Raw genomic sequence first — 53847 nt, 5'->3', positions numbered from 1 at the left:
CGCCTTGAACATCTCGACGAACTCGAGCAGGCCTTGCGTGGTCCGGTTCAGTCCGCCGCTAAAGGAATAGGCGTCCGGGTCGGACTGACTGAAATTTTCCAACTGCCTGATGTCGACCTTGCCGACCAGGGCCGAGACATCCTGATTGTTCTCATCGCCTGGCTCGGTCTTGGCAATGCCGATCTGGCGCAGCCGCGACGGCATCAGTTTGACGACGCTGAACTTGGAGATATCGCCGGACAACTCATCGAGGCGCTTGGATGCCCAGGGCGAGATGAGCCCGTTGAGGCGTCGCCGCGCTATGCCATACTTGTCCTCCAGCAGATCGCCCATGCGATCGGGATGAAACAGGCCAAGTGGCGATTCGAAAACCGGGCTGATCTGGTTGCCGACCTTCAGCGTGTAGATCGGTCGCTGCTCCATCAGTTTCTTCAGCCGTTCGGCAAGGGACGACTTGCCGCCGCCGACCGGGCCGAGAAGGTAGAGGATCTGCTTGCGCTCCTCGAGTCCCTGGGAGGCATAGCGGAAATAGCCCGCAATGCGCTCGATCGTGTCCTCCATGCCGTAGAAGTCGGAGAAGGAGGGATAAACCTTGACCGTTCGGTTTGAGAAAATGCGGCCAAGCCGCTCGTCCTTGCTGGTGTCGACAAGATTCGGCTCGCCGATTGCCTGCACCATCCGTTCGGGTGCCGAGGCATACAGGGACCTGTCTTCCCGGCAGGCAAGAAGGTACTGCTGGATGCTGATCTCTTCCTGCGCCGCGTTCGTGTAAATCTCAGAAAACAGGTCGAAAACGTCAGACTGGTTCTCGCGCATGATATTTCGCCCTCAGAGCCGCCCGACTGGCTGCTGGGCGGACCATCTGCATATTCAACTGTTGGAGGAGCGTTGTGGTTCCCTTCTCCTAAAGGAGAACGGCTGCAATCAGACATTGAGGCGTAGAGGAACATTCCGAATGGCTGGAATGCCTCGCCGACGGCTCCTTCGATCGGGCGATCCGCGACCATGTCTGACGGCGAAGATGGTGGATCACGCCAAAATTGCTGGCGGGATATTGCCGTTCGGGCGCTGGCAGGATCAATTGTCCTGCGCCAACCGGGGAGGGATTCATGAACGGAGCCGACGTCCTGTGTGACGTGCTTCTGGCAAATGGCGTGACGGTCTGCTTCGCAAATCCCGGTACATCGGAGATGCATTTCGTTGCCGCACTCGATCGCAAGCCGCAGATGCGTTGCGTGCTGGGCCTCTTCGAAGGCGTGGTGACAGGTGCCGCCGACGGCTACGCGAGGATGACCGATCGACCGGCCGCGACGCTGCTGCACACCGGGCCCGGACTGGCCAACGGGCTGGCCAACATCCACAACGCCAGACGCGCCTTGAGCCCGATGATCAACATTGTCGGCGACCACGCCTCCTATCATCTGGCGCTCGATGCACCGCTCGCCAGCGATATCGAAAGCCTCGCTTCGCCGATGTCGAACTGGGTTCGCCGTATCGAAAGTCCCGCCGATGTCGCGCCGGCCACCGAGGCGGCCTTCCGCGCTTCCCTTTCACCGCCGGGTATCGCCACCCTGATCCTGCCGGCGGACGCCGCATGGGGCGAGGCTCCTGTGGTTTCGGCCCGCAAGGTGGAGCTCGCGCAGCCCACCGTCGATATGGGCGCTGTGCGAAAGGCAGCCGAGGCGATCCGTGGCGCTCCAGGCCGTGTCGGTATCATCGTTTGCGGACGCGCGGCGCGAGCCGACGCGCTGGCGATCGCTGGTCAAATCTCGGCAGCGCAAGATGTCCGCTTGTTCAGCGAGGTTCTTGTGGCGCGGATGGAGCGCGGTCGCGGACGGGTCGCGCCCACGCGCATCCCCTATCCGATCGATGCTGCAACGGCCCTGCTGAGCGACATCGACGTGCTGATCCTGGTCGGAGCGAAGGAGCCTGTTGCCTTCTTCGCCTATCCGGGAAAGCCGGGACGGCTGGCTCGAGACGGTTGCGAGGTGCTTTCGCTGGCTGCGCATGGCGAGGATTTGAAGGCGGCACTGGAAGCGCTTCGCGACGAACTCGGCATCAGGTCGACGCAGCCGCTCCCTGTCGCAACGGGCTTTCCCGACGAGCCAGTGCCGCGCGGCAAGCTGACCGACGATGCGATCGCCCTTTCGGTGGCGCGGAAACTTCCTGCCAATGCCATCGTCTGCGACGAGGCGGTCACGTCGGCCCGGCGCTATTTCGCCCTGTCGGCCTTCGCAGCGCCGCACGACTACATGATGACAGCTGGCGGATCGATCGGCGGAGGCATCCCGTTGGCAACAGGGGCAGCGATCGCGTGTCCCGATCGCAAGGTGATCAATCTCGAAGCCGACGGCAGCGGCATGTACACCGTGCAGGGATTGTGGACCCAGGCGCGGGAAAATCTCGACGTGGTCACGATCGTCTTCTCCAACCGGACCTACGCAATCCTGCATGGCGAGATGAAGAATGTCGGGGTGGGCGCGATCGGCGAGAATGCCAGGCGTATGCTCGATCTCGACCAGCCCGCGCTGGACTGGGTATCGCTGGCGAAGGGCATGGGCGTGGAGGCGGCCCGCGCCGACACGTGCGAGCGGTTCGATGCCCTGCTGGACAGCGCCCTATCGCGCCACGGGCCGTTTCTTATCGAAGCGGTGATCTGACCGTTTTCCCCCGCGGCGTTTCCGGGGAGCCGGGTTGAGCGGCGTCGGCCGACGAGCAGTGCCTACCAGCGCGTCTGTTCGCCGGGTGCCGCCGGTTCGATCGCCAGCGCGTGGACGCCGGCTTTCAGCTCGTCGGCCAGCAATTCGTTGACGGCGCGGTGGCGCTCGATGCGGCTCATGCCGGCAAAGGCGGGCGAAACGATACGGACGCGGAAATGCGTCTCGCCGGTGCCGTCATAGGCGCCATGATGATCGGAGCCGTGATGATGGTGGCCGGCGTGGAGATGGCTTTCGTTGATGATGACCAGCCGTTCCGGCGAAAACGCCTTGTTCAGCTTGCCTTCCATCGTCGCCTGTATGGACATCGGAGCTTCCCTTCACCAAATCTACGGCATCGCCGCAAAATTCGCCATTTGCCTGCTTTAAGCCGCGATTCAGCGGTTAGGGCGATGATCGCCGAAATGTCAATTCTTGTTTCGCACTAGCGAACAGCCCATAAATGGGTGAGATGAAACCGTATCCCAAATATTTCGAGAAGATCCGCATCCGGCCGGAGAAGGACGCGGAGCTGAAGTCGCGCTCGCCGATCTGCCAGTGGGACGGTTGCAAGGAGGCCGGCACCCATCGCGCGCCGGTCGGGCGCATGAAGGAAGGCGAGTATTTCCAGTTCTGCTTCGATCATGTGCGCGAGTACAACAAGGGCTTCAACTATTTCTCCGGCGTGCCTGACAGCGAGATCGCCCGTTTCCAGAAGGAAGCGATGACCGGCCACCGGCCGACGTGGAAGATGGGCATCAACGGCGCTTCGACGCGATCGTCGCCTGACTTCGCCCAGCAGCGTTCCGGTCGCGCCGGCTACTACAACCGCATGCGCGATCCGTTCGACCTGTTCAAAGGTCCAAAGGATCCGCGCGAGGCGCGCGAGCGCAAGGCAAAGCCGCTTGAGGCCAAGGCACTGGAAACGCTTGGCCTTGATACAAAGGCGACTGGCAAGGATATCAAGGCACGGTATAAGGAACTGGTGAAGCGCCACCATCCGGATGCGAATGGCGGCGACAGAGGTTCGGAAGACCGGTTCCGCGATGTGCTGCAGGCCTATCGCGTGCTCAAGCAGGCGGGATTGTGCTGAGCGACCATACGGTTCGTGTCGTTTTCCAACTTTCATAAGGTTGGAAAAGGCTCTAAGACCGCCCCCGGACAAAATCGATTGCCGGCGAAATCAGGCGTTTCGCCCGTGGAGACGTTGATAGAGATGAACAAGGTCGATCGCGACATCGCCAACCTGCCCGACACCACGGTGTCGGTGAAGGACAAATTCGGCTTCGACTCCAAGATTGTGGTGCCGGCCTATTCGGTGACCAGCGAGCATGTGCCCGACGTCGATCCCGACTATCTGTTCGACAAGAACACGACGATGGCGATCCTCGCCGGCTTTGCCTACAACCGCCGCGTCATGGTGTCGGGCTATCACGGCACCGGCAAGTCGACCCATATCGAACAGGTCGCAGCCCGCCTCAACTGGCCATGCGTGCGCGTCAACCTCGACAGCCATGTCAGCCGCATCGACCTCGTCGGCAAGGACGCCATCGTCGTCAAGGACGGGCTGCAGATCACCGAATTCCGCGACGGCATCCTGCCCTGGGCCTACCAGCACAATGTCGCGCTCTGCTTCGACGAGTATGACGCTGGCCGCCCGGACGTGATGTTCGTCATCCAGCGCGTGCTGGAATCGTCCGGCCGGCTGACGCTGCTCGACCAGAGCCGGGTCATCCGCCCGCATCCGGCCTTCCGGCTGTTCTCGACCGCCAACACGGTTGGGCTGGGCGACACCACCGGCCTCTATCACGGCACCCAGCAGATCAACCAGGCGCAGATGGATCGCTGGTCGATCGTCACCACGCTGAATTATCTGCCGCACGACAACGAAGTGAACATCGTGCTGGCCAAGGCCAAGCACTATCGCGACAGCAAGGGCAAGGACATCGTCAACAAGATGGTGCGCGTCGCCGACATGACGCGCTCGGCCTTCATCAATGGCGATCTGTCGACGGTGATGAGCCCGCGCACAGTCATCACCTGGGCCGAGAATGCCGAAATCTTCGGCGATATCGGCATGGCGTTCCGGTTGACCTTCCTCAACAAATGCGACGAGCTCGAACGTTCGGTGGTGGCCGAGTTTTACCAGCGCGCCTTCGGCGAGGATCTGCCGGAGAGCGCCGCCAACGTTGTGCTGGGGTGACACCACTCTATGGGAACAACCTGCCGGACGTTCCTTTGGAGTTTTTCAATCTTCTGCTTTGGTATCTGTCAGGCAGCCATGGCTCAGAATGAACCATTCAAACCTGAGCAGACTTGGACTTATCGCGGAGCAACACCAGTATCATCGCGAGTGATCATAGGCGCGGTCGATAACTTGGACGGCGAAAGCCAGCCGATCGTGTCGATATCAGTGACCAATGCACCGATACCGAATGATGGAAGGCAGCTACAAACCGTTCCCCACCTTCCTCTAGCGGCCGACGTACTAAGAGAAAGTGTGGTTGAACTTGAAGGGATTGGTCCGATCCCTGACGGTTTTGACAAGGGATACAGTCTGTGGAGACAGGCATATGACAGTGGGAAAGGAGGCCACTTTACAATCTCGGTGGAAGAGATTGTCGGCCTCCTACGTGCTCAGCTTGGCCAACGGCCAGCGGCAAAATAGAGATAGATGATGGCGGGTCCGGGCGACAACACGCGCAACAAGTCGAAGACGGGATCTGAAGCCGACAGCTTCAAGCGCTCGGTGACTGTCTGCATGCGCGCCATCGCCGGCGACAAGGATCTCGAAGTCGGTTTCGCCAAGGACAGGCCCGCACTTGCGGGCAGCCGCGCCCGGCTGCCCGAACTACCGAAGAAGGCCTCCAGGACCGATATCGCCATCACCCGCGGCCTCGGCGATTCCATGGCGCTGAAGCGCGCCTGCCACGACGCGCGCATCCACAGCAAGCTGGCGCCGGAAGGCAAGCTGGCGCGCTCGATCTATGACGCGGTCGAACAGGCACGTGTCGAGGCGATCGGCAGCCGCGCCATGCAGGGCGTTGCCGACAATATCGGCTCGATGCTCGAGGACAAATACGCCAGGGCGAACCTTGTCGACGTCAAGGACAAGGCCGACGCGCCGATCGAGGAGGCGCTGGCGCTGATGGTGCGCGAGAAGCTGACCGGCCGCACTGTCCCGAAGAGCGGCGAGCGGCTGGTCGACCTCTGGCGCCCCTGGGTCGAGGAGAAGGCAAGCGCAGACCTCGACGGCCTGTCCGCCAAGCTCGACGACCAGCAGGCTTTCGCTCGCGTCGTGCGCGACATGCTGGTTTCCATGGAAATGGCCGAGGAACTCGGCGACGACCAGGAGACCGAAGACTCCGAGGACAATGACGACAACCAGCCGCAAGGCGAGGAGCAGAGCGAGGAGGGCGGCGAGGACGATTCCGGCTCCGAACAGTCGCAGTCCGACGATGCCGACGCGTCGGCCGACGACGAGCAGTCTGCCGAGACGGAAGCGTCCGACGCCACCGCCGACGATCTCTCCGACGAGGACGATTCCGACGCGGAGACGCCCGGCGAGGCCCGACGCAACGACAATCCCTTCACCAATCTGCCGAAAGAGATCGACTACAAGGTTTTCACGACTGCCTTCGACGAGACCGTTGGTGCCGAGGAGCTTTGCGAAGAGGAAGAACTCGACCGGCTGCGTGCCTTCCTCGATAAGCAGCTCGCCAACCTCTCCGGCGTCGTCGGCCGGCTGGCCAACCGGCTGCAGCGCCGGCTGATGGCGCAGCAGAACCGCTCCTGGGATTTCGACCTCGAAGAGGGCTATCTCGATCCGGCGCGGCTGGTGCGCGTCGTCATCGACCCAATGCAGCCGCTGTCCTTCAAGCAGGAGCGCGACACAAAATTCCGCGACACGGTGGTGACGCTGGTGCTCGACAATTCGGGCTCGATGCGCGGCCGGCCGATCACGGTCGCCGCCACCTGCGCCGACATCCTTGCGCGTACGCTGGAGCGCTGCGGCGTCTCGGTCGAGATCCTCGGCTTCACCACCCGCGCCTGGAAGGGCGGGCAAGCGCGCGAGAAGTGGCTGAAGGACGGCAAGCCGCCGAATCCCGGTCGCCTCAACGATCTGCGCCACATCATCTACAAATCCGCCGACCATCCGTGGCGGCGGGCGCGCCGCAATCTCGGCCTGATGATGCGCGAGGGGCTGCTCAAGGAAAATATCGACGGCGAGGCGCTGCTTTGGGCGCACAACCGTCTGATCGCCCGGCCGGAGCAAAGAAAAATCCTGATGATGATCTCGGACGGCGCGCCGGTCGACGATTCGACGCTTTCGGTCAATCCGGGCAATTATCTCGAGCGGCATCTGCGTGCCATCATCGAACTGATCGAAACGCGCTCGCCGGTGGAACTTTTGGCCATCGGCATCGGCCACGACGTCACCCGCTACTACAGGCGCGCCGTCACCATCGTCGATGCCGAGGAGCTGGCCGGCGCCATGACCGAGCAGCTTGCCTCTCTGTTTGGCGAGGAAAGCGCACGCGAGACGCGCCGCGGCGGCCTGCGGCGCGCCGGATGAGCTTTTCGGGCGGGGGCCTTAGGCACACGATTTTTGCTGCTTGCATGCTGGCTGGCATGCAGTGGCCAGCGGTTGCCGCCAGCCCAGACTCGGTCGAGCCGGTCGAAATCACGGCGCGGCCGATAGGCCAGTTCCGTATCGGCCATGACGACAGGCAATTCGGGCCGCTCGAATTCGTCGGCGGGCTGGAGATGACCTCGCCATCGCGCGATTTCGGCGCGCTGTCGGCCTTTCGCTTCCTGAAGGCGGGCAGCGACTTCATCGGCGTCGCCGACACCGGCTTCTGGTTCTTCGGCAGCGTGACCCACAATGCCGACAAGCGTCCGTCGGGCATCCAGAATTTCCGCATGCAGCAGATGGTCGATGAGGCGGGCCAGCCGATCGACAAGAAGTGGCAGGTCGATGCCGAAGGCCTGGCGGTCAAGGACGGCATCGCCACGGTCGGTTTCGAACGCAACCAGCGTGTCGCCCAGTTCAAGATCGATCCGGACGGCATGAAGGCGCCGTTCAAGCAATTGGATTTTCTGGTTCCGGCCCAGGAGTTGCGCCAGAACCGCGGCTTCGAGACTGTCACCCACGCCAATCCTTATGGCCAGCATGAGGGCGGGCTGGTCGTGGTGTCGGAAAAGAGCCTCGACAAGGCCGGCAACATCTATGCGGCAATCATCGAAGGGCCGCACAAGGGCGTCTTCACCGTCAAGCGCAATGGCGACTTCGACATCACCGACGGTGCCTTCCTGCCGGACGGCGATCTTTTGCTGCTCGAGCGCAGCTTCTCGATGGCCGGCGGAGTGAAGATGCGGCTACGGCGCATCTATGGCGAGAGTGTCGAGAAGGGCGCCGTCGCCGACGGGCCGGTGCTGCTGGACGCCGACATGGGCTACCAGATCGACAATATGGAAGGGCTGGATGTCTGGACCCGCGACGACGGCGCGCTGATGGTGTCGCTGATGTCAGACGACAACCATTCGATCCTGCAGCGCAACCTCTATCTGGAATTTATCCTGCACGAGGATTGAGGAACGCTGCTGGCTGCCGAACGGTCACCAGCCAGCCCGTCCTCGCCCCCGCCGTCGTCCTTTGAATTCGCCCTTTAAAACCTTCCGCTGGCCAAGGCAGGGCGGGATCGCTTGCGCTCCGCAAAATACTTTAGTCCAAACTTGACAATTGACATTGATAACGCAATACTCAAGTCTATGCTTAATTATCCAAAGATCGATGGCATCCTTCGTGCTCTTGTCGAGCCCACCCGCCGGCAGATCCTGGAAAGGCTGAGTCGCGGGCCGGCCACGGTCAGCCAGTTGGCCGAGCCGTTCGGCATGACATTCGCCGCCGTGCTCCAGCATCTCCAGACGCTGGAGGCGTGCGGGCTGATCCGCAGCGAAAAGATCGGGCGGGTTCGCACCTGCAGGATTGAGCCCGGAGGGCTTGCCCCGCTTGCCGACTGGATCGCCGAGCGCCGCATACCGGCAGAACGCCAGCTCGACCGTCTCGGCCAGGTTTTGGCGGAGACAGATCAACCGAACTCGAAAATTCAGAATGAAGAAAAGGACGAAACGAAATGAACCAGATAGCCTCTGTGAAAGACGAGCATTCCGTCATCCACTCCACCTTCACCATCGAGCGGACCTACCCGCAATCGCCAGAATGTGTCTTCTTCGCCTTTGCCGACAAGGCAACGGTGCGGCGCTGGCGGGTGGGGGGCGATGGCTTTACGATCGCCGAATTCAGCTTCGATTTCCGTGTCGGCGGCGGTGAGGTGTCGCGGTTCAGCTATCAGGGCGGCCCGGAGATCAGGCTCGACGCGCAGTTCCAGGATATCGTCCCCGACCAGCGCATTGTGTTTTCGTACCGAATGGCGATTGGATCCCAGCCTCTGTCAGCGTCGCTCACCACCATCGAACTGGCGCCTTCAGGTGATGGCACCCGCCTGACTTATACTGAACAGGGCGTCTTTTTCGACGGAGTCGATTCAGCGCAAGGACGCGAAGAGGGCACCCGTGGACTGCTGGAAACCCTGGCTGCCGAACTCGAGAAGGCAAAATAGGGTTGTTGTTGGCGGCTGGTATCTGACCGACATCTGGAAAATACGGGCCATTCTGCGCAAGGTGCAGGGTGGCCCTATCGCGCTGCCGGAGCGGTCGCGATCCAGATGACGTGGCGCGCGCCACGCTTGCCATTGGCGCGGGTGTTGATCTCTTCGACGGCGAAGCCCGCCTGCTTGAGCCGCCGCGCAAAACCGCTGTCCGGTCCTTGCGACCACACCGCCAGCACGCCGCCGGGCTTGAGCGCGGCACGAGCGGCACCGAGGCCGGCGGCACCGTAGAGCGCGTCGTTGCCCTTGTAGACGATGCCTTCCGGGCCATTGTCGACATCAAGCAGGATGGCGTCCCAGGCCGAGATACCCGAGCGGATGATGTGCCCGACGTCGGTCTCGCGGATCGTCACGCGGGGATCGTCGAGCGAACCGCCGAAGATCTCGGCCATCGGGCCGCGCGCCCAGGCAACGACTGCCGGGACCAGCTCCGCGACAACGACGCTGGCATCATTCGAGAGTCCTGAGAGGGCGGCGCGCAGCGTAAAACCCATGCCGAGGCCGCCGATCAGGATTTTTGGCTGCTTGCGGCCAGCAATCCTTTCACAGGAGAGCCTGGCCAGCGCTTCCTCGGAGCCGCTGAGGCGGCTGTTCATCAGCTCGTTGGTGCCAAGCATGATCGAGAATTCAGTGCCGCGCCGCTTCAGGCGAAGTTCTTGTCCACCATCAGGCGTTTTTGCCGAGTCTAGCTGGACCCAGGGTATCACTGGCTGATTTTTTGTTTGACCATGATCTTGTCCGAAAACCGGACTCCACTTTTCGGGATCATGGTCTATGTCGCCAGCGCCGGCTGGCTCCAGCGGGCGGCGAGCAGCCGGTAGGGGATCAGCGCCACCACGGCGATGATCAGTTTCACCGAAAGGTCGCCGAGCGCCCAGGACACCCAGCGCATGGTCTCTGCCGGCAGCACGCCCATCAGCGGCGCCGTTTCGAGCGCGAAACTGTCGCTCGGGCCGGCAAAGGCGAAGGCCGCCGAAAACGCGACGGCGAAGAACACGACGGTGTCGAACACCGAGCCGACCAGCGTGCCGACGATCGGCGCGCGCCACCAACTCTGCCGGCGCAGCCGGTTGAACACGGTGACGTCGAGCAACTGCGCGGTCAGGAAGGCGGCGCCCGAGGCTGCCGCAATGCGGACCAGCCGGTCGGCGGCGGTCTCGAACTCGATGAGGCCGTGGCGGAACAGGAAGGGCGGGACCAGGATCGAGCAGATCACCGCCGTCATGAAGCCGACAAAGACGATCCGGCGCGCCACGGTTGGGCCATAGCGGCGGTTGGCGAGGTCGGTGACCAGGAAGGAGAAGGGGTAGGTGAAAGCGCCCCAGGTCAGGATGTCGGCCAGCGACAGGCCGCCGATCTGGCCCTGCATCGGGAACTGCACAAGGATGTTCGACGCCACGACGACAAGCGCCATGGCGCTCACGAAGGGCAAGTAACGCGAGAAGGAATTCATTTTTTTATCCTGGGTAATGGAACCAGCAAAGCGCCACCCAATCCGGACGGCGCTGCATTGCTCAGATGTCTAGCCGAAAACCGTCTCGCGCCGTTTGGCTCAACGGCTCGGACGGCATTCCGTCCGAAGAACGTCTCAGGCTGCCGGCTGCCCGGCGAGCTTCTTGGCGATCTGCTTCTTCAGCAGGCGGGCGCGCTGCGACAGCTCCTTGGCGTCGGCCTTGGCCAGGAACGCATCGAGGCCGCCGCGATGCTCGACCGAACGCAGGGCGTTGGCCGAAACGCGCAGGCGCACGTTCTGGTTCAGCACTTCGGAGATCAGCGTCACATTGACCAGGTTCGGCAGGAAGCGGCGCTTGGTCTTGTTGTTGGCGTGGCTCACATTGTTGCCGGTCATGACGGCCTTGGCAGTGAGTTCGCAGGTGCGGGACATGGTTCTAACCTTCAGTTCTCGGTCTGGCCAAACCATTCAACCCGCGCCGGGTGGCGCGCGGTCTCGGTCAGGCGGCCTTATGGAAAAAGTTGGCGTTCCATAGTTGCATTTCGCTGGCGCGTCAAGCTCCGGCATGCCCAGCGCCTGTTTCATATAAAGGCCGGATTCTGGCCTATAAGCGGTCGCAAAGGGACATGCCAGCCTGAAGTTGTCCGCCTTCAGGCTGAAATCGAGGATCGATCCGCCGTCATGCTTCGTTCGTCATATGCCCTCTGCTCCTTGCTTGCCATTGCCCTGCCGGATGCAGCCGCCGCAGCCGCGCCGCAGTCCTTCAAGGGCGAATATACGGTGTCGTTCCTCGGTCTTTCGGTGGCCAGGGCGACGTTCTCCAGCAGCTATCAAGGCGATACCTATTTGATCAATGGCACGGTCTCCGCCGCCGGCCTTGCCAAGCTGTTCGACGACACGAAGGGCACGATCTCGTCAAAAGGCACTATTTCCGGCAAGAAGATGCAGCCGCAGGCTTTCCGTGCCGATTACACGTCGGGCAAGAAGGCATCGGTTGTCGACATCCGCTTCGCAAATGGCGCCGTCACCGCCACCAAGGTCGTCCCTGCGCCAGGCAAGCGCGATCCCAAAAGCTGGGTTCCGCTGGGAGCCGGCGATCTGTCGTCGGTGCTCGATCCGATGGCGGCCACCGTCATCCATGCCGACAGTCTCGACAATGTCTGCGGGCGCACGGTGAAATTCTACGATGGCGAGATGCGCGCCGACCTGACACTGACTTACGCATCGAAAGGCTCGATCTCGGTGCAAGGCTACAAGGGCGACACGGTGACCTGCCGCATGGGTTTTGAGCCGGTGGCGGGCTATCGCAAAGGCCGCAAGGCTTTGAATTACCTGAAGAACCGCAGCAAGATGATGGTGACGTTTGCGCCAGTCGGCCAAAGCGGGGTATATGCGCCGATCCGCGCCACGGTCGGCACGCAGATCGGCACGCTGACCATCAACGCCGGGCGGTTCGAAGCAGTTAACTAGGCGCCGTCGCGCGCCGCCGGAGACGGGCATGGGGCGCGCAACATTGATCGGGTTCACGGCGGTCGCCATGTGGGCGCTGCTGGCGCTGCTCACCGACGCCTCCGGGGCGGTGCCGCCATTCCTGCTGTCGGCCATCACCTTCACCATCGGCACCGCGGTCGGGCTCGCCGCGCGGCTGGTCATGCCGGCTTCCGACAACGGCAAAAAGATACCGCCGCAAGTGTGGGTGATCGGCATTGCCGGCCTGTTCGGCTACCACTTCTTCTACTTCACCGCGCTACGCAACGCGCCGGCGGTGGAGGCAAGCCTGATCGCCTATCTGTGGCCGCTGCTGATCGTGCTCGGCTCCGCGTTGATGCCGGGCGAGCGGCTGGCCTGGAACCATGTCGTCGGCGCGCTGCTCGGCCTTGCCGGCACCATCCTAATCGTCACCAAGGGCGGCGGGCTCGCCTTCGATGCGCGCTATGCCTTCGGCTATGCGATGGCCGGCGTCTGCGCCCTTTTGTGGTCGGCCTATTCGCTGCTGTCGCGGCGGTTCCCGTCGGTGCCGACCAGCATCGTCACTTGGTTCTGCGCCGCGACGTCGGCGCTTTCGCTGGTCTGCCACCTCTTGCTGGAAAAGACGGTGCTGCCCGATGGCGCCGGCCAGTGGCTGGCCGTGCTTGGCCTCGGCCTGATGCCGGTGGGGGCGGCCTTCTACGCCTGGGACATCGGCGTGAAGCGCGGCAACATCCAGGTGCTGGGGGCGGCAAGTTATGCCGCGCCGCTTTTGTCGACGCTGGTGCTGATCGCCGCCGGCGTCGCCGAGCCGTCGCTGCGAATCCTCGCCGCCTGCGTGCTCATCACCGGCGGCGCTGCACTGGCGGCGAAATCGCTGTTCACGCGCAAGCCGGCGACAGGCGAGGCCAGCGCATGACGATGCCGTTCCCCGGCGGCATCGACGCCAACGCCAATGCGACACTGGTGTTTTCGCTGGTGGCGGCTGTGATCTATGCTTTCACACTCAGCATGCCGCCGAGGCTCGCGCGCTCGGCAGCAAAGACGCTGGCGGTGGCGATGCTGGCGGTGCTGGCCTTCATGCAAGGCGGGCCGTTTCTGCTCGTCGCGGCGCTGGTGCTGAGTGCCGTCGGCGACGCCTTCCTGTCACGTGACGGCGAGAAGGCCTTTCTCGGCGGGCTGGCCAGTTTTCTCGCGGCGCACATCTTCTACGTTGCGCTGTTCCTGCGCAGCGGCGGCGGGACGGGGCTGCTCGGCGCCGAGTCATGGCGCGGGGCGATCGCGCTGGCGATGGCGGCATTCGCGATCGCCATGCTGGCCGCCCTTTGGCGCCGTGTCGGCCCCACCTTGCGTCTTCCGATCGGCGTCTATGTCGCCGCGATCCTCGCCATGGGGATATCGGCGCTCACCACCAGCAACAGCCTGATGATCGGCGGCGCCATTCTGTTCATGGCGTCGGACGGGCTGCTCGCCACGGAACAGTTCCTGCTTGCCGCCATCTCGCCGCACCGCGTCTGGATGCGCTACGCGGTCTGGGGGCTTTACTACGCCGCCCAGCTAGCCATCACCTTGGGATTCCTGCTCAGCTAAAGATTTTTCGGGTGCCAGCCGGGCTCGGCGAGCTCGAAGGCGGCGAAGTCGAAGCCCGGCGCCACGGTGCAGCCGACCAGCGTCCATTCGCCAAGGCTGCGTGCCGACTGCCACCAGCCGGCGGGCACCACGATCTGCGGCCGCTCGCCCGCCGCAAGCGCGGTGCCGAGCACTTGTTCGATGATTGTGCTGCCTTCCTCATACATGGACAGCGCCAGCGGCGCGCCGGCATAGAAATGCCAGACCTCGGCCGCATCCTTGACCCGGTGCCAGGCCGACAGCTGATCCACTTCCAGAAGGAAATAGATCGCGGTCGAGTGGCCGCGCGTGCCTTCCGCGCCATCGCGAAAGGTTTCGGCATACCAGCCACCTTCCGGATGCGGCTTCAGGCCGAGCGTGGCGATGATTTCGGCGGCACTTGTCATCGATTGCAGGTTAGCACCGAGCTCAGAAATTGTCCTTGCGCTTGCGGATTTCGGCGAACACGTCGGCGTCGCTGGCCTTCTCCATGCCGAGATGCTTGCGGATTGCAGGGTCGTGCCAGCGCAGGAACGGATTGGTCGACAGTTCCTCGCCGATTGTCGTCGGCAGGGTCGGCTTGCCGTCGGCGCGCAGCGCCTCGATCCTGGCGGTGCGCTCCTTCAGGGCCGAATTGGTCGGGTCGACGGTCAGCGCGAAGCGGGCATTGGAAAGCGTATATTCATGGCCGCAATAGATGACCGTCTCGGCGGGAAGCGCCGCCAGCTTCTTCAGCGACTCGTACATCACAGGCGGCTTGCATTCGAACAACCGGCCGCAGCCCAGCGCAAACAGCGTGTCGGCGGTGAACGCCACTTTCGAGGCCGGCAGATGGTAGGAGACATGGCCGGCCGTGTGGCCGGGCGTGGCGATCACGTCGACCCTCTCGTCGCCGAGGTGGACGACCGAGCCTTCTTCGACCGTTTCGTCAATGCCGGGGATCTTCGCCTGTTCCGCTTCCGGTCCGATGATGCGCAGCTTGAAGCGCTCCTTCAGCGCCAGATTGGCCTCGACATGGTCGACATGGTGGTGGGTGGTCAGGATCATCGTCGGCGTCCAGCCGGTGCGCTGGATCGCGGCCAGGATCGGCGCCTCTTCGGGCGCGTCGATGATCGCGGTCTGGCCGCTTCTGGGGTCATGCACGAGCACACCGAAATTATCGCTGCGGCACATGAACTGTTCGATTTCGACCGGCATCGCAACTCTCCATTTGTCGCCGCAGACATAGGGCGCTTGCCCGCCGATGTCATCTGGAATTGAGCTTTGTTGAACTCGGCAGATATCGCGGCTACCGTCCCGGCCATGCATTCCGATATCGTCGACCTCCGCTCCTTCTATTCGACCACGCTCGGCCGGCTTGCCGAACACTCGATCACCATGGCGCTGTCCTCGATATGGGCCGCGGTGCCGAATGAGCGGCTGGTCGGCCTCGGCTACACCTTGCCGTGGCTGGAGCGGTTCGGCGCCGATGCCGAGCGCGTCTTTGCCTTCATGCCGGCAACGCAGGGCGCGGTGGTCTGGCCGGCGACGGGTCCGACGGCGACGGCGCTGGTCTTCGACGAGGAATTGCCGCTGGTCGATTCCTGCATCGACCGCATGCTGCTCGTCCATTCGCTCGAGCATGTCGAGAACCCGCGCGAGACGCTGAACGAGATCTGGCGGGTGCTGTCGCCGGCCGGGCGCGTCGTCATCGTCGTGCCCAACCGTCGCGGCGTCTGGGCGCGTTTCGAGCATACGCCGTTCGGCAATGGCCGGCCGTTCTCGCGCGGCCAGCTCACCGAATTGCTGCGCGAGGCGCATTTCACCCCGGCGGCATGGTCCGACGCGCTGTTCTTCCCGCCGTCGCCGCGGCGCTTCATGATGCGGTTCCACAATGTGCTGGAACGGGCCGGCCGGCGGTTCTGGCCGATTTTTTCCGGTGTCATCGTGGTCGAGGCGCAGAAGCGGCTTTATCAAGGCGTGCCGGTCGCCCAGCGTGCGTCGCGGCGCGTCTTCGTGCCGGTGCTCTCGCCGCAAGGCGCGACCAGGCTCGGCCGGTCGCGCGGCGGGGAAGCGGCTTCCCCGGGCGGAGTGACGCGTTCGTGATCGGACCTGGGCTTTGTCAGTCCCTATCTGTCGAGTGCGGGGCCGCCGCCTGAACATGGCCGGTCATGGTTCTGACCGGCTCCACCACTCTTCCGAATGCAGGGATATCACGCATGGCGGATCAAGCGGACGTCATAGCCGGTGCGGGACAGGCCGCCGTGTCGGTCGAAGCCAGCAGTCTCGGCGACCAGTTGAAGACGATCCGGCAGGCGCTGAAGACCTCGCCGGTGCGCAAGCCGCTCGCCTGGACCTGCATCGGCATCGTCGCCGTCATCGTCGCGACCGCGATCGGCCAGGTTCTGCTCAACCGTTGGAACCAGCCTTTCTACGATGCGCTGGCGCGGCGCGACATGCAGGGTTTCCTGCATCAGCTTCTCGTCTTTGCCGAGATTGCCGGGGGGCTGTTGGTGCTCAATGTCGGCCAGACCTGGCTCAACCAGACGATCCGGCTGAAGCTCCGCGAGGCGCTGACACTTGACCTGATCGATGAATGGATGCGGCCGGCGCGCGCCTTCCGACTCGCTCATGCCGGAGCCATAGGCGTCAATCCCGACCAGCGCATGCAGCAGGATGCCGCGCATTTGTCCGATCTGTCGACCGATCTCGGTGTCGGCCTGCTGCAGTCCTTCATCCTGCTCGTGTCCTTCATCGGCGTCTTGTGGACGCTGTCCTCGGGCTTCGTCTTCCACATAGGCGGCCGTTCGCTGGCGATACCGGGTTACATGGTGTGGGCGGCGATCCTCTATGCCGGCATCGCCTCGTGGCTGAGCTGGCTGGTCGGACGGCCGCTGATCCGCTTCAACAGCGATCGCTATACGCGCGAGGCGGAGCTCAGGTTCTCGATGGTCCGCGTCAACGAGAATGTCGACGCCATCGCGCTGGCGCATGGCGAGGCTGACGCCAAACGGCAGCTCGAGCTCGATCTTGGCACGGTGCTCGGCGCCATGAAGCGCATCTACAGCGCGCAGATCAACCTGTCCTGGGTCACCGACACCTATGGCTGGATCACCGTCGTCGCGCCGATCCTGGTCGCGTCGCCGGTCTATTTCGCCGGCGATATCAGCTTCGGCGGTCTGATGATGGCGGTCGGCGCCTTCAACCAGGTGCACTCCTCGCTGCGCTGGTTCATCAACAACATAGGCGGCATCGCCGACTGGCGGGCGACGCTGATGCGCGTCGCCGATTTTCGCATCGCGCTTGGCGAAACCGATGTCTGGCACGACAAGGAAAGGCGGATCGCATTCGCCGAGAATCCGGACGGCAGGCTGACCTTTGAGAAGCTTGAGGTCGCCTCGCCGGACGGATGCACCAAGCTCGCCGAGCCGGATGTCGAGATACGGGCGGGCGAACGCGTGATGATCACCGGCGACCCGCGCGCTGGCAAGACGCTGTTCTTCCGCGCCATTGCCGGCCTGTGGCCGTGGGGCAGCGGGCGGATCGGCATGCCGGCCGGCGAGGTGCCGATCTTCGTTCCACGCACCCCTTATTTTCCGCTCGGCACGCTGCGCGAAGTGCTCAACCATACCGACGGCACGGCACCGGTCGAGGATGTCGAGATCGCGGCGGTGTTGGCCGAGGTTGGTCTCGGCCGGCTTGCATCTTCCCTCGACCGTTCGGCGCGCTGGGAGCATGAGCTGGCCGATGACGAGCAGCGCCTGCTGGCCATTGCCAGGCTTGCGCTCAGGCGACCGAAATGGGTGATCATCGACGAGGCGCTGGATACGTTCGACGGCGCGACGCTGAGGCAGGTGCTGTCGATGCTGGCGCGGCGCCTGCCCGACGCCGCCATCCTCAACATCGGCCGCGGCCAGCACAACCAGCTCTTCCCGCGCTCGCTGACGATCGTGAAGGATACCGGCGGATCGGCACTCAAGCCCGCCCGCGTCAGGGCCGGCGCTATCGAGCCGCCGCCGGCTGCTGTACGCAGGAAGAAGTAGACCAGCTTTATTTTGCCGCGATCGCGGTGAAAATTGTCCGTATCACTCGGACGCACGCAGCCATGCTTGACATGCTCAGCCTGCTTGCCTGTTTCGCCTGTACCCAGGCAGCACCCCTGCCTGTGCCGGCCGACACGATTGCCGTGGATGTCGAACTGGTGCTGGCCGTCGACATCTCGCTGTCGATGAACGAGAAGGAGTTTGCCCTGCAGCGTGCCGGCTATGTCGAGGCGCTCAGGCATCCGGACTTCATCAAGGCGGTGCGTTCGGGCACAAACGGGCGCATTGCGCTGGCCTATTTCGAGTGGGCGGGCACCGTTCGCGACGACGCCATCCTCGCCTGGCAGATCATCGACGGCAGCGACAGCGCCAACGCCTTCGCCGACCGGATCGCGGCCCGCCCGTTCCGCAGCTTTCGTGGCACCTCGATTTCCGGCGCGCTTGCCTTCGGCACCGGCCTTTTCGAGAAAGCCGCCTTCGCCGGCGCGCGGCGCGTCATCGACATTTCAGGCGACGGCCCCAACAATATCGGCCCGCCGGTCACAGCGACGCGCGATGCGGCGCTGGCAAAGGGCATCGTCATCAACGGCCTGCCGATCCTGATCAGCCCTTCGCCGACCTTCAGCCATCTCGACAGCTACTATGAGCAATGCGTCACCGGTGGCCCAGGGTCCTTCGTGCTGCCGATCTATGCAGCTTCCGAATTTTCGACCGCTATTCGCCGCAAGCTCATCCTCGAAGTGAGCGGTATCGCCAACGCGACGACAGTCCGGATCGACGCGGCGGCGCCCATCGACTGCCTGCAGGGCGAGCGTGACCGACGGTTTTTTTCAGACCCGTATTTTCCGGAACTCGATCGATGAACCGCGAGTTTCCCGAACCTCCGGTCTCGGGATGGTTCAGGCCGGCCGCGTGCCGTATTTCTTGCGGAACTCATCGTAGAGATCGCGGCGCCAGCGCCGACCGCCGACATAGCCGCGCAACAGTTGCGGCAGTGAATAGCCGAGCGCTTTCGACGACCGGTTGGCGAGATAGCCGGCGAATGCCTGGGAAACCCTGCCCTTCATCGCATCGGCGATGATCTGGCGCGCGATCATGTAGGGCGGGACGTCAGGATAGCGATCGGCGATGTAAGGGTGTTTGTCGATCAGGTTTGCGTAGGCTTCGACATAGCCGTCGCGGCGACCCGAGATCGAATTCTCCGAATTGTACTTCTTCCAGTCGATGTCCTCGGACAGCAGCGCCCCACTGCGACGGGCAAACCGCAGCAGCAATTCGCGATCCTGCATGCGGGCGATGTCGCTGTCGTAGCCGCCGATCGCCAGCAGGGATTCGCGGCGGGCGGTTATCGCCGAACCGGCAATGAAGATCGTCTGCCCGACCAGCGCCTTCTCCAGCGAACTGCGGGTCAAGAAGGCTTCGCGATTGACGCATTTGGTGCTGCGGCCGCCTTTCACCGAGACGAACGAGCTGATGAGGATTTCCAGCGATGGATTCTCGTCGAAGCGTGCCAGCGTCCGCTCCAGCCGGTCCGGCAGGTAGACATCGTCCGAATCAAGGAAGGCCACGATCGGCGCTCGCGCACGCTCGATTCCGGCGTTGCGGGCAGCGTTGGCGCCGCGCCATTTCGCGCCGACATAGACCAGCCGGGGATCGCGGATGGCGGCAAGCGCCGCGGCCGTGGCGTCGGTCGAGCCGTCATCGACAACGATGTGCTCGAACTGGGCAAGGCTTTGCGCCAGCACGCTTTCCACCGCGCGCACCACCTGGTCGCGACGATTGTGGGTCGGTGTGATCACCGTGATAAGGGGAGCCGGGTCGATGGTTTTTCCCATGCGGCTATGCCCCGGGTTCTACGATGTGCGGATAGATTTGATGGCCGCCTTCCATGCCCACCCCAGGATTGCATTCGATTCGACCGTACAAAAAAGAAGCGCCTGTGTCATCCCGACTGACGGCGGGCAAGCCGTGCGCCCCGTCGAATTTCACAAGCCGCGCCTGAACTGCAACACCGTCTGTTGGCTGGCAAGCCCATCCGGAAGGAATGTCGGAGTCGATCCAACTGCCGCCGGGCGAAGTAGCTGCCGCTATTACCCGTCACGTAATCGACCTGCCTACCGCATGTCGGCAAAACTGCTCCAGTTGCACAAAAGGAGTTCAGCCATGACCGCTTACGCCGTTGCCCACATGCGCCAGGCCACATTGGGACCTGAGATTGTCGAATATCTGCACAAGATCGACGCCACGCTGGAACCCTTCGGCGGCCGCTTCCTGGTGCATGGTGGCGAGGTGGAGGTCGTCGAAAATACCTGGCCGGGACATCTGATCGTCATCGAATTCCCCGACCTCGACCATATACGCGGGTGGTACAATTCGCCCGCCTATCAGGCAATCCTGGCGCTGCGCACCGAAAACTCGCAATCCGACGTCGTCTTCGTCGACGGCGTCGAACATCCGCACAGGGCTACCGACGTTCTGGAATAGCGGCATGGCCGGCAGCCAGCCACGATCATCGCTTCAGCAAGAACACCGCCTGCTGGCCGAAGAAATTCCAGAACCACCACGGCATCGAGAGGCCGATCTTCTGGCCGTTGGCGTCGAGAGCGGTCGCCCTTTCCACCGTGGCGCCGAGCTCCTCGACCAGATTGACGAAGTCGCGGATGGTGCAGAAATGGATGTTGGGTGTGTCGTACCAGGAATAGGGCAGGTCCTTGGTCACCGGCATCCGTCCCTTGACAAACAGCGACAGCCGCACCCGCCAGTGGCCGAAATTGGGGAAGGAGACGATGGCGCGGTTGCCGATCCTTAGCAGTTCGTCGAGCACCAGCTTAGGGTTGCGGGTGGCCTGCAGGGTCTGCGACAGGACGACGAAATCAAAACCCTTGTCGGGATAGAATTCGAGGTCCGTGTCGGCGTCGCCCTGGATGACGCTTAGGCCGCGCGCCACGCATTCGTTGACGCCGCGCTGCGACAATTCCAGGCCGCGGCCGTCGACGTGCTTGGTCGCCTGCAGCAGTTCGAGCAGCAGGCCGTCGCCGGAGCCGACGTCCAGCACCCGCGACCGCGGCGGGATGAGACCGGCGACGACTTCAAGGTCGACGCGCTGGGCGCGGTTGACGCTCATGGCTTCGCCTCCTGCCTGGCGCATGGTCCCGGTCCGAAAAGTCTGCTACTTTTCGGGGTCATGCGCTAAGCCCTCTGGCCCGGGCGGCCGAGCCGATGAAGCCGTTGATGGCGGCGAACAGTTCCGGTTCCTCGAGCAGGAAGGCATCGTGGCCGCGGTCGGTGTCGATCTCGACGAAGGAGACGGAGGCGCCGGCGGCGTTCAGCGCATGCACGATCGAGCGGCTCTCTTCGGTCGGGAACAGCCAGTCGCTGGTGAAGGACACCAGGCAGAAGCGGGTCTTGGTGCCGGCAAAGGCATCGGCCAGCCGGCCGCCATGGTCGGCGGCGAGGTCGAAGTAATCCATGGAACGGGTCATGTAGAGATAGGAGTTGGCGTCGAAGCGATCGACGAAGGTCATGCCCTGATGGCGCAGGTAGCTCTCGATCTGGAAGTCGGCGTCGAAGCCGAACGTCAGCGCCTCGCGGTCCTGCAGATTGCGGCCGAACTTGCGGTGAAGTGCCGCTTCCGACAGATAGGTGATGTGGGCGGCCATGCGCGCCACCGCCAGGCCCTTTTCCGGGCGCTTGCCATGCTCGAAATATTTGCCGCCATGCCAGTCCGGGTCGGCCATGACGGCTTGCCGGCCGACCTCATGGAAGGCGATGTTCTGCGAGGAATGGCGGGCGCCGGTGGCGATCGGCAACGCAGAGAAGACGCGCTCCGGATAGGTCGAGGCCCATTCCAGCACCTGCATGCCGCCCATCGAGCCGCCGAGCACGCAGAACAGTTTTTCGATGCCGAAATGGTCGACCAGCATAAGCTGCGCTCGCACCATGTCGCGGATGGTGATGATCGGCAGGTCGAGCCCGTAGGGCTTGCCGGTGGCCGGATTGGTCGAGGCGGGGCCGGTGGACCCGAGACAGCCGCCGATGACGTTGGAACAGATGACGAAGAAACGGTTGGTGTCGATGATCCTGCCGGGGCCGATCAGCGCCTCCCACCAGCCCGGCTTGCCGGTCACCGGATTGGTGCTGGCAACGTGCTGGTCGCCGGTCAGCGCATGGCAGACGAGGATGGCGTTGGAGCGGGCATCGTTCAGCGTGCCATAGGTCTGGTAGGCGATCTGGAACGGCGACAAAAGCGTGCCGGCGTCGAGCTTCAGCGGCTTGTCGGCGCCGAAACGCAACACCGGGCTCGACGGTGCGTCGATCTCGTTGTTGGTTTTTCCAGGGCGCGGAGCGGCCATTGTCTCTCTCTTGCATTACGCATCGTCCGGCCGGCGGCGGACAACAAAAAACCGGCAATGCCCTCGCAAAGCCGGTTACAGGATGCAAACGGCCCTTTAGCGAGTTGTTTAACGTGGCTGCAAGCCGACCGGCCAAATCACCACGGAACTGTCACATTCTTCTAGAACTCGCGCGCCTTGCCGTCAACGGCCGGTCGCTCGCGCCACTGCCGGCTCTCGACATTCCGGGCCACGGCTAGTATTTCCGCTGCGGCTTCCGGCGGAAGAATTCTCGATGGATTTGTTAGACATGAACAAGAGACCGGATCAGGCACGGCCAACGCCCCGCGCGGGCATCATGGATATCGACGCCTATGTGCCCGGCAAGAGCACGGCGCCGGCCGGTGTCGCCAAGGTCTACAAATTGTCGTCGAACGAGAACCCGCTCGGCCCGTCGCCGAAGGCGATCGAGGCCGCGCGCGAGGTCGCGGCAAAACTCGATATCTATCCCGACGGCACCGCCAGGCGGCTGCGCGAGGCGATCGCCGAGGTGCACGGGCTGAATGCGGCAAACATCATCTGTTCCAACGGCTCCGACGAGATATTGGGCCTGCTGGCGCAGACCTATCTGGCGCCTGGCGATGAAGCGATTTTTACCGAACACGCCTTCATGGTCTACAAGATCTACATCCAGTCGGCCGGTGCGACGCCGGTCGCTGTCAAGGAGACCGACGAGCGCGCCGACATCGATGCGATACTGGCCGCCGTGACGCCGCGCACCAAGATCGTGTTTCTCGCCAATCCCAACAATCCGACCGGCACCTATGTGCCGTTCCAGGAGGTGCGCCGCCTGCATGCGAGGCTGCCGAAAAACGTGCTTCTGGTGCTCGATGCGGCTTACGCAGAATATGTCCGCCGCAACGACTATGAAGCCGGCATCGAGTTGGTCGGCGGAACCGAGAACGTGGTCATGACCCGCACCTTCTCCAAGCTCGGCCTTGGCGGGGCGCGGATCGGCTGGATGTATGGTCCGATGCACGTCGTCGACGCGATCAACCGCATTCGCGGCCCCTTCAACGTCAACGCCACGGCGATCGAGGCCGGGATCGCCGCCATCCGCGACCGCGCCCATGTCGAGCGCAGCGTGGTGCACAACGAGACCTGGCTGACCTGGTTGACTGAGGAATTGACAAAGCTGGGCCTCAGGGTAACGCCGAGCGTCGGCAATTTCCTGCTGATCCACTTTCTCGACGACAAGAAGCATTCGGCGGCGGCTGCCGACGACTACCTTACTGCGCGCGGCTTCATTTTGCGGCGCGTTTCCGGTTACGGCTTTCCCAATGCGCTGCGCATGAGCATCGGCACCGAAGAAGCCAATCGCGGCGTCATCGACGCCCTCACGACATTCCTGAAAAGCTAGAACACCATGACATCACCGCTGTTCGAAAAGATCGCGCTGGTCGGCATCGGCCTGATCGGCTCGTCGCTGGCCCGCGTCATCCGCCGCGAGGGCCTCGCTCGCCATGTCGCCATCTCGACGCGCAGCGAAACGACGCTGGGGCGGGCCAGGGAACTTGGGCTGGGGGATTCCTACACCACCGATGCGAAGGAAGCGGTGCGCGATGCCGATCTGATCATCGTTTCGGTGCCGGTCGGCTCCTCCGGCGCGGTCGCGGAAGAAATCGCGCCGGCGCTGAAGAAGGGCGCCATCCTCACCGATGTCGGCTCGACCAAGGCCTCCGTCATCGCGCAGATGCAGCCGCATGTGCCGGAGAGCGTGCATTTCATACCCGGCCATCCGCTGGCCGGCACGGAAAAATCGGGGCCGGATGCCGGCTTCGCCGACCTCTTCGACAATCGCTGGTGCATCTTCACGCCGCTGCCGGGCACCGATCCGGAGGCGCTGGAGCGGCTGTCGGAATTCTGGCGGCGTTGCGGCTCCAACATCGACACAATGGACCCGCAGCATCACGATATGACTTTGGCCATCGTCTCGCATCTGCCTCATATCATCGCCTACAACATCGTCGGCACCGCCGACGATTTGCAGTCGGTGACCAAGTCCGAAGTCATCAAATATTCGGCTTCCGGTTTTCGCGACTTCACCCGTCTCGCCGCTTCCGACCCGACCATGTGGCGCGACGTCTGCCTGCATAACAAGGATGCGATCCTCGAAATGCTGGCGCGATTCTCGGAGGATCTCGCCTCGCTGCAGCGGGCGATCCGCTGGGGCGACGGCGAAAAGCTGTTCGACCTGTTCACCCGCACGCGTGCCGTGCGCCGCTCGATCATTGAGGCCGGCCAGGACATCGACGTGCCGGACTTCGGCCGGCAAGCCGTCGAGCATCCGGCCAAGGGGTAGGTCTCACGCCTCCAAATTTGCCGGCCAGTGGGCCGCCATCATGGCCAGCGTCTCGGCCCGGTCCGGCGCGCCCAGCCGGCCGCCGAAGCGCAGGCATTTGAGCGCGGCGGCAGCACTGGCAAAGCGCAAGGCCTGCTCGGGAGGCATGGCCTCCGCGAGGCCGACGGCAAAGGCGCCGTGAAATACATCGCCGGCGGCAAGTGTGTCCACCGCCTTGATCCTCGGCGCCTCGACATGGCGCACACAGCCGGCGGAATGGTCATGCCACCAGCTTCCCGCCGCCCCGCCTGTCACCGCGACAAAGGCATCGGTGCGGCTGGCGAGGTCGGCGCAGGCAGTCTCCGGATCCAGTGCCTGGCCGCAAACGATGCGTGCCGCAGGCTCGGAGGCGACGATGTGCGTGGCTAAAGGCAACAATTGCTCCAGCACCTCCAGCGGCGCGGTATCGGCGTCGAGGATCGCCGGACAGCCGGCGGCGCTTGCCGCGGTCAGGGCAAGTGCGGCAGCGCCCGGCCAGCGGACATCGACCAGCACGGCGTCGAAACCGGAAAGATCGGCGGGCAATTTCTCGGGATCGGCCTGCGCCTTCGGGTCGTAAAAGGGAACGATGATGCGTTCGCCATGGGCGTCGACCAGGATCGCCGCCAGTGCCGAGCGCGCGCCACTGACGCGCCGGACAAGGCTGCAATCGACACCCTCGGCCTCGATGCCGGCAATGAGTTGGTCGGCGACGGCATCGTCGCCCGCGCTTGCCCAAAGCGAAACCTCGGCGCCGAGACGCCGCGCGGCGCAAGCAGCACTGGTGGCCATGCCGGAGGCCATCTGGGCAGCGTCGGAGGCGATAAACTTGCCCTGATGCATGGGCAGCGTGTCGAGGCGAAGGATCGTGTCCAGCGTCAGCGCGCCAACGCTCAAGAGCCTTACCGGTCTGCTCATTCGTTGTTCCTAATCGACCGGCTTGATCTTGCCTAGCGGGATGAAGCCGAGCGACGCCTTGCCCTTGACGATCCGGAGCGGCATCGACGGTTCGTTGCCAAGCATTGCCAGGCCGGCAAAACCCTGTTCGATCTCGCTCTTGCGCTCGGGGATGGCGGCGCCGAGGATTGCCGCCACCGCCTTGGGATCTTTCAGCCTGATCGTCAGATCGGCGTCGATCAGACCCTCGGCATCGACCGACAGCGGTCCGGAGACCGTAACCCGCGCGTTGCCTGACGAGAGGTCCAGCTTGGCGATGTCGACGGCCTGGCCGCGCAGGCTCTTTACCTGCTTCCCGATCAGAGCGACGCCGTTCCTCAGCGTCGCCTCGCCGCTGCCGTCGAGCGCCGGCAGCACGCGGCCGCCGAATGCGTCTGAGTCGATTTCAAGATCGCCAAAATTCCCGAGATAATCGAGGTCCTGGCCGTTCGGACGCAGCTCTCCAGCCGCCGTCCCTGCGCTGAAGAGCTCGACCGGATCGGTGTCGTCGATCGGGTCGGTCTGGCCGGACAGCCCCTCCGCCTTCAGCGCAATGCGCCGGGGCAGCGGCCAGGAGAGTTTGACGTCTGCCTGCAACTTATCCCAGTCGATCCAGAGCGGTGTCATGCCCGGCACGGAGGTCCTGAGCGGCCCGCGCAGGTTGGCGACCGGCGACAGAGGCCGGGTGATCTGCGCGACGGCATTGAAGCTGCCGGTCGAGGCGGCGACATTCCTGGTGTCGTCCTCATAGGCGAGCGTGTCGCAGGAGACCGCGAAGCTGAACGGATAGCCGCTGACGGTCAGGTTGGAGCAGCCGGCCTCGATGCCGTTGCCGTTGAGCGCGGCCACCGCCTTGTCGGCCTCACTCCTGACGCGGTCGGCCAGATAGAACCAGCCGCCGCTATAGATGGCGAACAGCACGGCAATGAATGCGGCAAGCCAGAACAGCCGGCGGCGAAAGTTCGGCGGGCGCTCGTCACTTGACGTCATGCTGCAGCTTTCATTAACGCCGCGTGTTGCGGGTGGACTGTCGTTTAGGCAACAAGCAGATAGACGGAAAAACACCGATTCCGATTTGGAGTCGTCACTCTCGTGCAATCAGGCTTGGCGATATGGGCGATTTTTGGGTTTTTGGCTATGGGTCGCTGATCTGGCGACCGGGATTCGCGCATGTCGAAACGCGGCGCGCCCGTCTTTACGGCTACCGCCGGTCGCTCTGCGTCCATTCCTTCGTGCATCGCGGCACGCGTGAGCGGCCGGGCGTTGTGCTCGGCCTCGACCGTGGCGGCTCCTGCGTCGGGCTGGCGTTTCGCGTGCCCGGCGAGTTGCGCGACGAGGCGCTCACCTATCTGCGTGAGCGCGAACTGGTGACCAGTGTCTACCTCGAACGCACGCTCGATATCCGCCTCGACAAGAACGGCACGACCAGGGGCGAGACGGTTACCGCGGTCGCCTATATCGTCGACCGCGCGCATGAGCAGTATGCCGGCGGGCTCGATGCAGCGCATGCGGCTGATATTGTGCGCGGCGCCGTCGGCCAGTCCGGCAGGAACGAGGACTATCTGCTCAGCACGCTGGAACATCTGAAGGCGCTGGGCATAAGCGACCACTGGCTGGAAGAGGTGGCCCGGCGCCTCTCACCTTTGTGAAGCGCTGGCCTGCAGGAAAGGGCAGCCAGGCCTTTGACCTTGGCATGGCGAGACCTAGCTTAGCTCCAGCCCCCGAATCCTTCGGGTTTCACCCGCCCCATTCCAGCATCATGGAGCCAATCTTGCAGAAACGCCGTCTCGGTCGTACCGACCTTTCCATCGCGCCGCTGGTTCTGGGCGGCAATGTCTTTGGCTGGACCGCCGACGAAAAGACCTCCTTCGACCTGCTCGACCGCTTCGCCGGCGCCGGCCTCAACGCCATAGACACGGCCGATGCCTATTCGCGCTGGCATGCCGGCAACAAGGGTGGCGAGTCCGAAACCATTATCGGCAAATGGATGAAAAGCCGCGGCAACCGCGACAAGATCATCGTCATCACCAAGGTCGGCTCGGACATGGGTCAGGGCAGGCGGGATCTCTCCGCTGCCTACATCGAAAAGGCAGTCGACCAGTCGCTGAAGCGGCTGCAGACCGATGTGATCGACCTCTATCTGTCGCATTGGCCCGATCCGGCCACGCCCTACGAAGAAACGCTTGGCGCCTACCAGAGCCTGCTTGCCAAGGGAAAGATCCGCCATGCCGGCTGCTCCAACCTCGATGCCGGCCAGTTGCGTGCGGCGCTGGATGTGGCGAGCCTGCGCAGCCTGCCGCGCTACGAAGCGCTGCAGCCGGCCTACAATCTCTATGACCGCTCATCCTTCGATGGTTCGCTGCGCGATCTCTGCCTCGCGGAGGACATCGGCGTCATCAGCTATTACGGTCTCGCCAAGGGGTTTCTGAGCGGCAAATACCGCAGCGAGGCTGACCTCGGCAAAAGCCAGCGCGGCGGCGGCGTCAAGGACTATCTCAATCCACGCGGCATGCGCATCCTCTCAGCACTCGATGCCGTGGCCGAGCGCCATTCAGCCAAGCAGGCGGAGGTGGCGCTAGCCTGGGTGATGGCGCGGCCAGGCATTACGGCGCCGATCGCCAGCGCCACGACGCTCGCCCAGATGGATAGCCTGGTGCGCGCTGCATCGCTGGCGCTCGGCGCCGACGATATGGCCGCGCTGGACGAGGCGAGCGCATAGCCGCCGGCGGCCTTGCGCCGACGCACGATCGTTCAAGACGCGATGGGCTGTCTCGTCATAGCGTTTTTCGCATCGTGGCAAGATGCGGGAAGCCGAGATGGCCGCAGAGGTTCTTTCGCATACACAGCAGTGGCAGCAATTGCTGGTATTGGTGCTGGCGGCAACCGTCGTCATGGGCAGTCCGGGCCCGGCGACGATCAGCGTCACCGCCGTGGGCGCCGCGTTCGGCCTGCGCGATTCGCTCCGCTATGCGTCGGGGATCATCGCCGGCACGATCGCCGTGCTGCTGGTGGTCGCCACCGGCATCACGGCGGCGCTTGCCTCGATGCCGACGTTGGCGCCGCTGCTGGCGATCGCTTCCGCCGCCTACATCCTCTACCTTGCCTACAGAATAGCGACCGCGCCGCCGCTGGCCGCGCGTGACAGTGGCGCTGCCCGTCCCACTTTCCTCGGCGGGTTCCTGCTCGCCGTGGCCAATCCGAAAGCCTATGTGGCGATTGCCGCCGTACTCGCCGGCTCTTCGTCGGGAGCCGGGGATCTCGGCATCTCGGCCAGGCTGGCGGTCCTCGCCTTGATGATCGTCGCCATCCATGCGCTGTGGCTTCTCGCCGGGGCGGCATTCGCCCGCTTCCTGCGTCAGCCGCTGGCTTCGCGGATCATCAATCTGGTGTTTGCGGCAACGCTGGTGCTGACCACGGCACTGGCGGCATGGCCATAAGCCGACCAGCGGGACTGCCGGGAATCAGGCCTTCGCCTTCTTCGCCGCGCCGAGTTCCGCCAGCCGCTTGACCGCCGTCGGCGGCATCGGCGGCGGGTTTGGCGCGCGCGCGGCCTCGACGAGGAGCTGATCGCAGGCGGCTTCCGTCTCGCCGATCAGCCGCTCCATGAACTCTTCCCTGTCGAGCCCGGCCGGGATCGGCGGCAGGAAGCGAGCCTTGATGGTGCCGGGGTAGCGCAGGAACTTGCGGCGTGGCCAGTAGAGGCCAGCAACATGCGCCACGGGCACCACGGGGACGCCAAGCTGGGTGTAGAGCTCGACGATGCCGTACTTGTAGGCCGGCTCGTCGCCCGGCGCGCGGCGCGTGCCTTCGGGATAGATGATCAGCTGACGCGGATTGCGTGCCATCTCTTGCCTGGTCGCGGAGACCACCGCCTTCAGCGCCTTGGAGCGGCTGCCGCGATCGACAGGGATCATGCGCATCTTCATGATGTACCAGCCGAAGAAGGGGATCCAGGTCAGTTCCCGCTTCAGGATGTAGAGGGGATCCTGAAGGAAAGGAAAAAAGGCGATGGCGTCCCAGAACGACTGGTGCTTCGGCGCCAGGATGAACGAGCCCTCGGGCAGGTTTTCCAGGCCGGTGATCTCGCTCTTGGTGCCGGCGATCTTGTCGTGGAGCCACATGCAGGTGCCGGACCAGAATTTCGGCACGAACCAGGCACGGTGGCGCGGCGACAGGAAGTAATATGGGGTCCAGAGGATCATCTGGACGATCAGGTTGACGTAGAAGACGAAGTTGAACGCCAGCGAGCGGATATAGAGCATGCAGGAAGGGCCCGGTGAGGAGGTGTGCGTTGGTTACACCAAGCGCGGGCAAAAAGGAAACGCGCGATGCCGGGAGCGATCCCGGGCTCGCGCGCCATCCGTCTACCACATGGCCTGCGTAAGGCGCTCCTTCAGGCGCGGCGCGGCGAAATCGAGAAACGAGCGCAGTTTCACCGGCAGCAGGCCCTGGCCGGCATGGACGAGACTTACCGGCCATGGCGGCGGCTCGAACTCCTGCAGTATGGGGCATAGCGTGCGGGAGCGCACCTCGGCGGCGATCTGGTAGGACAGCAGCTTCGTCACCCCGACACCGGCGACCGCGGCATCGATCGCGGCTTCCGCCGTGTTGACCCGAAGCCGGGAGCGGACCGGAATGGCAAGTTCGCTCTTGCCCATACCGAAGGTCCAGGCGGCGGGAGCGGAGAGGTTCTCGAAGGTGATACAGCTGCGTCCGGCGAGATCCCCGGGAGTTCGCGGCGTGCCGTGGGCGGCCAGATATGCTGGGCTCGCGCAGACGACGCGGCGGATCGAGCCGACGCGGATGGCGACCAGGCTGGAGTCGGGCAGTTCGCCGATACGCACGGCAAGGTCGATATGCTCCTCGACCAGCTGGGTTATCCGGTCGGCGAGCGTCATCCGGACCGCCACTTCGGGGTAGGCCGCGAGGAAGGCGGTGACGACCGGCAGGACATGCAGTCGGCCAAAGACGATGGGCGCGGTGATGATCAGTTCGCCGGTGGGCGCGCTGTATTCGCCGGCAGCGCTGCGTTCGGCCTCGCCCACCTCGTCCAGAATGCGACGGCATGCGGCCAGATAGGCCTGCCCGGCATCGGTTAGCGTCAGCCGTCGCGTCGACCGGTTCAAAAGACGCGTCTTCAGATGTCTTTCCAGGTCGGAGACCTTGCGGCTGACCGTCGCCAGCGGAATGCCGAAACGGCGTCCCGCCGCGGAAAGGCTTCCGGCCTCCACCGCGGCGACGAACAGCGACATGGCCTCGAGACGATCCATAATTCTCCCAAAAAATGGAAGGTTAGATTGCAGATATGCCATCTACATCCGAAAGATGGAAGGCCATAGTTACTGTGGGCAATAGCCATAGGGGTGCGGCCGCGAGGAGGCTTCTCATGAATGCTCACAGCTTCACCAGCGATGTCGCCTTCACACCGACCGTCAAGGCGATCCAGAGCCGCAAGGGTTCGCGCGACGCCTATGCCCGCGTCGAGGAGCGCGGCGGCTGGCAGGCAGTGATCACGCCCGATCTCGCCGGTTTCATCGAGGCGCAGACCAGCATTTTCCTGGCGACGGCCAACGGCGAGGGCCAGCCCTATATCCAGCATCGCGGCGGGCCCGCCGGGTTTCTGAACGTGCTCGACGAGCGCACGATCGGCTTTGCCGACTTCTCCGGCAACAGGCAGTTCATCACCCAGGGCAATCTGAGCGACAATTCTCGGGCTTTCCTGTTCCTGATCGACTACGCCCGCAGGCAACGCATCAAGATCTGGGGCACGGCCCGCATCGTCGAGGACGACGCCGACCTGATGGCGAAGCTGATGCCCGGGGGCTACAAGGCGCGTCCCGAGCAGGTCATCCTGTTCACGGTGTCGGCCTGGGACGCCAATTGCCCGCAACACATTCCGCAGCGCTTCGAGGCGGCCGACGTGGCAGCCGCACTGGCCGAGCGCGACCAGCGCATAGAACGTCTCGAAGCGGAGATTGCCGGCCTGCGCGCCGCCCTGGGCACTGCTGCCGCAGATTGATGTCTGCCAGAGCGGTTCATCGTTTCGCGGAAACGCATGACCGCTCTATCTCTTTGTTTTGACGCAATTCCGGACGGAAAACCGTTTCACACTTTTCCTGGAATTGCTCGAGCAGCGCTCAGTCATGCGCTGTCGCGGCTTGCGCCACCGCGATGCTGCCGGTCTGGCGAGCCGGCACGATGCCGCGCGCCAGCGCCAGCACATATTTGCTGTACTCGGTCAAAAGTACGCGCAGCGCCTCCGGCTTGGTCAGCCAGCCGCCATTGCCGAGATTGGTGTTGACCACCGGGTAGGGTTCGAGCCTGGCGCCGTGCAGCAACCGGCTCATCTCCAGCAGGCTGCGCGGCATGTGATAGTTGTTGGTGACGAGGATGACGGTGCCGTAGGCGTGGCTCTCCACCCATTTAGCGCTCTCCTCGGCGTTGCCGATCGTGTCGAGCGCGGCGCGGTCGATGTCGACGCAGCAGGAAAACAGCGCCTTGTCGCCGCCGGTTGCAGCCTGGAGCTGGCGGCGGCTGGCCGAAGGGTGGACGCCGCTGATCAGCAGCCGCTCACCCTTGCCGGAGGCCAGCAGGTCCATCGCGGCGTCGAGGCGCGACTGGCCACCGGTTAACACGATGATGGCGTCGGCCTTGGCCGGATTGGCCGGGGTCGTCATATGGCTGACGGTGCTGGCGAACCAGCCGAAGCCGCCGGCAAACAATGCGGCCAGCGCAAGAATGGAGAAAGCGGAGATGCGCAGGGCTCTTGCCAATCGGCTCGGCCTGCCTCGGGCATGCAAAAGGGAACCAACCACTGGCATCTGTCCAGCCGTTCCGGTTGAGTCCCTCGCGTCCATCATCCTATGGTTAATCCTGAAATGTGGCCTTTGATAGGAAAAAAAGCGCACATTGCGTTACGTCAGTTTTCTACCCGTGATCGTTCCTGAGCCCGTTTCGTTTCATGCATGCCGCCATCCCATGCATCAGCCCGCGTCTGGCTGACGGATGTCGATGTCGCTGAGATAGGTGACCACGGTGGCGTGCGACGTCGCCGCTGTCAGCGCGCCGATTACCAGGACCATCAGGCCGACGCCGAGATAGCCTGCCGATCCGATGGCGAAATTGCCGAACAGGGCGGTCGCCTGGTCGGCCTGCGGCGTTGCCATGTTGCGCGACGACCACCAGGAAAAGACGATGAATACCAGAATGGCGGCGGCCCCGCCGGCGGCGGCACCCTTCATGCCGGTGACCAGGAAGTGCCAGCGGAATTCGCGCGCAATGAAGCGCGCCTCGGCGCCGACGAAATGCAGCACCTCGATGATGTGGCCGTTGCCTGCCATGGCGCCGCGCGTCGCGAACACCACCGTCAGCACGGTGGCCGACAGCATCAGCGCCAGCACGGCGATGCCGATGGTCACCGTCGTGCGGGCCATGGCCACCAGCCGGTCGACCCAGGTACGATGATCGTCGAGTGCGGCACTCGGCAGCTTGGGTGTGATCGCGGCGCGCATGGCGGCGAAATCGGGCGGGTTGTCCTCGTCGATGGTGACGATGACCAGGCGCGGCACCGGCAATTCGTCGATGTTCAGGCCCGAGCCCAGCCATGGCTCCAAGAGCCGGGCGGTGGCGTCGCGGTCGATGATCTTGGTCTCCTTCACGCCGGGGAATTCGCCGGCGATCTGCGAGGCCTGGGCAAGGGCCGCTTCCATGTCGAGGCCGTCGACAGGCTTGATCTGGATCGTCGCCTCGCGCGAGATCTGGTTCTCCCAGACCGAAGCGGTGTCGCGCACCAGCGTTACCGCGCCGAAGGTCAGGCAGGACAGGAAGGTCATGATGGCGATGACCAGCACCAGCGCCCGGCCGGCAATGTTCTGCGCCGGCACGATTGGCGCCATCTTGCGCTGCACGCGCTGCACCGCTCCGGCCATCTCGGTGGGCTGTTCGTGAAGGTGTTCGACGGAAAGTTCAGTCATAGACGTCCAACCTTCCGCCGGCCAGGATCATGCGGCGCGCGTCGACCTGCTCCATCAGGCCGAGGTCGTGGGTTGCGATCACCACCGCGGTGCCGAGACGGTTGAGCTCGATGAATAGCCGTAGAAGCCGGCGTGCCAGCGGCGGGTCGACATTGCCGGTCGGCTCGTCGGCAAGCAGGATCTCGGGCTGCTCGATCAGCGCACGCGCGATCGCCGCGCGCTGCTTCTCGCCACCCGACAGCACCGGCGGCAGCACATGCATGCGCTCGCCGAGGCCGACCCATTTCAACAGCTCGGTGACGTCGGTGCGATAGCTCGCTTCCTCGCGCCCGCGTACGCGCAGCGGCAAGGCCACGTTCTCATAGGTGGTCATGTGGTCGAGCAGACGGAAATCCTGGAACACCACGCCGATGCGCCGCCTCAGATGCGGCAGCTCGCTGCGCGAAATGCGCGAGCGGTCCTTGCCGAAGATGGTGATCAGCCCGCGCGTCGGCTTCAGCGACATGAACAGAAGGCGCAGCAGCGTCGTCTTGCCGGCGCCCGACGGGCCGCTCAGGAACTGGAAGGAGCGCTCCGGAATGTGCAGGGAAATGTCGCGGAGGATTTCCGGACCCATGCCATAGCGGAGGCCGACATTTTCGAAGCGGATCACGTTCGACGACCTGAAACTTGCGGCGGCGAAACGCCTGCCTTTTCTCTTATAAGACCATCGGCCGGCATGGTTAACCGTCGGTTAATTTTCGGTGTTTTTCGGTTCGTCACAGCGGTTCCGGTGGGGAAGCGTTAACCATTTCCGTTTACGCAAAAGAAACGAAGACTAAACAAGGGCCATAATGGCTGAAGATCGAACCGCGCGCCCCGTTTCCGGCGAAATCATGACCGGCACGGCATCAAATGCCGCGCCGGAACGCTTTGCGCGCGATGCTTCGGCCGACGTCGTCGATGCCGATTATGAGGTGCTGCCGCGCTTCACCGCCAATGCGGAAGCCTCGGCCGCCAAACCGCAACCGCACGTAGCCGCTCCGCCGCCGATCGAAGGCATGGAGATGCTGCGCAAACCCGAAGCCGCTGCAGAGCGGCGGCCGGCATCGCGGGGCGGGCCGATCTTCTGGATCGCCGGCGTCAGTGCAGCACTTGCCGCCTTCTGGGTCTCGGGCGGCCACGTTCTGGTGCGCCAATCGCCGTTCTGGGCCGCCGAGCAGCCAGCCGGTGTCGCACTCAGCATCTCGAGCGTCACCTCCCGCATCGACGCTTCGGGGCCGAAGCCGGTGCTATTCGTGGATGGCGAAGCGGCCAATGATGGGGCGAAGGCCGCGCCGTTGCCGCCTCTGGAGATCCGGGTCACCGGCAATGACAGCCAGGTAACGCGCTATACGCTGGGGACATCCAGCCGGTCCTTGGCGCCCGGCGAAAGATTCGGCTTTTCCAGCCGCCTCGATGTGCCTAGAAACGGGGTCAAGGCCGTATCGGTCACATTCGCCGGCTAAGGCTCGATCCAGGAACCGGTTTCCTGGGATCGTGTGCAAAATCAAAAAGGTCTACAGCGCTTCCGCAGGCCCAAAAGGTCGTGGCCCTGTAGGCGGAGCGCCTGGAGGGCCAAAATGCCAGTTGTGCGTGGCAAGGACATCGAGGTCCTGTTTTCGGCGTCGGCGATCGCCCGGCGCAATCTCGAACTCGCCAAGGAGATAGCCGGTCACGATTACCATGATCTCCTGGTGATTTCGGTGCTGAAGGGGTCCTTCATCTTCGCCGCCGACCTCATCCGCGCCATGCACGATGTCGGCCTGTCGCCGGAGGTCGAGTTCATCTTCATTTCCAGCTATGGCGCCGGCACCACCAGCGGCGAGGTGAGGGTGCTGCGCGACATCGACAATGAGGTCTCTGGCCGCGACGTGCTTCTGATCGACGACATTCTCGAATCCGGCAAGACACTCTCCTTCACCCGCGACCTGATGCTGTCGCGTGGCGCCAAAAGCTGTTCGATCGCCGTGCTGCTCGACAAGCGCATGCGTCGCCAGACGGCGCTCAACGCCGATTATGTCGGCTTCGACTGCCCCGACTATTTCGTCGTCGGCTACGGCATGGATGTCGCGCACGCCTTTCGCGAATTGCCGTTCGTAGGCGTCGTGAAAGGGGATGCATAAAAGCCGTTCGCGGTTCAGGAAAAGTCAACTTTTCACCGCCAAATATGCCGCCCATGGCAAAGCTTCTGATCGTCGAGGACGATGAGTCCGTCCGCACTCTCGCCGCCCGCGCGCTTGAACGCGATGGGCACAGCGTGGCCGTCGCCGCCGACGGCGCACAAGGGCTGGCGCTGATCCAGCAGGCCCGTGGCGGCTACGATCTGGTGGTTTCCGACATCCGCATGCCGGACATGGACGGTATCGAGATGGCGACCGCTGCAGCGACGCTGTTCCCGGCGATGAAGATCATGCTGATGACCGGCTATGCCGACCAGCGCGAGCGCGCCGAGGAACTGAACAGCATCATTCTCGACGTCGTGCAGAAGCCGTTCACGCTGGCCGAGATTCGCGCCCGCGTTGGACGCGCGCTCAGCTGTTTCGCCTGAAAAGGCTTCAGGCTGGATCGCCGCTCGCGGTAAGTACGGTCGCCGTCTGCCTACGCCGGCTAGCGTTAAGCGCCAACAAGCCGGCGCCGATGATCAGCGCTGCACCTAGCATCGTTGTTCCCTTGGGTATCTCGGCGAAGAACAGAAAACCCCAGAGCGGCGACCAGAGGATGCCAGTGTATTCGAAGGTGGCGACGCGGTTGGCCGGCGCCAGCCGGTAGCCCTGCGACAAGAGGATCATGCCGGCCGAGGCGACGAAGCCGCAGGCGGCCATCTTGAGGAAGTCCGGCAGCGCCGGCCACACCCATGGCCGCACCAGGAATTCGAGGCTCGGATGGACCGCATGGGTGATGCCGGCGAGGTGAAACGCGCCGGCGACCACGATGGCGCCAGTGAGATAGGCGCCGTTCTGGTAGAAGGCCATCACCGTCGACGATTCGGTATCGCCGATCCTGCGCGCAATAAGTTGCGAAAAACCGTAGAGCGCCGCCGAGCCGAGCGAGAGCAGGGCCGCCCAGTCGAACAATCCGGCGCCGGGGCGCAGCATCACCAGAACGCCGACCAGGCCGATCAGAACGGTCGCCAGCGTCTGCCATGACACGCGCTCGCCGAGATAGGGGCCGGCGAGGGCCATGATGAACAGCGGCGCCATGAAATAAAGCGCCACCGCGTCGGCCAGCGGCAGGGCGGCGATCGCCAGATAGTAGACCGTGTAGGACGAGAACTGGATGAAGGCGCGCAACGTCAGCAGGCCGAAGCGCCGCGACAGCAAGGCCCGTAATCCAACATCGGCGTGGACGAGAACGATCAGTATGGGAAGAGCGACGATCGCGCGGATCGCCATCACCTCGGTTACCGGATAGGCGCCCGATACCGCCTTGACGAGCGGGTCCTGCAGCGAAAAGACCAAGACGCCCAGACAGAGGCTCAGGATGCCAAGCGTCATCCGGTTCTGCATATGCTTCGGCCCCCCGCGAGCCACTGCGTACCAGTAAAAAGAACCCGCCACCGTTTTCGGGTGGCGGGTATGAGTGAGGACTCTTCGATTGGTCCGCAACCGATTTCGCGGTCGCATATCCAATGGGAGAGGCGACTATCGGCCGGCGTTTGACATGTTGCAAACGAATTGGAATGATGCCAGCAATCAAAAATTCTTATGGCGAAATGCGATGAAGCCTACCCTCGACAGCGACCTCCTGCGCACCTTCGTCGCTGTGGCCGAAACCGGCAATTTCACCAAGGCGGCGGAACAGGCCGGCCGCACCCAGTCGGCGGTCTCCATGCAGATGAAGAAGCTCGAAAGCATGGTCGGCGACAGCCTGTTCGAGCGCGGCTCGCGTGGTGTTTCGCTGACGCGACGCGGCGGCGAATTGATCGTCAATGCCAGGCGCATCGTTTCGCTGCTCGACGAGACGGCGGCCTCGCTGGTGGCGCCGCCGCTCGACGGTCCAGTCCGAATCGGCATTCCGGCCGAATATGGCCATTCGATTCTGTCGCGCGCGCTCGGCGCCTTCGCCAAGCGTCATTCGCAGGTCGAGGTTACGGTGCGCTACGCCCATTCCGACTCGCAGATGCGGGCGCTGGCGGCGGGCCAGCTCGATCTCGCCGTGGTGTTCGAATGGGAAGGTCTGTCGGGCGGCGAGGTGCTGATGCACGATCCGACGGTCTGGGTCACGTCGGCCATCCATCACATGCATGAGGAGCGGCCGGTGCCGATCGCGCTCTACAACCGTGGTGGCTGGTGCCGCGACTTCGCCATCAAGTCGCTGGAGCAGCGCGGCGTCGGCTACCGCGTCGCCTATACCAGCGACACCAATGGCGGCCTCACGCTCGCCGTGACCTCGGGCCTGGCGATCGCGCCGATCTCCCGCAGCAACATTCCCGCCGGCTGCCGCGAGCTCGGCGCAGCCGACGGCTTCGGCGACATCGATTCCTCGAATGTCGTTCTGCACCGCAATCCGAGCGTTTCCGGCGAAGCCATCGACAGCATGGAACAGGCGATCCGCGAGGCGTTCATGCTCACCGGCCAGGCTGGTATCCAAGCGGGTATCACGCCGGATCTATGACTCCGGGGGTGGGCGTGTCCTCGTAGAAGGTCAGGCGGTTGCCGAAGGGATCGCCGACGGTGACCTCCTTCGTCCGCCACGGCGTCTCTTCCAGTCCCGGCCTCGCAAAGCGGTATTTCTTGCCGATCAGTTCGCGATGCGCGCCTTCCGGCAGACCTCGGGAACCGGCGCTCCCTCCCCGGTCTGCCGCAGAATGAAGGCGATCTGCGCCTGCGTGAACGTCGACTTTTTTCATGCCGAAAACTCCGTTTAGACTGGAATTTTCCAGCCCCAGCCGGTCCAGAAAACCGGAGGTGTCAAAGTGGCAACAATGCGTCAGGCTTCACATCACCGATTGATGCGTAAGTGTGCGTTTCCCTGACACCAGGAAGCGGCAGAATGACCCGCTGCAGGAATTCCTGAAACGTCGCCATGTCAGCTATTCGTGCTTTGACCAGGTAGTCGAAACCACCAATCACCATATGGCATTCGATGATTTCGGGTGCCTTCGCAACAGCCTCTGCAAAGCGGTCGAAGACGTGCGGCGCGGTGTGATCGAGTCTTACCTCGACAAAGACGAGCGTGCCGCGTCCTATCTTTGAGGGCTCCAGCACAGCCCGCACTGCGCGGATAAAGCCTTCACTGAAAAGGCGCTTGATGCGCTGTGATGCGCCGGTCGGTGACAGTCCAACGCGTTGGGCGAGGTCAAGTACGGTCCGGCGACCATCTTCTTGCAATAGCCCGAGCAGCATCCGGTCGATACGGTCCAGATCGTTCATTTCGGATTCACACTTTCTTGGGCCTGAACGCGCGATAATCACGCAAATAGCTCTAAATTGATATATTTCATCATGCCTATTGCCGCAATACGGTTGGAAAGGCACAGAACGCCTAACCGGAGCGAAGGCAAGCAACATCATGGACAGCACACAACCTGCCTCGAGCAATCACACAAAGGGTGAGATCAAGATTCTCTCGCTGAGCGAAGCGGAGATCAAAAAATGTATCGACCTGCGCAAGCTGCTCGACGCGCTAGCGGACGGGTTCAAAGCGCTTTCCGACGGTCGTGTCGTCAATCCACCGCGGCCACAACTCGATATTCCGAATGCAGGCTATTCGTTGGCGATGCCGGCCTGGATGATGGGCATGCATTTCACCGTAAAACTGGTCAACGTGTTCGAAGGCAATATCGCCCGGGGCATCCCAAGTCACCTCGCAACAATACATCTCTTCGATCCAGAAACAGGAATGCCTGTTTGCATTATGGATGGCACCTACATCACGGCCGTACGCACGTCTGGCTCGGCCGTCCTCTCGGTGCGAGAGCTCGCCAGGCGTAATGCCAAGATCGCGACCGTCGTGGGCGCTGGCGTTCAAGCTAGCCAGCACCTTCACCTGTTGCCACTCGTTCGAGATTTCCAGGAAATCCGAGTTTTCTCGAAGGATTTTGCTGACGCGCAGGCGCTGGCTTCACGTCATTCAGGTATCACCGCCGTCGAGGACCTCGAGGGCGCGGTATGCTCTTCAGATGTCGTGTGCCTCGCGACGCACTCCTACGTCCCCGCGATATCCGCAGAATGGGTTCAACCAGGAACGCACGTGTCCTCGGTTGGTGTCGCGCCACCCGGCGGCGAACTTCCGATCGAGTTGATCGCCCGCGGCAAGCTCTTCGTTGAGACGCGGGACGCCTTCTCGCCAACACCCGTGGGTTGTTGCGAACTTGCAAATATCGATCCCGATGCAGGCACTGATCTTGGCGCGATGTTGCTGGGACTGCGACCAGGTCGGACGTCAGATCAGCAGATCACGATCTACAAGGCCATGGGTGTCGCCATGGAGGATATGGTGGCAGCCGACCTCGCTTACCGCGAGGCCAGACGCCTGGGTGTGGGCCAAGCTATTTCTCTCTAGGCGGCGTGGACTGTTATCTGATCAATAGGACGGTGCTGCGATGGTGACGACGGCGAGGTAGTTTCTCGCCGTTTTCTCGAAGCGTGTAGCGACGCACCTGAACTGCTTGAGTTTCGAAAAGCAGCACTCGATCAGATGCCTCTCGGCACAGAGGTGACTATCGAGCAGGTGTTTGCGGGCTCTGGAAGGGTTGTTTGGGATGACGGCAGTCGCGCCCTTGTGGGGCGACATCCGCTCCCACTGCTCGCCGCTCAGGTCCAGAACACCCAAGGCTGCCTCCCAAAGAGAAGCCTTGAATCACGATCCGACCGTCAAGGGAATCCCAGGCAATGTCGAAGATGCGCAGGATCGGGGTGATGGCACCGAGCTTCGGCATGGCGTTGCGACCGTTCGAAGAGGTTGGAGTGGCAGGGCGCGCTATTTCAGTTCCAGCAGCCGCTCGAGATAGCTGCGTTCGATGTCGGGGCTGAGCGCATTGCCGAGCCGCTTGCGGATTGCTTCCAGGATCTGGCGCGCGCGCTGGACGTCGATCTCGTCAGGCACCTTGACCTCTGTGCCGTCGTCGGGGCCCCTTGTGGCGCGCGGCCGGCCGAGCGGGTCGCGATCGGCGTTCTGCTGGCGGCCGCCCTGCTCGCTGCCGCCCTCGTCGCCCTGCATGGCCTGCATCTGCTTCATCATGTCCTTGGCGCCCCTGCGCAGCGCCTCCAGCGCGCGGCCCTGGTGACCGACCGCCTGGTCGCCCTCGCCTTCGCCGAGCGCCTGTTCGGCATTGCCCATGGACTTGCCCGCCTCGCCAAATCCCTCACTGGGCTGCATGCCCATGCCTTCCAGCCCCTTCTTCAGCTGCTCGAGGTCGTTCTGCAGCTTGCCCTGGCCTTCCTGAAGCTGCTTCAGCGCTTCGGCGAATTCCTGCGGCGTCATCTGCTTCGGGCGTGCGAGCGGATCGCGGTCGTCGCCCGGGCCGGGTTTGTCCTCATCCTGGCCGCCACCGTTTTCGCCAAGCTGCTCGTCGCGATTCTCGCCGCGCTGGCGCTGGCCGCGCTGCATCTGGTCCATGCGGAAGGTATCGTTCATCATCTCCTGCTGGCGCCGCATGATCTCGCCCAGCTTGTCCATCTGCTGGCGCATCTCGCTATCCTGCTCGCCGCCGGGCTGGCGACGGCCGGCCTGCAGGTTGTTCATCATGTCCTGCAATTCCGACAAAAGCTGCTGGGCGCGGTCGCGGTCACCTGACTTCGCCAGGTTCTCGATCTCGTCCATCATGCGCTCGATGTCGCTCTGGCGCAGCTCCTGGCCGTTCTGCTGCATCTGCGGTGCGTTCGGGTTCTGCTGCGCGCGCTCGGCGAACTCCTGCAGGAACTGGTTCATCGCCTCGCGCAGTTCTTTCATCAACTTGTCGATCTCTGCGTCGCTGGCGCCGTTCTTGATGGCGTCCTGCAGCGCCTGTTGCGCCTGGCGCAGCCGCCTTTCGGCCGCCGACAGATTGCCTTCCTCGATGCCGAGCGCGATTTCCCACAGATAGGACACCACGTTGCGCAGCTGCTCGTCGCTGCCGGCCATTTTCAGCCGGCTGTGGGCGCTCATGATGGCGAGGTAGTGTGCCATGTTGTCGAAGGTGTCTTCGGGGCGCAGCGTGATCGCATCCATCAGGTCGAGCACGCGCGGCTTGGCATTGGCGTCGAGCGCCAGCATGCGGCGCTGCTCGATCACGGCTCTTGCCAGCGGATTGGAGAAGGGCCGTTCCGGCATGACCAGCGTCTTGGTTTCGCTGCTCGCGGTGTGTCCGGCGTCGTCGGTGGCGACAAGCGTCAGCTTGATGTTGCTACCGGCCCAGACGTGCTCGGTCAGGTCCTTGCTGGTCTTGGCGGCATTGCCCTTGCCGCCGCGGCGAGGCAGCACCAGCGGCAAGTCGGGCGGTCCATAGAGCGGATGCGCATTCGGCGCCTGCGGGTCGGCGGGCACGAAAACCGCCTTGGCGGAGGCGGCGCCATAGTCGTCGTCGATCTGGTAGTTGAGCTCGAAGGCGCCGTTGACGGCACGCTTGGGTTCGCCGACGAAGCGGATCGTCGGCGGCTTGTCCGGGATCACCGCAAAGGCCCAGTGGCCGAGGTCATCCTCGCCCGATTTCAAAGTCAGCGTGCCGTCGCTTGCCAGCTTGCCGGTGAACTGGCGCACCTTGGGCGCCGCCGTGTTCGCCACGGGCTTGGCTGCCGGCGACCCAGCCGGTTCGATGGCGCGGGCGTTGCCATTCTTGTCGGCGTAGGCAAGCGTCTCCTCGCCCGAACCGCCGGTGACGCGCAGCGAGACATCGCTGCCTTGCGGAACGGTGAAGGTGGCGGCGGCCTGGTTGGCGTCGGCGGTGAGGAAGATCGGCGGCTTGCCGGTATAGGCAGGCGGCGTCACCCAGGCATCGATGCGCGGCGGAACAGTGTCGCGCGCCGCACTCGCGACGAAGCCGTCGCTCAACTTGCCGCCCGAGGGGCCGAAGGAGAAGGCAAAGGCGGTGACCAGCAGCAGCACCGCCACGGCGCGCAGGCCCCAGCGGTCGCGCTCCGGCACGCGGGTGCGCGGCCGGTCGGCGCCAAGGTTGCCCAGCAGCTCCGCCATGCGTTTCTGGTGTTCGCGCCACAGCGCCTGCGAAAAGATACTATCGCGGCCGCTTGGCCGGTCGGTCTGCACTAGAACCGGGCTGTGCAGAAGCTCGTTGGCTGCTTCGATGCGCCGATCGATCTCGGCGGCGGAGGGCAGACGGAAGAAACGCAGCGGGTAGAGGGCGGCAACGCCGGCGATGGCGAACGCCGCGAGGAGGCCGATGCGCGCCGGATCGGGCAGAAGCGAAAACAGGCCAAGCCATGAAACACTGAGGAACAGGCTGGCGACAATGCTCAGCGGCAGAAGCAATGGCCAGCCGCGTTCGACAACCATTGAGACCCGCGTCGCCAGCCGGCTCAAGGCAAGACGCCCGGCCAGTCCGCGATCGCCGCTGGAAGTGGGTCGTTCCGTCATCGGCCCTTCCTGTCCGGGCGGGATAGCCCGAACCTTACGACTCCAAGTTTACCAGCAAACACGGCAAAGGCGAGGCGGTTCCGAAAACGAGAAGAATTCTTGACCGGTTATGGTCAGAATTTTGCGGGATTGGCGTTCGCGCCGCACACCAGAACCGCGATCCGCTCGCCCGGCGCCGGCTGGTAGCGGCCGGACAGCACCGCCGCGAAGGCCGCCGCACCGCCCGGCTCGGAGATGATTCGCACCCGGTCCCACAGCGCTTTCTGGGCCGCGGCGATGTCGTCGTCGCTGACCAGGAGTGAACGCTCGACATAGGCTTCGGCGATCGGGAACATCATTTCGCCGACCCGCTTCGGCGCCAGCGAATCGGCGGCGATGCCTTCGGCCGGCGCGTCGACCGGCCGTCCGGCCTCGAAGGCGAGATGCAGCGTCGGCGCGCCTTCCGGCTCGACGGCGACGATCCTGATGCGGCCGGCAAACCAGGCGGCGATGCCGCCGATCAGGCCGCCGCCACCGACGGCGACCAGCAAGGTGTCGATCTCGGGAAGGTCGGCTTCGATCTCGAGACCGAGCGTGCCCTGCCCGACCAGCGTCTCCTCCTGGTTGAAGGCGTGGATCTGCAGCGCGCCGGTTTTCTCGGCGAAGCTTTCGCTGGCGGCCAACGCCTCGGCATAGCGGGCGCCGCCGACAAACAGGTCGGCGCCGTAGCCGCGGATACGGTCGAGCTTGGCCGGCGGGCTCACTTCGGGAACGAAGATGGTGGCCTTGTGGCCGAGCCGCATGGCGGCATAGGCGACCGCCGCGCCATGGTTGCCGCCCGACGCGGCAACGACGCCGGCCGCGGGCACGGGACGTTCGAGGAGATTGGTGAAGGCGCCGCGCGCCTTGAACGAGCCGGAGTGCTGCAGGCATTCGAGCTTGAGGTCGACGGCCAGAGGCGGGCGGCCGAAATCGGCCATGTCGACGCGCAGCACCGGCGTGTGGCGCACGAAGGGCCGGATGCGCGGCTCCATCGCGGCAATGCGTTCGCGGGTGATCAAGATGCCGTCGGCCATGGCTTGCTCCTGGGGATTGAAGCGGATCTTTGGTTCGGGACTACGGTCTATTTCAACCAGTCGGGCACCGAATCCAGTCCGATCAGTTCGTCATAGGTTTGGCGCGGGCGCACGACATGGAAACGGTCGCCGTCGACCAGCACTTCCGGCACCAGGAGCCGGGTGTTGTAGGTTCCGGCCTGCACCGCGCCATAGGCGCCGGCGCTGGAAATCGCGATCAGGTCGCCGGCCTTCAGCCTGGGCAGGTCGCGGTCGAGACCGATATAGTCGCCGGTCTCGCAGACCGGGCCGACCACGTCGACCGTTATGCGCGGTGCTGCCGCCGGCTGCTGCACCACCGGCCTGATGTCGTGGAAGGCGTCATAGAGCGTCGGCCGGATCAGATCGTTCATGGCGGCGTCGACGACGAGGAAATTCTTGGCGTCGCCTTCCTTCACGAAGATCACTTCCGAAACCAGGATGCCGGCATTGCCGACGATCAGCCGGCCCGGCTCGAACATCACCTTCAGTCCCAACTTGGTGACGTGCTTCCTGACGATCTCGGCATAGGCGTCGGGCAGCGGCGGCGGGCTGTTGTCGACGCGGTAGGGAATGCCAAGGCCGCCGCCGAGATCGACATGCTCGATCGCATGCCCGTCGGCGCGCAGCGCGCCGACCAGATCCACGAGCAGGGCAAAGGCATCGTCGAAGGGCTGCAGCTCGGTGATCTGGCTGCCGATATGGGTATCGATGCCGGTGACCTTGATGCCAGGCAGCGCTGCCGCGCGGGCATAGACCTGCCTCGCCCTTTGCCAGGGGATGCCGAACTTGTTCTCGGCCTTGCCGGTGGAGATCTTCTTGTGGGTCTTGGCGTCGACGTCCGGGTTGATGCGCAGCGAGACCGGCGCCACCTTGCCGAGCGCTGTTGCCCGCGCCGATAGCAGTTCGAGTTCCGGCTCGGATTCGACGTTGAAGCAGAGGATGCCGGCTGAAAGCGCAAAATCCATTTCGCGCGCGGTCTTGCCGACGCCCGAAAACAGGATCTTGCTGGCCGGGATGCCGGCGGCGAGCGCGCGGCGCAACTCGCCTTCCGATACGACGTCGGCGCCGGCGCCGAGCCTGGCCAGCGTGCGCAGCACCGCCTGGTTGGAGTTTGCCTTCATGGCATAGCAGACCAGCGCGTCGAGCCGGGCAAAGGCCTGCGCGAAGACGCGAAAATGCCTGGTCAGCGTCGCCGTCGAATAGCAATAGAACGGCGTGCCGACGCTTGCGGCGATATCTGATATCGCCACGTCCTCGGCGTAGAGCACGCCGTCGCGGTAGTCGAAATGGTTCACGAGAGTGGTTCCGGAAGTTGGAGCACGATGAGATCGGGTGATCTCATCGGCTTTAGAGCAGCGGGTCGAGAATGAACTTCTTGTCCTCGACCGGTTTTTCCGGCTCCGGCGGCACGGGCTGCTTGGCCTTCTCGGCATCCTTGCGGGCCTGCACGGCGGCCTCGTAAGGGGTGTCGAGGCCGGCCCTCCTGCCGCAGGCCGTCACGGCGGCCATCGCCGCCAGCAACGTCAGCGTCACCAAAATCCTGCTTCCGGTCATCGATCCATCCGTCCGAGAAAAATCCGTTGCCTGCTTCTAGCGAAATTTTTGGGCCTTTGCACCCCGGCAAATCAGGCTGCTGCCGAGGTCACGCCTTGGCCAGACGCTTTTTCCAGTAGCGGATCTGCTTCCTCACTTCCGACGGCGCGGTGCCGCCGAAGCTCACGCGGCTCTTGACCGAGTTCTGCACGGCCAGCACCGAAAAAATGTCCGCGGTGATGCCGGGATGGATCGACTGCAGAGCCTCGAGCGAGAGCTTCTCCAGACCTACCTTCCTTTCCTCGGCCAGCGCCACCGCGCGGCCGGTGACGTGATGCGCCTCGCGGAACGGCAGGCCGAGCGTACGCACCAGCCAGTCGGCAAGGTCGGTCGCGGTCGCATGGCCGAAGCCCGCCGCCTTCTTCATGGCGGCTGCATTCACCGTCATGTCGCGCACCATGCCGGTCATTGCCGCCAGCATCAGGTCGAGCGTCTCGGCGGCGTCGAAGACGGATTCCTTGTCTTCCTGCATGTCCTTGCCATAGGTCAGCGGCATGCCCTTCATGACCGTCAGCAGGCCGACCAGATGGCCGGTGACGCGGCCGGTCTTGCCGCGTACGAGTTCGGCGGCGTCGGGGTTCTTCTTCTGCGGCATGATCGAGGAGCCGGTGGAGAAACTGTCCGACAGCCTGACGAAGCCGAATTGCGGCGTCGACCAGATGATGATCTCCTCGGCGAGCCGCGACAGATGCGTGGCGCAGATCGCCGCCAGCGCCAGGAACTCGAGCGCGAAATCGCGGTCCGAAACGCTGTCGAGCGAATTGCGCATCGGCTCGCGGAAGCCGAGCGCCTTGGCGGTCTGGTGGCGGTCGATGGCAAAGCTGGTGCCGGCAAGCGCTGCCGCGCCCAGCGGGCTTTCGTCCATCCGTTCGATGGCGTCGCGAACGCGCGACAGGTCGCGCGAGAACATTTCGACATAGGCCATGCAGTGATGGCCGAAGGTCACCGGCTGCGCCGCCTGCATGTGGGTGAAGCCCGGCATCACGGTTGCCGCATGCTCCTCGGCCCGTTCCAGGAAGGCCGCGATCAGCCCCTTCAGCGCTTCGGCGACACCGAAACATTCGTCCTTGACCCAGAGCCGGAGGTCGACCGCGACCTGGTCGTTGCGCGAGCGGGCGGTGTGGAGGCGGCCGGCGGCCGGGCCGATCAGATCGGTAAGGCGAGCCTCGACATTCATGTGGATGTCTTCCAGCCTGGTCGAGAATTCGAATTTGCCGGCCTCGATCTCTTTCAGAATCGTGTTCAGCCCGTGAGCGATTTTTTCTTGATCGGCCGCCGAAATAATGCCCGTTTGCGCCAACATCTCGCTATGCGCGATCGAGCCTCTGATGTCCTGCGCGTAGAGTTTGCGGTCGAACGAGATCGATGCGTTGATCGCTTCCATGATCGCGGCCGGACCCGAGGCAAAACGTCCGCCCCACATCTGGTTGCTGGCCTTCTTGTCGCTCATCGTTATAACCCGTGCTCCGGAGCAGTTTTAAGAAAATGGCAGACGGCAATAGGTCATTCCCGGCCCCGCGCCTCATCCTCGCCGCTTTGGTGGCGGGCGTGCTGGCCGGCGCGGTCGCGGTATATGTCAGCGAGAGCCGGTCTGGCAACAACGCGCCGGCGCAAGCCACCGCCGGCGACGGCAAGGACGATGCTGTCTGCGCGGCGAAGGCCGACCGTGCCAAGAAGATTGCGGCTGCCGCCACCGGCCAGGTTGCAGCGCTCTTGCCGGCCGACCCGCCGCAATCGCTGAAAAGCCTTGCCTTCAACGGTCCCGACGGCAAGCCGATGACGCTTGCCGATCATGCCGGAAAGACGGTGCTGCTCAATCTGTGGGCGACATGGTGCGCACCCTGCCGTGCCGAGATGCCGGCGCTCGACGCGTTGCAGAAGGAAAAGGGCAGCGATGCCTTCCAGGTCGTCGCGGTCAATGTCGATACCGGCGACGACGCCAAGCCGAAGAAGTTTCTCGCCGATATCGGCATCGAGACGCTCGGCTACTACCGGGATTCGACGATGGGGCTGTTCAACGACGTGAAGAAGCGCGGCCTGGCATTGGGCCTGCCGGTAACGATGCTGATCGATGGCGAGGGCTGCCTGATCGCCCATATGAACGGGCCCGCCGAATGGTCGAGCCCCGATGCCAAGCGGCTGGTCGAAGCCGCGCTTGGCCCGTCAGATTGAGCGCAGCGCCGCGGCCGGCTCCAGCATCAGGATGCTGCCGCCGCGTTGCCTGGCGTCGTCGTTGACCGCTGGCCCCGTCACGCCGGTCAGTTCGCCGAACGTCTCGATGGGGCTCGGCCTGCCAAGATAGAAGCCTTGCCCGATCTCGCAGGCTTCGGCGTCGAGGAAGCGCAGCTCGCCCAATGTCTCGACGCCCTCGGCCAGGACCGGTAGGCCGAGGCCGCGACCCAGTCCCAGCACGGCGCGTACGATCGCCGCGACCTGGCCGTTCCTGTCGACCGATTTGATGAAGGAGCCGTCGATCTTGATCTTGTCGAAGGGAAAGGCGCGAAGGTTGGAAAGCGAGGAATAGCCGGTGCCGAAATCGTCCATGGCGACGCGGACGCCGAGCGCCTTGACCTGCCGCAAGGTCGCCAGCGCGCGCGGCATGTCCTTGACCAGCGCGGTTTCGGTGATCTCCAGTTCTAGCCTGCCCGGCGCCAGGCCGGATCGAAGCAGGACTTCGTGCACCTTGCGGCTGAAATTCGGATTGTGCAGCTGCACGACTGAGACATTGACGGCGACGGTCAGCGGGTTCTTCCAGCGGGCGGCTTCCTCGCAGGCCGTCGCAAGAACCCATTCGCCGATCTGCAGGATGGCGCCGCTGTCCTCGGCCACCGGGATGAACACGGCCGGGGAAACCTCTCCACGCTGCGGGTGCTGCCAGCGGATCAGGGCCTCGAAGCCAATCATCCTGCCGCTGCTGATTTCCTTCTGCGGCTGATAGACGAGGCGAAATTCATTGCGCGCCACCGCCTGGCGCAAATCATGTTCCAGCACCCGCCGGTCGCGCGCCTCGGCGCCCATCGAGGCCTCGAAATAGCGGTAGGTGTCCTTGCCTTCGGCCTTGGCGCGATAGAGCGCGGTGTCGGCATGGCTGACGAGGGCTGCCTGTTCGTCCGCATCGAGCGGGTAAAGGGCGATGCCGATGCTGGCCGAGACAAGGCCGCCGCCGGGCGACAGCTTGTTTTCCTCGCGCATTGCGGCAAGCACCGCCTCGGCGATTCGACCCGCCGCCTGGGGATCGGGAAGGTTCGGCGCGATGATGGCGAATTCGTCGCCGCCGAGGCGCGCCAGCATCTGCCCGGGGCGAAGTAAGGCTGACGCGCACTGCGCAACCTTTTGCAGCATGGCGTCGCCGGCGGCATGGCCGAAGAGGTCGTTCACTTCCTTGAACCGGTCGAGGTCGAGCAGCAGCAGCGCGAGATTGCCGCCCTTGCCGCCTCGGCCCGCCGCGGCAATTTCGGCTTCGAGGCGGCCCGTGAAGCTGCGGCGGTTGGCAAGCCCGGTCAGCGGGTCGAAATGAGCGAGGCGGACGATCTCCTGCTCGGCCTTCTTGCGTTCGCGGATGTCGCGAACGGCGACCACATTGTGAGGCTTGCCGCAATAGTCGATGCTTCTGGCGATCAGCTCCACGGGTAGGCGAGTGCCGTCGTGGCTTCGCAGTTCGGCTTCCTGCGCCTGTCCTTCGACCATGCTCGACGCGGCGCGCTCGCCGAACAGATCGCCGAGCAGCATCGTGTTCAGCGTGCCTGCCGCGATGCCGGTCAGCGCCGCGATGCTGTCATTGGCGCTGACGATGCGGGTGCCGTCGCAGACGATGAGACCCTCCACGGCGGCGTTGGCCAGGCCATGCATGCGCTCGGCCTCGACCTTGTGACGGCGGAAGCGCAGATCGATCCAGAGTGCCGCGGCCGAAAGCACGAGGATCATCAGGCTGACCGCGGCGGCGGCGAAGGCCTGCGACATCGGTTCGACAGTGTATTTCGATATTTCTATGGAGCTGTCCGGGTAGATCGACACCGCGGCCATGGCGATGAAATGCAAGGTGCAGATCGCCAGCGTCAGAAGCACCGCGGCGCCGATTGTCCCCGATGTCGAGGGCCGGCGCAGCACGACGAGAAGCGAGAGTGCGGCAAGCGTGATGCCGGCCACCAGCGAGACGGCGACGAGGAGCTGATCCCAGACGATCCGGCCCTGCACCTCGAACGCCGCCATGCCGGTATAGTGCATGGTGGCGATGCCGCTGCCGAGCACGGCGCCGCCGACAAGGTAGTGATCGATGCCGCCGCGCAAGGTGGCGATCCACATGCCGACGGCGGTCAGGATGACGGCGGCGGCAAGCGAAAGCACGGACAGTTCCGCATTGTATGCGTTCGGTATTCCCGGCGAGAACGCAATCATGGCGATGAAGTGGGTCGCCCAGATGCCGAATCCGGTCGAGGTGGCGGCAATCATCAGCCAGGCGTATCGGTTTCTGTTGGTCGACCGATCGACATGGCGAAGCAGATTGATCGCGGAGAAGGAAGAAATGCCACAAATAAGCGCCGCCAGTGCAACCAGTCTCAGATCGTGTTCGTGCACGATACAATTATAGACGGTCAACATCTCGCTTCACCTGATCTTCCCGCAACAATCAAGGCAGTGGTATTGATTAGGGCTCGACGGTTGAAGAATCAGTTATTGCGCATGCAACCGCAGCGTGCTGTGCCGGGTTGTATCGTTCGACGGGCCATTTCGGCTTCACCCGAGCGTCGACCGGTCGTCATCCACGCGGACCGTCACCACCAGCGCTTCGTGATCGGAGCCTGGGCGGCCATCCGGCACCGCCTAAAGAATGGCGCGGGCGCTTGCCGACAGGCCGCGGGTAAAGAACCAATCGATGCGGCCAACCCGTGTGGGATCGGCGGCCTCGCGCCGCTGGGTGGGCGGGTCGACAGCTCGGAGACCAGCATTCTATCCATAAAATTTAGCCGGATAACCACTCTTGCTCTCGGGGCCTTTACGCCACCCTGCTGCGCCCTAGCTACCCAGTGCGCCGGTTGTGACGGTTTCATGCCGGCGTGCCGTCGAGGGGAGGAGAGGTTGGCTGTCCACAGGCCTGAAAAGGCACAACAGAACTGTCACATACCTTCTCTATGAGAGCGGCAAGGACTTGCGCAAAGCCTGATGTCATCAGCCACTCAAGAGGGAATGAAATCCATGTCGATCATCAAGCAGGGCTTAGCTGCCCTTGCCGCCGGCGCTCTCGGTATTGCGCTGGCACAGCCGGCCGCCGCGGAACCGGTCAAATTCGATTTCTGGTTCGGCCTTTCGGGCGACCTGGCACGCGTCGTCGATACGCTGTGCAAGAACTTCAACGCATCGCAGGCCGACTATGAAGTCGTCTGCACCAGTCAGGGCAATTACGACGCCACGTTGCAGAACACCATCGCTGCCTTCCGCGCCGGCAAGCAGCCCACCGTCGTCCAGGTCTATGACGTCGGCACCGCGACGATGATGCTGTCGGGCGCCTACAAGCCGGCCGACAAGCTGATGGAAGAAAACGGCTACAAGATCGACTACAGCGACTATTTCCCCGGCATCGCCCGCTACTACGCGACGTCGAAGGGCGAGATGCTGTCCTTCCCGTTCAATTCCTCGACCGCTCTGATGTACTGGAACAAGGACGCCTTCGCCAAGATCGGTAAGACCGAGGCGCCGAAGACCTGGGAAGAGGTCGGCGCCGACCTTCAGGCGATGAAGGACGCCGGCTATGAGTGCCCGATGGCGATCAACATCTCCGCCAACGAAAGCTGGCAATTGATGGAGCAGTTCTCCGCCATCCACAACCAGCCGATCGCGACCAAGAACAACGGCTATGACGGTCTCGACGCCCGCCTCGAAGTCAACAAGACCAAGTTCGTCCAGTATGTCGGCGACCTCAAGAAGTGGTATGACGCCGGCCTGATCAAGATCAAATCCAAGGATCTCGGCCAGGACATGGTCCAGGCCTTCGCGTCCGGCACCTGCCAGGTCATCATGAGTTCGGTCGGCGACCACGGCACCGTCGGCAAGACGCATAAGGAAGGCATGAACTGGGACGTCGCCGAGCTTCCGACCTATGCCGGCACCGAGCGCAAGAATTCACTCGTCGGCGGCGCCTCGCTGTGGGTGCTGTCCGGCAAGTCGGATGCCGAGTACAAGGGCGCGGCCGCGTTCCTGAACTTCATCCACGACCCCAAGACGGCTTTGTTCTGGTCGACCAACACCGGCTACATCCCGGTGACGAAGTCGGGCTTCGAGTACATGAAGTCCACTGGCTTCTACGACAAGGCGCCCTACAAGGGCCGTGAAACCGCGATCGCCAGCCTGACCGCGTCGGAACCGACCGAGATTACCCGCGGTATCCGGCTCGGCAATTTCACCCAGATCCGCGCCGAATTCGGCACTGAGATGCAGGCGATCTTCGCCAACAAGGTCAGCGTCCAGGAAGGCATCGACACGCTGGTCAAGAACGGCGATGCGATCCTCGATCGCTTCCAGCAGACCTATCCCAACAAGACGCTGCCCTGATTTCAGGTACTGCCATGGCCGCCCGCCGAGAATCGACGGGCGGCCATTTCGCATCTAGTGTCCTCTCGGGAAAGCGGGCTGGCGGTTCAACGGCGTCGGCGGATCGATGGAAAAACGCGTCACCTTCAGCAGATGGTCGATCGGCATCCTGTTCGCGGTGCCGCAGCTGATCCTGATCTTCACCTTCTTCTACTGGCCGGCCGGCCAAGCCGTCTATTGGTCGCTGACGCTGCAGCAGCCCTGGGGCGGCGGCAACATCTGGGTCGGGCTGGATAATTTCCGCTCGATCCTGTCCAACGCCGATTATTGGAACTCGATCACGGCCAGCCTGACCTTTGCCGCGACCAGCACCGGTCTTGCCATGCTCATCGCCCTGGTCCTCGCCACCTTGACGGACCGGCAACTGGCCGGCTCACGGCTCTATCGCGTGGTGCTGATCTGGCCCTACGGCATCGCCGCGCCGGCGCTGGCGCTGGCTTTCCGTTTCATCCTGGCACCGGAGGCCGGCTTCATGGCTGTCGTCAACCAGGTCTGGCCCGGCTTCTGGGACCCTGGCCTTGACGGCACCGATGCCATGGCTTCCATCATCGTTGCCTTTTCCTGGAAGTATGTCGGCTACAACTTCATCTTCTTCCTCGCGGCCCTGCAGGCCATCCCGCGTTCGCTGATCGAGGCGGCGGCAATGGACGGCTCCGGCGTCATCAGGCGGTTCTGGGATATCCAGTTCCCGCTGATCACGCCGACGATCTTCTTCCTGCTGGTCATCAACATCACCGAGAGCTTCCAGGATTCCTTCGGCATCATCGACATCATGACATCGGGCGGGCCGGCCAACGCGACCAATTTGATGGTCTACAAGATCTATTCCGACGGCTTCAAAGGTCTCGACTATTCGGGCGCGGCCGCGCAGAGCATCATCCTGATGCTGCTCATCATCGTGCTGACCATCTTCCAGTTCCGCTTCATCGAGCGGCGCGTGCATTATCGCTGAGGCGGCCATGGTCGAGCGCACCCCGATCCTCAATTTCTTGACGCATGTGATCCTGTTCGTCGGCTTCGTTTTTTGCGTGGCGCCGTTCGTCATCGTGGCGATCGCCGCGTCGCATAATCTCAAGGACGTCAACGACGTGCCGATGTCGCTGCTGCCGGGCAGCGACTTCTGGGTGAACATCAAGACAGCGTGGACGACAGCCGACCTCGGCCCGAAGCTGCTCAACAGCTTCATCATGGCCGCCGGCGTGGCGGCGGGCAAAGTCATCATCTCGGCGCTCACCGCCTTCTCGATCGTCTATTTCCGCTATCCCGGCCGCATGCTGATCTTCTGGCTGGTCTTCATCACGCTGATGCTGCCGCTCGAAGTGCGCATCGTGCCGACATACGCGGTCGTCGCCAACGTGCTGTCGCCCTATCAGACCATCTTCGACCTGACTGGCCTGAGCTGGCTTATCGAAAAAGTCTCGGGCGTCCAGGTTTCGCTCAGCCTTGGCCTTCTCAACTCCTACAGCGGATTGATCCTGCCGCTGATCGCCACCGCCACTGGGACCTTCCTCTACCGGCAGTTCTT

55 protein-coding genes, 1 pseudogene and 1 riboswitch (2 of these 57 running past the window's edge) are annotated in these 53847 nt (G+C 63.7%); of the genes and pseudogenes, 29 read left to right on the top strand and 27 right to left on the bottom strand.

All coding sequences use genetic code 11. The features are described from left to right. A protein-coding gene (locus ACSQ3Z_RS24820) for a PrkA family serine protein kinase (protein WP_436173868.1) crosses the window boundary here: on the bottom strand, nt 1-816 show its beginning. 1134 nt of this gene lie to the left of the window's left edge; only the first 816 of its 1950 coding nucleotides appear in the window; the start codon lies at nt 814-816; its stop codon lies beyond the left edge, outside the window. Between the two features lie 293 nt (nt 817-1109). Between ACSQ3Z_RS24820 and ACSQ3Z_RS24815 the strand changes: the two genes are divergently transcribed. Next, nucleotides 1110-2660 (top strand): acetolactate synthase large subunit, encoded by a 1551-nt coding sequence (locus ACSQ3Z_RS24815; protein WP_436173867.1) that lies wholly within the window; start codon nt 1110-1112, stop codon nt 2658-2660. A gap of 62 nt (nt 2661-2722) precedes the next feature. Here the strand turns inward: ACSQ3Z_RS24815 and ACSQ3Z_RS24810 are convergent, their stop codons facing one another. Then, entirely contained in the window at nt 2723-3025 is a 303-nt protein-coding gene (locus ACSQ3Z_RS24810) for a BolA family protein (RefSeq protein ID WP_120016288.1), read from the bottom strand. Between the two features lie 134 nt (nt 3026-3159). Here ACSQ3Z_RS24810 and ACSQ3Z_RS24805 point away from each other — a divergent pair, with 134 nt between their 5' ends. The 6 genes from ACSQ3Z_RS24805 (at nt 3160) to ACSQ3Z_RS24780 (ending at nt 9319) form a co-directional block, all read left to right on the top strand. Next, a complete protein-coding gene (locus ACSQ3Z_RS24805) occupies nt 3160-3789 on the top strand; it encodes a J domain-containing protein (protein ID WP_040582048.1) in 630 nt (209 codons plus the stop codon). 123 nt (nt 3790-3912) lie between these two features. Continuing rightward, on the top strand, nt 3913-4899 hold the full coding sequence (gene cobS / locus ACSQ3Z_RS24800) for a cobaltochelatase subunit CobS (RefSeq protein WP_436173866.1): 987 nt from the start codon (nt 3913-3915) through the stop codon (nt 4897-4899). A 474-nt stretch (nt 4900-5373) separates the two neighbouring features. Next, a complete protein-coding gene (gene cobT, locus ACSQ3Z_RS24795; protein WP_436173982.1) occupies nt 5374-7272 on the top strand; it encodes a cobaltochelatase subunit CobT in 1899 nt (632 codons plus the stop codon). Then, entirely contained in the window at nt 7269-8291 is a 1023-nt protein-coding gene (locus ACSQ3Z_RS24790) for an esterase-like activity of phytase family protein (protein ID WP_436173865.1), read from the top strand. The genes cobT and ACSQ3Z_RS24790 overlap by 4 nt, the downstream gene beginning before the upstream one ends. Before the next feature lie 177 nt (nt 8292-8468). Beyond that, the gene (locus tag ACSQ3Z_RS24785; RefSeq protein ID WP_436173981.1) at nt 8469-8837 is read left to right on the top strand and encodes an ArsR/SmtB family transcription factor; all 369 of its coding nucleotides are present in this window, start codon (nt 8469-8471) and stop codon (nt 8835-8837) included. Beyond that, nucleotides 8834-9319: an SRPBCC family protein gene (locus tag ACSQ3Z_RS24780; RefSeq protein ID WP_436173864.1), complete on the top strand. Its 486-nt coding sequence runs from the start codon at nt 8834-8836 to the stop codon at nt 9317-9319. Before ACSQ3Z_RS24785 ends, ACSQ3Z_RS24780 begins: the two co-directional genes overlap by 4 nt. Nucleotides 9320-9393: 74 nt before the next feature. Here ACSQ3Z_RS24780 and ACSQ3Z_RS24775 read toward each other — a convergent pair whose 3' ends face one another. The 3 genes from ACSQ3Z_RS24775 to rpmB form a co-directional block, all read right to left on the bottom strand. Further along, nucleotides 9394-10074: a hypothetical protein gene (locus ACSQ3Z_RS24775; RefSeq protein ID WP_436173863.1), complete on the bottom strand. Its 681-nt coding sequence runs from the start codon at nt 10072-10074 to the stop codon at nt 9394-9396. Nucleotides 10075-10139: 65 nt separating this feature from the next. Further along, a complete protein-coding gene (locus tag ACSQ3Z_RS24770) occupies nt 10140-10820 on the bottom strand; it encodes a queuosine precursor transporter (protein WP_436173862.1) in 681 nt (226 codons plus the stop codon). Between the two features lie 135 nt (nt 10821-10955). Continuing rightward, complete coding sequence (gene rpmB, locus ACSQ3Z_RS24765; protein WP_436173861.1) at nt 10956-11252, bottom strand: 50S ribosomal protein L28; 297 nt, start codon at nt 11250-11252, stop codon at nt 10956-10958. Between the two features lie 249 nt (nt 11253-11501). On the opposite strand from rpmB, the gene ACSQ3Z_RS24760 reads away from it, so the two are divergent. The 3 genes from ACSQ3Z_RS24760 to ACSQ3Z_RS24750 are packed head-to-tail and all read left to right on the top strand — an operon-like array spanning nt 11502 to nt 13877. Further along, a complete protein-coding gene (locus ACSQ3Z_RS24760) occupies nt 11502-12290 on the top strand; it encodes a DUF3108 domain-containing protein (RefSeq protein WP_436173860.1) in 789 nt (262 codons plus the stop codon). A 28-nt stretch (nt 12291-12318) separates the two neighbouring features. Next, nucleotides 12319-13206: an aromatic amino acid exporter YddG gene (gene yddG / locus ACSQ3Z_RS24755; RefSeq protein ID WP_436173859.1), complete on the top strand. Its 888-nt coding sequence runs from the start codon at nt 12319-12321 to the stop codon at nt 13204-13206. After that, complete coding sequence (locus tag ACSQ3Z_RS24750; RefSeq protein WP_436173858.1) at nt 13203-13877, top strand: lysoplasmalogenase; 675 nt, start codon at nt 13203-13205, stop codon at nt 13875-13877. The genes yddG and ACSQ3Z_RS24750 overlap by 4 nt, the downstream gene beginning before the upstream one ends. Here ACSQ3Z_RS24750 and ACSQ3Z_RS24745 read toward each other — a convergent pair. Both ACSQ3Z_RS24745 and gloB read right to left on the bottom strand, forming a co-directional pair. Further along, the gene (locus ACSQ3Z_RS24745) at nt 13874-14302 is read right to left on the bottom strand and encodes a cupin domain-containing protein (RefSeq protein ID WP_436173857.1); all 429 of its coding nucleotides are present in this window, start codon (nt 14300-14302) and stop codon (nt 13874-13876) included. The genes ACSQ3Z_RS24750 and ACSQ3Z_RS24745 overlap by 4 nt on opposite strands. A 22-nt stretch (nt 14303-14324) precedes the next feature. Further along, nucleotides 14325-15092, bottom strand: coding sequence for a hydroxyacylglutathione hydrolase (gene gloB, locus ACSQ3Z_RS24740; RefSeq protein ID WP_436173856.1), 768 nt, complete (start codon nt 15090-15092; stop codon nt 14325-14327). Nucleotides 15093-15197: 105 nt separating this feature from the next. Between gloB and ACSQ3Z_RS24735 the strand changes: the two genes are divergently transcribed. The 3 genes from ACSQ3Z_RS24735 (at nt 15198) to ACSQ3Z_RS24725 (ending at nt 18780) form a co-directional block, all read left to right on the top strand. After that, entirely contained in the window at nt 15198-15980 is a 783-nt protein-coding gene (locus tag ACSQ3Z_RS24735; protein ID WP_436173980.1) for a class I SAM-dependent methyltransferase, read from the top strand. Between the two features lie 113 nt (nt 15981-16093). Continuing rightward, a complete protein-coding gene (locus ACSQ3Z_RS24730; RefSeq protein ID WP_436173855.1) occupies nt 16094-17917 on the top strand; it encodes an ABC transporter ATP-binding protein/permease in 1824 nt (607 codons plus the stop codon). Between the two features lie 62 nt (nt 17918-17979). Then, nucleotides 17980-18780 (top strand): DUF1194 domain-containing protein, encoded by an 801-nt coding sequence (locus ACSQ3Z_RS24725; protein ID WP_436173854.1) that lies wholly within the window; start codon nt 17980-17982, stop codon nt 18778-18780. A gap of 36 nt (nt 18781-18816) precedes the next feature. On the opposite strand, the gene ACSQ3Z_RS24720 is transcribed toward ACSQ3Z_RS24725, so the two are convergent. Continuing rightward, nucleotides 18817-19752 (bottom strand): glycosyltransferase family 2 protein, encoded by a 936-nt coding sequence (locus ACSQ3Z_RS24720; protein ID WP_436173853.1) that lies wholly within the window; start codon nt 19750-19752, stop codon nt 18817-18819. Between the two features lie 328 nt (nt 19753-20080). Here ACSQ3Z_RS24720 and ACSQ3Z_RS24715 point away from each other — a divergent pair, with 328 nt between their 5' ends. Continuing rightward, nucleotides 20081-20401 (top strand): DUF1330 domain-containing protein, encoded by a 321-nt coding sequence (locus tag ACSQ3Z_RS24715; RefSeq protein ID WP_436173852.1) that lies wholly within the window; start codon nt 20081-20083, stop codon nt 20399-20401. A 25-nt stretch (nt 20402-20426) separates the two neighbouring features. Here ACSQ3Z_RS24715 and metW read toward each other — a convergent pair whose 3' ends face one another. Continuing rightward, nucleotides 20427-21041 (bottom strand): methionine biosynthesis protein MetW, encoded by a 615-nt coding sequence (metW, locus tag ACSQ3Z_RS24710; protein WP_436173851.1) that lies wholly within the window; start codon nt 21039-21041, stop codon nt 20427-20429. 58 nt (nt 21042-21099) lie between these two features. Next, nucleotides 21100-22269 (bottom strand): homoserine O-acetyltransferase MetX, encoded by a 1170-nt coding sequence (metX, locus tag ACSQ3Z_RS24705; RefSeq protein WP_436173850.1) that lies wholly within the window; start codon nt 22267-22269, stop codon nt 21100-21102. Between the two features lie 76 nt (nt 22270-22345). Next, nucleotides 22346-22423: riboswitch (SAM riboswitch) on the bottom strand. Nucleotides 22424-22558: 135 nt separating this feature from the next. On the opposite strand from metX, the gene hisC reads away from it, so the two are divergent. Together hisC and ACSQ3Z_RS24695 are read left to right on the top strand one after the other, a co-directional pair. Continuing rightward, nucleotides 22559-23668, top strand: coding sequence for a histidinol-phosphate transaminase (gene hisC, locus ACSQ3Z_RS24700; RefSeq protein ID WP_436173849.1), 1110 nt, complete (start codon nt 22559-22561; stop codon nt 23666-23668). Between the two features lie 6 nt (nt 23669-23674). Further along, on the top strand, nt 23675-24610 hold the full coding sequence (locus ACSQ3Z_RS24695) for a prephenate/arogenate dehydrogenase family protein (RefSeq protein WP_436173848.1): 936 nt from the start codon (nt 23675-23677) through the stop codon (nt 24608-24610). A gap of 3 nt (nt 24611-24613) precedes the next feature. Here the strand turns inward: ACSQ3Z_RS24695 and ACSQ3Z_RS24690 are convergent, their stop codons facing one another. Together ACSQ3Z_RS24690 and ACSQ3Z_RS24685 are read right to left on the bottom strand one after the other, a co-directional pair. After that, the gene (locus ACSQ3Z_RS24690; protein ID WP_436173847.1) at nt 24614-25546 is read right to left on the bottom strand and encodes a sugar kinase; all 933 of its coding nucleotides are present in this window, start codon (nt 25544-25546) and stop codon (nt 24614-24616) included. Between the two features lie 9 nt (nt 25547-25555). Next, nucleotides 25556-26554 carry a DUF2125 domain-containing protein gene (locus tag ACSQ3Z_RS24685; RefSeq protein ID WP_436173846.1) on the bottom strand — a complete coding sequence of 333 codons (999 nt, stop codon included), beginning with the start codon at nt 26552-26554 and terminating at the stop codon, nt 25556-25558. Between the two features lie 122 nt (nt 26555-26676). On the opposite strand from ACSQ3Z_RS24685, the gene ACSQ3Z_RS24680 reads away from it, so the two are divergent. From ACSQ3Z_RS24680 to ACSQ3Z_RS24670, 3 genes are all read left to right on the top strand, one after another. Beyond that, nucleotides 26677-27213 carry a gamma-glutamylcyclotransferase gene (locus ACSQ3Z_RS24680; protein ID WP_436173845.1) on the top strand — a complete coding sequence of 179 codons (537 nt, stop codon included), beginning with the start codon at nt 26677-26679 and terminating at the stop codon, nt 27211-27213. Nucleotides 27214-27335: 122 nt separating this feature from the next. Next, on the top strand, nt 27336-28283 hold the full coding sequence (locus ACSQ3Z_RS24675; RefSeq protein ID WP_436173844.1) for an aldo/keto reductase: 948 nt from the start codon (nt 27336-27338) through the stop codon (nt 28281-28283). A 97-nt stretch (nt 28284-28380) separates the two neighbouring features. After that, entirely contained in the window at nt 28381-29001 is a 621-nt protein-coding gene (locus ACSQ3Z_RS24670) for a LysE family translocator (protein ID WP_436173843.1), read from the top strand. A gap of 24 nt (nt 29002-29025) precedes the next feature. On the opposite strand, the gene ACSQ3Z_RS24665 is transcribed toward ACSQ3Z_RS24670, so the two are convergent. Both ACSQ3Z_RS24665 and ACSQ3Z_RS24660 read right to left on the bottom strand, forming a co-directional pair. Then, nucleotides 29026-29826 carry a lysophospholipid acyltransferase family protein gene (locus tag ACSQ3Z_RS24665; RefSeq protein ID WP_436173842.1) on the bottom strand — a complete coding sequence of 267 codons (801 nt, stop codon included), beginning with the start codon at nt 29824-29826 and terminating at the stop codon, nt 29026-29028. A gap of 102 nt (nt 29827-29928) precedes the next feature. Then, complete coding sequence (locus tag ACSQ3Z_RS24660; RefSeq protein WP_436173841.1) at nt 29929-30834, bottom strand: LysR family transcriptional regulator; 906 nt, start codon at nt 30832-30834, stop codon at nt 29929-29931. 116 nt (nt 30835-30950) lie between these two features. On the opposite strand from ACSQ3Z_RS24660, the gene ACSQ3Z_RS24655 reads away from it, so the two are divergent. Continuing rightward, complete coding sequence (locus ACSQ3Z_RS24655; RefSeq protein ID WP_436173840.1) at nt 30951-31583, top strand: pyridoxamine 5'-phosphate oxidase family protein; 633 nt, start codon at nt 30951-30953, stop codon at nt 31581-31583. 118 nt (nt 31584-31701) lie between these two features. On the opposite strand, the gene ACSQ3Z_RS24650 is transcribed toward ACSQ3Z_RS24655, so the two are convergent. The 3 genes from ACSQ3Z_RS24650 to ftsE all read right to left on the bottom strand — a co-directional run bounded on the left by ACSQ3Z_RS24650 (nt 31702) and on the right by ftsE (nt 34189). Then, nucleotides 31702-32424 (bottom strand): YdcF family protein, encoded by a 723-nt coding sequence (locus ACSQ3Z_RS24650; protein WP_436173839.1) that lies wholly within the window; start codon nt 32422-32424, stop codon nt 31702-31704. Nucleotides 32425-32547: 123 nt separating this feature from the next. Beyond that, nucleotides 32548-33537 carry a cell division protein FtsX gene (locus ACSQ3Z_RS24645; RefSeq protein ID WP_436173838.1) on the bottom strand — a complete coding sequence of 330 codons (990 nt, stop codon included), beginning with the start codon at nt 33535-33537 and terminating at the stop codon, nt 32548-32550. Further along, the gene (gene ftsE, locus ACSQ3Z_RS24640; protein ID WP_006200215.1) at nt 33530-34189 is read right to left on the bottom strand and encodes a cell division ATP-binding protein FtsE; all 660 of its coding nucleotides are present in this window, start codon (nt 34187-34189) and stop codon (nt 33530-33532) included. Before ftsE ends, ACSQ3Z_RS24645 begins: the two co-directional genes overlap by 8 nt. 178 nt (nt 34190-34367) lie before the next feature. On the opposite strand from ftsE, the gene ACSQ3Z_RS24635 reads away from it, so the two are divergent. The 3 genes from ACSQ3Z_RS24635 (at nt 34368) to ACSQ3Z_RS24625 (ending at nt 36106) form a co-directional block, all read left to right on the top strand. Continuing rightward, nucleotides 34368-35024 (top strand): hypothetical protein, encoded by a 657-nt coding sequence (locus ACSQ3Z_RS24635; RefSeq protein ID WP_436173979.1) that lies wholly within the window; start codon nt 34368-34370, stop codon nt 35022-35024. A 114-nt stretch (nt 35025-35138) separates the two neighbouring features. Further along, on the top strand, nt 35139-35681 hold the full coding sequence (gene hpt / locus ACSQ3Z_RS24630) for a hypoxanthine phosphoribosyltransferase (protein ID WP_436173837.1): 543 nt from the start codon (nt 35139-35141) through the stop codon (nt 35679-35681). A gap of 53 nt (nt 35682-35734) precedes the next feature. Further along, complete coding sequence (locus tag ACSQ3Z_RS24625; RefSeq protein WP_436173836.1) at nt 35735-36106, top strand: response regulator; 372 nt, start codon at nt 35735-35737, stop codon at nt 36104-36106. Nucleotides 36107-36113: 7 nt separating this feature from the next. Here the strand turns inward: ACSQ3Z_RS24625 and ACSQ3Z_RS24620 are convergent, their stop codons facing one another. Then, entirely contained in the window at nt 36114-37064 is a 951-nt protein-coding gene (locus tag ACSQ3Z_RS24620; RefSeq protein ID WP_436173835.1) for a DMT family transporter, read from the bottom strand. A gap of 211 nt (nt 37065-37275) precedes the next feature. Here ACSQ3Z_RS24620 and ACSQ3Z_RS24615 point away from each other — a divergent pair, with 211 nt between their 5' ends. Continuing rightward, nucleotides 37276-38172: a LysR substrate-binding domain-containing protein gene (locus ACSQ3Z_RS24615; RefSeq protein WP_436173834.1), complete on the top strand. Its 897-nt coding sequence runs from the start codon at nt 37276-37278 to the stop codon at nt 38170-38172. On the opposite strand, the gene ACSQ3Z_RS24610 is transcribed toward ACSQ3Z_RS24615, so the two are convergent. Together ACSQ3Z_RS24610 and ACSQ3Z_RS24605 are read right to left on the bottom strand one after the other, a co-directional pair. Next, nucleotides 38156-38407, bottom strand: a complete 252-nt coding sequence (locus tag ACSQ3Z_RS24610; RefSeq protein WP_436173833.1) for a glyoxalase superfamily protein — start codon at nt 38405-38407, stop codon at nt 38156-38158. The genes ACSQ3Z_RS24615 and ACSQ3Z_RS24610 overlap by 17 nt on opposite strands. A gap of 61 nt (nt 38408-38468) precedes the next feature. Further along, on the bottom strand, nt 38469-38930 hold the full coding sequence (locus ACSQ3Z_RS24605; protein ID WP_120016320.1) for an Lrp/AsnC ligand binding domain-containing protein: 462 nt from the start codon (nt 38928-38930) through the stop codon (nt 38469-38471). Nucleotides 38931-39069: 139 nt separating this feature from the next. Between ACSQ3Z_RS24605 and ACSQ3Z_RS24600 the strand changes: the two genes are divergently transcribed. Next, nucleotides 39070-40062 (top strand): ornithine cyclodeaminase family protein, encoded by a 993-nt coding sequence (locus tag ACSQ3Z_RS24600; protein WP_436173832.1) that lies wholly within the window; start codon nt 39070-39072, stop codon nt 40060-40062. Between the two features lie 21 nt (nt 40063-40083). Here ACSQ3Z_RS24600 and ACSQ3Z_RS24595 read toward each other — a convergent pair. The 6 genes and pseudogenes from ACSQ3Z_RS24595 to argH all read right to left on the bottom strand — a co-directional run. Then, nucleotides 40084-40281 (bottom strand): annotated as a pseudogene (locus tag ACSQ3Z_RS24595) (IS5/IS1182 family transposase); the annotation flags it as partial. A gap of 198 nt (nt 40282-40479) precedes the next feature. Beyond that, nucleotides 40480-43068: a TIGR02302 family protein gene (locus tag ACSQ3Z_RS24590; protein WP_436173831.1), complete on the bottom strand. Its 2589-nt coding sequence runs from the start codon at nt 43066-43068 to the stop codon at nt 40480-40482. 113 nt (nt 43069-43181) lie between these two features. Then, nucleotides 43182-44123: a threonine/serine dehydratase gene (locus tag ACSQ3Z_RS24585; RefSeq protein ID WP_436173830.1), complete on the bottom strand. Its 942-nt coding sequence runs from the start codon at nt 44121-44123 to the stop codon at nt 43182-43184. Nucleotides 44124-44170: 47 nt separating this feature from the next. Continuing rightward, on the bottom strand, nt 44171-45439 hold the full coding sequence (gene lysA, locus ACSQ3Z_RS24580; RefSeq protein WP_436173829.1) for a diaminopimelate decarboxylase: 1269 nt from the start codon (nt 45437-45439) through the stop codon (nt 44171-44173). A 52-nt stretch (nt 45440-45491) separates the two neighbouring features. After that, entirely contained in the window at nt 45492-45698 is a 207-nt protein-coding gene (locus ACSQ3Z_RS24575; RefSeq protein WP_436173828.1) for a hypothetical protein, read from the bottom strand. Between the two features lie 88 nt (nt 45699-45786). Beyond that, a complete protein-coding gene (argH, locus tag ACSQ3Z_RS24570) occupies nt 45787-47187 on the bottom strand; it encodes an argininosuccinate lyase (protein WP_436173827.1) in 1401 nt (466 codons plus the stop codon). Between the two features lie 11 nt (nt 47188-47198). Here argH and tlpA point away from each other — a divergent pair, with 11 nt between their 5' ends. Continuing rightward, nucleotides 47199-47909, top strand: a complete 711-nt coding sequence (gene tlpA / locus ACSQ3Z_RS24565; protein WP_436173826.1) for a thiol:disulfide interchange protein TlpA — start codon at nt 47199-47201, stop codon at nt 47907-47909. On the opposite strand, the gene ACSQ3Z_RS24560 is transcribed toward tlpA, so the two are convergent. Continuing rightward, entirely contained in the window at nt 47901-50336 is a 2436-nt protein-coding gene (locus ACSQ3Z_RS24560; protein ID WP_436173825.1) for an EAL domain-containing protein, read from the bottom strand. The two genes, tlpA and ACSQ3Z_RS24560, sit on opposite strands and share 9 nt — an antisense overlap. Before the next feature lie 594 nt (nt 50337-50930). Between ACSQ3Z_RS24560 and ACSQ3Z_RS24555 the strand changes: the two genes are divergently transcribed. From ACSQ3Z_RS24555 to ACSQ3Z_RS24545, 3 genes are all read left to right on the top strand, one after another. Further along, complete coding sequence (locus ACSQ3Z_RS24555) at nt 50931-52283, top strand: extracellular solute-binding protein (RefSeq protein WP_436173824.1); 1353 nt, start codon at nt 50931-50933, stop codon at nt 52281-52283. A 106-nt stretch (nt 52284-52389) separates the two neighbouring features. Then, nucleotides 52390-53274 (top strand): carbohydrate ABC transporter permease, encoded by an 885-nt coding sequence (locus tag ACSQ3Z_RS24550; RefSeq protein WP_436173823.1) that lies wholly within the window; start codon nt 52390-52392, stop codon nt 53272-53274. A 7-nt stretch (nt 53275-53281) separates the two neighbouring features. Further along, nucleotides 53282-53847 carry the 5' portion of an ABC transporter permease subunit gene (locus ACSQ3Z_RS24545; RefSeq protein WP_436173822.1) on the top strand. 349 nt of this gene lie beyond the right edge of the window, so 566 of the gene's 915 nt are visible here — the first part of the coding sequence; it begins with the start codon at nt 53282-53284; its stop codon lies beyond the right edge, outside the window.

It is taken from the genome of Mesorhizobium sp. LjNodule214, assembly GCF_964252735.1.
Classification (GTDB): domain Bacteria; phylum Pseudomonadota; class Alphaproteobacteria; order Rhizobiales; family Rhizobiaceae; genus Mesorhizobium.
The sequence above is the reverse complement of the archived record's forward strand: the minus strand, read 5'-3'. Positions and strand labels throughout refer to the sequence as shown.

What these genes read in the sequence shown, in the direction of transcription:
- ACSQ3Z_RS24815 (WP_436173867.1), top strand. Translation starts at nt 1,110, where the DNA reads ATGAACGGAGCCGACGTCCTGTGTGACGTGCTTCTGGCAAATGGCGTG.
- ACSQ3Z_RS24655 (WP_436173840.1), top strand. Translation starts at nt 30,951, where the DNA reads ATGAATGCTCACAGCTTCACCAGCGATGTCGCCTTCACACCGACCGTC.
- ACSQ3Z_RS24555 (WP_436173824.1), top strand. Translation starts at nt 50,931, where the DNA reads ATGTCGATCATCAAGCAGGGCTTAGCTGCCCTTGCCGCCGGCGCTCTC.
- ACSQ3Z_RS24780 (WP_436173864.1), top strand. Translation starts at nt 8,834, where the DNA reads ATGAACCAGATAGCCTCTGTGAAAGACGAGCATTCCGTCATCCACTCC.
- ACSQ3Z_RS24620 (WP_436173835.1), bottom strand. Translation starts at nt 37,064, where the DNA reads ATGCAGAACCGGATGACGCTTGGCATCCTGAGCCTCTGTCTGGGCGTC.
- ACSQ3Z_RS24750 (WP_436173858.1), top strand. Translation starts at nt 13,203, where the DNA reads ATGACGATGCCGTTCCCCGGCGGCATCGACGCCAACGCCAATGCGACA.
- metW (WP_436173851.1), bottom strand. Translation starts at nt 21,041, where the DNA reads ATGAGCGTCAACCGCGCCCAGCGCGTCGACCTTGAAGTCGTCGCCGGT.
- argH (WP_436173827.1), bottom strand. Translation starts at nt 47,187, where the DNA reads ATGAGCGACAAGAAGGCCAGCAACCAGATGTGGGGCGGACGTTTTGCC.
- ACSQ3Z_RS24725 (WP_436173854.1), top strand. Translation starts at nt 17,980, where the DNA reads ATGCTTGACATGCTCAGCCTGCTTGCCTGTTTCGCCTGTACCCAGGCA.
- ACSQ3Z_RS24715 (WP_436173852.1), top strand. Translation starts at nt 20,081, where the DNA reads ATGACCGCTTACGCCGTTGCCCACATGCGCCAGGCCACATTGGGACCT.
- ACSQ3Z_RS24720 (WP_436173853.1), bottom strand. Translation starts at nt 19,752, where the DNA reads ATGGGAAAAACCATCGACCCGGCTCCCCTTATCACGGTGATCACACCG.
- ACSQ3Z_RS24805 (WP_040582048.1), top strand. Translation starts at nt 3,160, where the DNA reads ATGGGTGAGATGAAACCGTATCCCAAATATTTCGAGAAGATCCGCATC.
- ACSQ3Z_RS24625 (WP_436173836.1), top strand. Translation starts at nt 35,735, where the DNA reads ATGGCAAAGCTTCTGATCGTCGAGGACGATGAGTCCGTCCGCACTCTC.
- ACSQ3Z_RS24770 (WP_436173862.1), bottom strand. Translation starts at nt 10,820, where the DNA reads ATGAATTCCTTCTCGCGTTACTTGCCCTTCGTGAGCGCCATGGCGCTT.
- ACSQ3Z_RS24790 (WP_436173865.1), top strand. Translation starts at nt 7,269, where the DNA reads ATGAGCTTTTCGGGCGGGGGCCTTAGGCACACGATTTTTGCTGCTTGC.
- ACSQ3Z_RS24695 (WP_436173848.1), top strand. Translation starts at nt 23,675, where the DNA reads ATGACATCACCGCTGTTCGAAAAGATCGCGCTGGTCGGCATCGGCCTG.
- ACSQ3Z_RS24645 (WP_436173838.1), bottom strand. Translation starts at nt 33,537, where the DNA reads ATGACTGAACTTTCCGTCGAACACCTTCACGAACAGCCCACCGAGATG.
- ACSQ3Z_RS24550 (WP_436173823.1), top strand. Translation starts at nt 52,390, where the DNA reads ATGGAAAAACGCGTCACCTTCAGCAGATGGTCGATCGGCATCCTGTTC.
- hisC (WP_436173849.1), top strand. Translation starts at nt 22,559, where the DNA reads ATGAACAAGAGACCGGATCAGGCACGGCCAACGCCCCGCGCGGGCATC.
- hpt (WP_436173837.1), top strand. Translation starts at nt 35,139, where the DNA reads ATGCCAGTTGTGCGTGGCAAGGACATCGAGGTCCTGTTTTCGGCGTCG.
- ACSQ3Z_RS24665 (WP_436173842.1), bottom strand. Translation starts at nt 29,826, where the DNA reads ATGCTCTATATCCGCTCGCTGGCGTTCAACTTCGTCTTCTACGTCAAC.
- ACSQ3Z_RS24560 (WP_436173825.1), bottom strand. Translation starts at nt 50,336, where the DNA reads ATGTTGACCGTCTATAATTGTATCGTGCACGAACACGATCTGAGACTG.
- ACSQ3Z_RS24690 (WP_436173847.1), bottom strand. Translation starts at nt 25,546, where the DNA reads ATGAGCAGACCGGTAAGGCTCTTGAGCGTTGGCGCGCTGACGCTGGAC.
- gloB (WP_436173856.1), bottom strand. Translation starts at nt 15,092, where the DNA reads ATGCCGGTCGAAATCGAACAGTTCATGTGCCGCAGCGATAATTTCGGT.
- ACSQ3Z_RS24730 (WP_436173855.1), top strand. Translation starts at nt 16,094, where the DNA reads ATGGCGGATCAAGCGGACGTCATAGCCGGTGCGGGACAGGCCGCCGTG.
- yddG (WP_436173859.1), top strand. Translation starts at nt 12,319, where the DNA reads ATGGGGCGCGCAACATTGATCGGGTTCACGGCGGTCGCCATGTGGGCG.
- ACSQ3Z_RS24685 (WP_436173846.1), bottom strand. Translation starts at nt 26,554, where the DNA reads ATGACGTCAAGTGACGAGCGCCCGCCGAACTTTCGCCGCCGGCTGTTC.
- ACSQ3Z_RS24680 (WP_436173845.1), top strand. Translation starts at nt 26,677, where the DNA reads ATGGGCGATTTTTGGGTTTTTGGCTATGGGTCGCTGATCTGGCGACCG.
- ACSQ3Z_RS24650 (WP_436173839.1), bottom strand. Translation starts at nt 32,424, where the DNA reads ATGATGGACGCGAGGGACTCAACCGGAACGGCTGGACAGATGCCAGTG.
- ACSQ3Z_RS24575 (WP_436173828.1), bottom strand. Translation starts at nt 45,698, where the DNA reads ATGACCGGAAGCAGGATTTTGGTGACGCTGACGTTGCTGGCGGCGATG.
- ACSQ3Z_RS24670 (WP_436173843.1), top strand. Translation starts at nt 28,381, where the DNA reads ATGGCCGCAGAGGTTCTTTCGCATACACAGCAGTGGCAGCAATTGCTG.
- metX (WP_436173850.1), bottom strand. Translation starts at nt 22,269, where the DNA reads ATGGCCGCTCCGCGCCCTGGAAAAACCAACAACGAGATCGACGCACCG.
- ACSQ3Z_RS24735 (WP_436173980.1), top strand. Translation starts at nt 15,198, where the DNA reads ATGCATTCCGATATCGTCGACCTCCGCTCCTTCTATTCGACCACGCTC.
- ACSQ3Z_RS24745 (WP_436173857.1), bottom strand. Translation starts at nt 14,302, where the DNA reads ATGACAAGTGCCGCCGAAATCATCGCCACGCTCGGCCTGAAGCCGCAT.
- ACSQ3Z_RS24600 (WP_436173832.1), top strand. Translation starts at nt 39,070, where the DNA reads ATGGACAGCACACAACCTGCCTCGAGCAATCACACAAAGGGTGAGATC.
- ACSQ3Z_RS24605 (WP_120016320.1), bottom strand. Translation starts at nt 38,930, where the DNA reads ATGAACGATCTGGACCGTATCGACCGGATGCTGCTCGGGCTATTGCAA.
- ACSQ3Z_RS24760 (WP_436173860.1), top strand. Translation starts at nt 11,502, where the DNA reads ATGCTTCGTTCGTCATATGCCCTCTGCTCCTTGCTTGCCATTGCCCTG.
- ACSQ3Z_RS24785 (WP_436173981.1), top strand. Translation starts at nt 8,469, where the DNA reads ATGCTTAATTATCCAAAGATCGATGGCATCCTTCGTGCTCTTGTCGAG.
- ACSQ3Z_RS24610 (WP_436173833.1), bottom strand. Translation starts at nt 38,407, where the DNA reads ATGAAAAAAGTCGACGTTCACGCAGGCGCAGATCGCCTTCATTCTGCG.
- cobT (WP_436173982.1), top strand. Translation starts at nt 5,374, where the DNA reads ATGGCGGGTCCGGGCGACAACACGCGCAACAAGTCGAAGACGGGATCT.
- ACSQ3Z_RS24660 (WP_436173841.1), bottom strand. Translation starts at nt 30,834, where the DNA reads ATGGATCGTCTCGAGGCCATGTCGCTGTTCGTCGCCGCGGTGGAGGCC.
- ACSQ3Z_RS24585 (WP_436173830.1), bottom strand. Translation starts at nt 44,123, where the DNA reads ATGGCCGACGGCATCTTGATCACCCGCGAACGCATTGCCGCGATGGAG.
- cobS (WP_436173866.1), top strand. Translation starts at nt 3,913, where the DNA reads ATGAACAAGGTCGATCGCGACATCGCCAACCTGCCCGACACCACGGTG.
- ACSQ3Z_RS24810 (WP_120016288.1), bottom strand. Translation starts at nt 3,025, where the DNA reads ATGTCCATACAGGCGACGATGGAAGGCAAGCTGAACAAGGCGTTTTCG.
- ACSQ3Z_RS24590 (WP_436173831.1), bottom strand. Translation starts at nt 43,068, where the DNA reads ATGACGGAACGACCCACTTCCAGCGGCGATCGCGGACTGGCCGGGCGT.
- rpmB (WP_436173861.1), bottom strand. Translation starts at nt 11,252, where the DNA reads ATGTCCCGCACCTGCGAACTCACTGCCAAGGCCGTCATGACCGGCAAC.
- ACSQ3Z_RS24615 (WP_436173834.1), top strand. Translation starts at nt 37,276, where the DNA reads ATGAAGCCTACCCTCGACAGCGACCTCCTGCGCACCTTCGTCGCTGTG.